This is a genomic window from Collinsella sp. OM07-12, from assembly GCF_003438275.1.
In the GTDB taxonomy this organism is placed as follows: domain Bacteria; phylum Actinomycetota; class Coriobacteriia; order Coriobacteriales; family Coriobacteriaceae; genus Collinsella.
Genome location: NZ_QSTQ01000018.1, coordinates 1 through 55121, shown reverse-complemented (window position 1 = coordinate 55121; position 55121 = coordinate 1). Strand labels below are relative to the sequence as shown.

At 60.4% G+C, this 55121-nt stretch carries 54 protein-coding genes, 1 tRNA gene and 1 pseudogene; 12 read left to right on the top strand and 44 right to left on the bottom strand.

All coding sequences use genetic code 11. The features are described 5' to 3' along the window. Nucleotides 1-96: 96 nt before the first annotated feature. From DXB98_RS07620 to DXB98_RS07595, 6 genes are all read right to left on the bottom strand, one after another. On the bottom strand, nt 97-1020 hold the full coding sequence (locus tag DXB98_RS07620; protein ID WP_117743708.1) for a manganese-dependent inorganic pyrophosphatase: 924 nt from the start codon (nt 1018-1020) through the stop codon (nt 97-99). A gap of 166 nt (nt 1021-1186) precedes the next feature. Further along, nucleotides 1187-2140 carry an ROK family protein gene (locus DXB98_RS07615; protein WP_233505128.1) on the bottom strand — a complete coding sequence of 318 codons (954 nt, stop codon included), beginning with the start codon at nt 2138-2140 and terminating at the stop codon, nt 1187-1189. 242 nt (nt 2141-2382) lie between these two features. Next, nucleotides 2383-2715: a PTS lactose/cellobiose transporter subunit IIA gene (locus tag DXB98_RS07610; RefSeq protein ID WP_199407153.1), complete on the bottom strand. Its 333-nt coding sequence runs from the start codon at nt 2713-2715 to the stop codon at nt 2383-2385. Nucleotides 2716-2724: 9 nt separating this feature from the next. Then, complete coding sequence (locus tag DXB98_RS07605; protein WP_055285538.1) at nt 2725-3027, bottom strand: PTS sugar transporter subunit IIB; 303 nt, start codon at nt 3025-3027, stop codon at nt 2725-2727. Nucleotides 3028-3180: 153 nt separating this feature from the next. Next, entirely contained in the window at nt 3181-4533 is a 1353-nt protein-coding gene (locus DXB98_RS07600) for a PTS sugar transporter subunit IIC (protein ID WP_117743706.1), read from the bottom strand. A gap of 120 nt (nt 4534-4653) precedes the next feature. Continuing rightward, nucleotides 4654-6054 carry a glycoside hydrolase family 1 protein gene (locus DXB98_RS07595; RefSeq protein WP_117743705.1) on the bottom strand — a complete coding sequence of 467 codons (1401 nt, stop codon included), beginning with the start codon at nt 6052-6054 and terminating at the stop codon, nt 4654-4656. 303 nt (nt 6055-6357) lie between these two features. Between DXB98_RS07595 and DXB98_RS07590 the strand changes: the two genes are divergently transcribed. Further along, complete coding sequence (locus DXB98_RS07590; protein WP_117637077.1) at nt 6358-7077, top strand: GntR family transcriptional regulator; 720 nt, start codon at nt 6358-6360, stop codon at nt 7075-7077. 72 nt (nt 7078-7149) lie between these two features. After that, a complete protein-coding gene (gene manA / locus DXB98_RS07585; protein ID WP_369831391.1) occupies nt 7150-8082 on the top strand; it encodes a mannose-6-phosphate isomerase, class I in 933 nt (310 codons plus the stop codon). Nucleotides 8083-8464: 382 nt separating this feature from the next. Here manA and DXB98_RS07580 read toward each other — a convergent pair whose 3' ends face one another. Together DXB98_RS07580 and DXB98_RS07575 are read right to left on the bottom strand one after the other, a co-directional pair. After that, nucleotides 8465-11365: an ATP-dependent helicase gene (locus tag DXB98_RS07580; protein WP_117743703.1), complete on the bottom strand. Its 2901-nt coding sequence runs from the start codon at nt 11363-11365 to the stop codon at nt 8465-8467. Nucleotides 11366-11658: 293 nt separating this feature from the next. Beyond that, nucleotides 11659-12636 (bottom strand): undecaprenyl-diphosphate phosphatase, encoded by a 978-nt coding sequence (locus tag DXB98_RS07575; RefSeq protein ID WP_055251267.1) that lies wholly within the window; start codon nt 12634-12636, stop codon nt 11659-11661. Between the two features lie 245 nt (nt 12637-12881). Between DXB98_RS07575 and DXB98_RS07570 the strand changes: the two genes are divergently transcribed. Beyond that, nucleotides 12882-13319 carry a universal stress protein gene (locus DXB98_RS07570; RefSeq protein WP_055251269.1) on the top strand — a complete coding sequence of 146 codons (438 nt, stop codon included), beginning with the start codon at nt 12882-12884 and terminating at the stop codon, nt 13317-13319. A gap of 98 nt (nt 13320-13417) precedes the next feature. Here the strand turns inward: DXB98_RS07570 and DXB98_RS07565 are convergent, their stop codons facing one another. From DXB98_RS07565 to purH, 6 genes are all read right to left on the bottom strand, one after another. Continuing rightward, on the bottom strand, nt 13418-14710 hold the full coding sequence (locus DXB98_RS07565; protein ID WP_117743702.1) for a HipA domain-containing protein: 1293 nt from the start codon (nt 14708-14710) through the stop codon (nt 13418-13420). Beyond that, a complete protein-coding gene (locus DXB98_RS07560) occupies nt 14710-15000 on the bottom strand; it encodes a helix-turn-helix domain-containing protein (protein WP_082435520.1) in 291 nt (96 codons plus the stop codon). The genes DXB98_RS07565 and DXB98_RS07560 overlap by 1 nt, the downstream gene beginning before the upstream one ends. Before the next feature lie 178 nt (nt 15001-15178). Next, nucleotides 15179-16222, bottom strand: a complete 1044-nt coding sequence (locus tag DXB98_RS07555; RefSeq protein WP_117743701.1) for a sensor histidine kinase — start codon at nt 16220-16222, stop codon at nt 15179-15181. Nucleotides 16223-16231: 9 nt separating this feature from the next. Continuing rightward, on the bottom strand, nt 16232-16903 hold the full coding sequence (locus DXB98_RS07550) for a response regulator transcription factor (RefSeq protein WP_117743700.1): 672 nt from the start codon (nt 16901-16903) through the stop codon (nt 16232-16234). A gap of 176 nt (nt 16904-17079) precedes the next feature. Next, nucleotides 17080-17787 carry a hypothetical protein gene (locus DXB98_RS07545; RefSeq protein ID WP_233502255.1) on the bottom strand — a complete coding sequence of 236 codons (708 nt, stop codon included), beginning with the start codon at nt 17785-17787 and terminating at the stop codon, nt 17080-17082. Nucleotides 17788-18033: 246 nt separating this feature from the next. Next, nucleotides 18034-19641 carry a bifunctional phosphoribosylaminoimidazolecarboxamide formyltransferase/IMP cyclohydrolase gene (gene purH / locus DXB98_RS07540; protein ID WP_117735529.1) on the bottom strand — a complete coding sequence of 536 codons (1608 nt, stop codon included), beginning with the start codon at nt 19639-19641 and terminating at the stop codon, nt 18034-18036. Nucleotides 19642-19917: 276 nt separating this feature from the next. Between purH and DXB98_RS07535 the strand changes: the two genes are divergently transcribed. Continuing rightward, nucleotides 19918-20559: a GNAT family N-acetyltransferase gene (locus tag DXB98_RS07535; protein WP_055251276.1), complete on the top strand. Its 642-nt coding sequence runs from the start codon at nt 19918-19920 to the stop codon at nt 20557-20559. Between the two features lie 110 nt (nt 20560-20669). Here DXB98_RS07535 and DXB98_RS07530 read toward each other — a convergent pair whose 3' ends face one another. After that, on the bottom strand, nt 20670-22616 hold the full coding sequence (locus tag DXB98_RS07530; RefSeq protein ID WP_158553176.1) for a DUF2207 domain-containing protein: 1947 nt from the start codon (nt 22614-22616) through the stop codon (nt 20670-20672). Between the two features lie 691 nt (nt 22617-23307). Between DXB98_RS07530 and gluQRS the strand changes: the two genes are divergently transcribed. Beyond that, complete coding sequence (gene gluQRS, locus DXB98_RS07525) at nt 23308-24480, top strand: tRNA glutamyl-Q(34) synthetase GluQRS (protein WP_369831390.1); 1173 nt, start codon at nt 23308-23310, stop codon at nt 24478-24480. 36 nt (nt 24481-24516) lie between these two features. Here gluQRS and DXB98_RS07520 read toward each other — a convergent pair whose 3' ends face one another. The 3 genes from DXB98_RS07520 to DXB98_RS07510 are packed head-to-tail and all read right to left on the bottom strand — an operon-like array spanning nt 24517 to nt 26172. Continuing rightward, nucleotides 24517-25257 carry a metallophosphoesterase gene (locus DXB98_RS07520; RefSeq protein ID WP_233505127.1) on the bottom strand — a complete coding sequence of 247 codons (741 nt, stop codon included), beginning with the start codon at nt 25255-25257 and terminating at the stop codon, nt 24517-24519. Further along, a complete protein-coding gene (locus DXB98_RS07515; RefSeq protein WP_117743698.1) occupies nt 25254-25892 on the bottom strand; it encodes a metallophosphoesterase in 639 nt (212 codons plus the stop codon). The genes DXB98_RS07520 and DXB98_RS07515 overlap by 4 nt, the downstream gene beginning before the upstream one ends. A gap of 40 nt (nt 25893-25932) precedes the next feature. Continuing rightward, nucleotides 25933-26172 carry a hypothetical protein gene (locus DXB98_RS07510; protein ID WP_117743697.1) on the bottom strand — a complete coding sequence of 80 codons (240 nt, stop codon included), beginning with the start codon at nt 26170-26172 and terminating at the stop codon, nt 25933-25935. 386 nt (nt 26173-26558) lie between these two features. On the opposite strand from DXB98_RS07510, the gene DXB98_RS07505 reads away from it, so the two are divergent. Further along, nucleotides 26559-27968 carry a hypothetical protein gene (locus DXB98_RS07505; protein WP_117743696.1) on the top strand — a complete coding sequence of 470 codons (1410 nt, stop codon included), beginning with the start codon at nt 26559-26561 and terminating at the stop codon, nt 27966-27968. Between the two features lie 105 nt (nt 27969-28073). Here the strand turns inward: DXB98_RS07505 and DXB98_RS07500 are convergent, their stop codons facing one another. From DXB98_RS07500 to DXB98_RS07490, 3 genes are all read right to left on the bottom strand, one after another. Beyond that, a complete protein-coding gene (locus DXB98_RS07500) occupies nt 28074-29285 on the bottom strand; it encodes a type II restriction endonuclease (RefSeq protein ID WP_117743695.1) in 1212 nt (403 codons plus the stop codon). Continuing rightward, on the bottom strand, nt 29263-30438 hold the full coding sequence (gene dcm, locus DXB98_RS07495) for a DNA (cytosine-5-)-methyltransferase (RefSeq protein WP_117743694.1): 1176 nt from the start codon (nt 30436-30438) through the stop codon (nt 29263-29265). The genes DXB98_RS07500 and dcm overlap by 23 nt, the downstream gene beginning before the upstream one ends. Before the next feature lie 186 nt (nt 30439-30624). Next, on the bottom strand, nt 30625-31302 hold the full coding sequence (locus DXB98_RS07490) for a type IV toxin-antitoxin system AbiEi family antitoxin domain-containing protein (protein WP_199407152.1): 678 nt from the start codon (nt 31300-31302) through the stop codon (nt 30625-30627). 504 nt (nt 31303-31806) lie between these two features. On the opposite strand from DXB98_RS07490, the gene DXB98_RS07485 reads away from it, so the two are divergent. The 3 genes from DXB98_RS07485 to DXB98_RS07475 are packed head-to-tail and all read left to right on the top strand — an operon-like array spanning nt 31807 to nt 34423. After that, nucleotides 31807-32349 (top strand): hypothetical protein, encoded by a 543-nt coding sequence (locus DXB98_RS07485; protein WP_055252376.1) that lies wholly within the window; start codon nt 31807-31809, stop codon nt 32347-32349. A gap of 18 nt (nt 32350-32367) precedes the next feature. After that, complete coding sequence (locus DXB98_RS07480; protein ID WP_117743693.1) at nt 32368-33144, top strand: response regulator transcription factor; 777 nt, start codon at nt 32368-32370, stop codon at nt 33142-33144. Continuing rightward, nucleotides 33128-34423 (top strand): cell wall metabolism sensor histidine kinase WalK, encoded by a 1296-nt coding sequence (locus tag DXB98_RS07475; protein WP_117743692.1) that lies wholly within the window; start codon nt 33128-33130, stop codon nt 34421-34423. Before DXB98_RS07480 ends, DXB98_RS07475 begins: the two co-directional genes overlap by 17 nt. 74 nt (nt 34424-34497) lie before the next feature. Here DXB98_RS07475 and DXB98_RS07470 read toward each other — a convergent pair whose 3' ends face one another. Continuing rightward, the gene (locus tag DXB98_RS07470; protein WP_055252379.1) at nt 34498-34872 is read right to left on the bottom strand and encodes a VOC family protein; all 375 of its coding nucleotides are present in this window, start codon (nt 34870-34872) and stop codon (nt 34498-34500) included. Nucleotides 34873-34883: 11 nt separating this feature from the next. Beyond that, complete coding sequence (locus DXB98_RS07465; RefSeq protein WP_055252380.1) at nt 34884-35171, bottom strand: PTS sugar transporter subunit IIB; 288 nt, start codon at nt 35169-35171, stop codon at nt 34884-34886. 163 nt (nt 35172-35334) lie between these two features. Between DXB98_RS07465 and DXB98_RS07460 the strand changes: the two genes are divergently transcribed. Both DXB98_RS07460 and DXB98_RS07455 read left to right on the top strand, forming a co-directional pair. Next, nucleotides 35335-35958 (top strand): hypothetical protein, encoded by a 624-nt coding sequence (locus DXB98_RS07460; protein WP_117743691.1) that lies wholly within the window; start codon nt 35335-35337, stop codon nt 35956-35958. A 31-nt stretch (nt 35959-35989) separates the two neighbouring features. Continuing rightward, nucleotides 35990-36074, top strand: a tRNA-Leu gene (locus tag DXB98_RS07455). A 442-nt stretch (nt 36075-36516) separates the two neighbouring features. Here DXB98_RS07455 and DXB98_RS07450 read toward each other — a convergent pair. The 6 genes from DXB98_RS07450 to larC form a co-directional block, all read right to left on the bottom strand. Next, nucleotides 36517-37524 carry a hypothetical protein gene (locus tag DXB98_RS07450; RefSeq protein WP_117743690.1) on the bottom strand — a complete coding sequence of 336 codons (1008 nt, stop codon included), beginning with the start codon at nt 37522-37524 and terminating at the stop codon, nt 36517-36519. Between the two features lie 28 nt (nt 37525-37552). After that, entirely contained in the window at nt 37553-38317 is a 765-nt protein-coding gene (locus tag DXB98_RS10455; RefSeq protein ID WP_233505126.1) for a septum formation initiator family protein, read from the bottom strand. Nucleotides 38318-38514: 197 nt separating this feature from the next. Further along, nucleotides 38515-39804, bottom strand: coding sequence for a phosphopyruvate hydratase (eno, locus tag DXB98_RS07440; protein ID WP_117743689.1), 1290 nt, complete (start codon nt 39802-39804; stop codon nt 38515-38517). 187 nt (nt 39805-39991) lie between these two features. Beyond that, a complete protein-coding gene (gene mazG / locus DXB98_RS07435; RefSeq protein WP_117743688.1) occupies nt 39992-40852 on the bottom strand; it encodes a nucleoside triphosphate pyrophosphohydrolase in 861 nt (286 codons plus the stop codon). A 2-nt stretch (nt 40853-40854) separates the two neighbouring features. Next, complete coding sequence (yfcE, locus tag DXB98_RS07430; RefSeq protein WP_117743687.1) at nt 40855-41403, bottom strand: phosphodiesterase; 549 nt, start codon at nt 41401-41403, stop codon at nt 40855-40857. Nucleotides 41404-41460: 57 nt separating this feature from the next. Next, a complete protein-coding gene (gene larC, locus DXB98_RS07425) occupies nt 41461-41946 on the bottom strand; it encodes a nickel insertion protein (protein ID WP_233505125.1) in 486 nt (161 codons plus the stop codon). Nucleotides 41947-42247: 301 nt separating this feature from the next. Between larC and DXB98_RS07420 the strand changes: the two genes are divergently transcribed. Then, nucleotides 42248-43159 (top strand): PHP domain-containing protein, encoded by a 912-nt coding sequence (locus DXB98_RS07420; RefSeq protein ID WP_117743685.1) that lies wholly within the window; start codon nt 42248-42250, stop codon nt 43157-43159. Nucleotides 43160-43188: 29 nt separating this feature from the next. Here the strand turns inward: DXB98_RS07420 and hisE are convergent, their stop codons facing one another. From hisE to DXB98_RS07345, 15 genes and pseudogenes are all read right to left on the bottom strand, one after another. Beyond that, on the bottom strand, nt 43189-43506 hold the full coding sequence (gene hisE / locus DXB98_RS07415) for a phosphoribosyl-ATP diphosphatase (RefSeq protein WP_055252387.1): 318 nt from the start codon (nt 43504-43506) through the stop codon (nt 43189-43191). Nucleotides 43507-43552: 46 nt separating this feature from the next. After that, the gene (gene hisI / locus DXB98_RS07410) at nt 43553-43882 is read right to left on the bottom strand and encodes a phosphoribosyl-AMP cyclohydrolase (protein WP_055252388.1); all 330 of its coding nucleotides are present in this window, start codon (nt 43880-43882) and stop codon (nt 43553-43555) included. Next, nucleotides 43883-44665: an imidazole glycerol phosphate synthase subunit HisF gene (gene hisF, locus DXB98_RS07405; protein WP_117743684.1), complete on the bottom strand. Its 783-nt coding sequence runs from the start codon at nt 44663-44665 to the stop codon at nt 43883-43885. It lies immediately after the preceding gene. 3 nt (nt 44666-44668) lie between these two features. Then, nucleotides 44669-45412: a HisA/HisF-related TIM barrel protein gene (locus tag DXB98_RS07400; RefSeq protein WP_117743683.1), complete on the bottom strand. Its 744-nt coding sequence runs from the start codon at nt 45410-45412 to the stop codon at nt 44669-44671. After that, nucleotides 45409-46104 (bottom strand): imidazole glycerol phosphate synthase subunit HisH, encoded by a 696-nt coding sequence (locus DXB98_RS07395; RefSeq protein WP_117743682.1) that lies wholly within the window; start codon nt 46102-46104, stop codon nt 45409-45411. The genes DXB98_RS07400 and DXB98_RS07395 overlap by 4 nt, the downstream gene beginning before the upstream one ends. Before the next feature lie 79 nt (nt 46105-46183). Continuing rightward, on the bottom strand, nt 46184-46771 hold the full coding sequence (hisB, locus tag DXB98_RS07390; RefSeq protein WP_117743681.1) for an imidazoleglycerol-phosphate dehydratase HisB: 588 nt from the start codon (nt 46769-46771) through the stop codon (nt 46184-46186). Further along, nucleotides 46772-47887, bottom strand: a complete 1116-nt coding sequence (gene hisC, locus DXB98_RS07385; RefSeq protein WP_199407151.1) for a histidinol-phosphate transaminase — start codon at nt 47885-47887, stop codon at nt 46772-46774. It abuts the gene before it with no gap. A 1-nt stretch (nt 47888) separates the two neighbouring features. Then, a complete protein-coding gene (hisD, locus tag DXB98_RS07380) occupies nt 47889-49325 on the bottom strand; it encodes a histidinol dehydrogenase (RefSeq protein WP_117743680.1) in 1437 nt (478 codons plus the stop codon). 105 nt (nt 49326-49430) lie between these two features. Further along, entirely contained in the window at nt 49431-51146 is a 1716-nt protein-coding gene (hisG, locus tag DXB98_RS07375) for an ATP phosphoribosyltransferase (protein ID WP_117743679.1), read from the bottom strand. 169 nt (nt 51147-51315) lie between these two features. After that, on the bottom strand, nt 51316-52152 hold the full coding sequence (locus DXB98_RS07370; protein ID WP_117743678.1) for a sugar phosphate isomerase/epimerase: 837 nt from the start codon (nt 52150-52152) through the stop codon (nt 51316-51318). An 83-nt stretch (nt 52153-52235) separates the two neighbouring features. Then, nucleotides 52236-53072, bottom strand: coding sequence for a PTS system mannose/fructose/sorbose family transporter subunit IID (locus DXB98_RS07365; protein WP_117564887.1), 837 nt, complete (start codon nt 53070-53072; stop codon nt 52236-52238). Then, entirely contained in the window at nt 53062-53853 is a 792-nt protein-coding gene (locus DXB98_RS07360; protein ID WP_117564886.1) for a PTS sugar transporter subunit IIC, read from the bottom strand. The genes DXB98_RS07365 and DXB98_RS07360 overlap by 11 nt, the downstream gene beginning before the upstream one ends. 8 nt (nt 53854-53861) lie before the next feature. Then, on the bottom strand, nt 53862-54332 hold the full coding sequence (locus DXB98_RS07355) for a PTS sugar transporter subunit IIB (RefSeq protein ID WP_117743677.1): 471 nt from the start codon (nt 54330-54332) through the stop codon (nt 53862-53864). Between the two features lie 17 nt (nt 54333-54349). Beyond that, nucleotides 54350-54766, bottom strand: a complete 417-nt coding sequence (locus tag DXB98_RS07350; RefSeq protein ID WP_117743676.1) for a PTS sugar transporter subunit IIA — start codon at nt 54764-54766, stop codon at nt 54350-54352. A 94-nt stretch (nt 54767-54860) separates the two neighbouring features. Then, nucleotides 54861-55121: pseudogene (locus tag DXB98_RS07345) on the bottom strand (SIS domain-containing protein); the annotation flags it as partial.

The window sequence follows — 55121 nt, the reverse complement described above, 5'->3', positions numbered from 1 at the left end:
TAAAGCTGGCCGCTGCGCGGCCAGCAGACTAAAGTCTTGAAAAAAACGACCGGAGCGCGGAGCATCCGCGATCCGGTCGTGAGCAGGTTACAAAAACTAGCAGGCGGCCATGATGGGGGCAGCGACCTGCTTCTTACGGGAGAGGACGCCCGGCATCCAGACGCCGTCGTGCTCGTCGGCAATGCCCAGGCCCTTCTGAGCAGCCTCGGTCTCGCCCTCGAGCAGGACCTGCGAACCCTCCTCCATGATGTCGGTGATGCACAGGACAATGCCGTCAGCACCCTTCTCGGCGGCGTAGGCGCGCATGGCCTCGCGGATCTCGTCAATCATGCCGAGTGCGCGGGTCTTGTCGACGGTCTCGTACTGGCCGATGAGCAGCTTCTTGCCGGCGGGCTCGAACATCTTGATGTCGTTGCCGACCATCTCGGCTGCAGTGAAGGAGCCGGACGGACGGGTGAGGAAGACCTCCATGCCAAACTTGACCGGGTCGACGCCCACCTGCTCGCCGAGCTTAGCGGCGACGACGCGGTCGGCGGCGGTGGTGGTGGGGCTCTTGAGCATGAGCGTATCGGTCATCATAGCCGAGAGCAGCAGCTTAGCCTGGACGTCGGAAAGCTCAACGCCGAGCACGTCGGCGAGCTTGGTGACGATGGTGCAGCTGGAGCCCCAGGGCAGGCAGATGTAGTGCAGCGGGCCGGCGGTCTCGAAGTCGCCGATGCGGTGATGATCGACAACGCCAAAGACCGTGGCGTCCTTAAGGCCGGCGACAGACTGGGCAGACTCGTTGTGGTCGGTGAGGACGACGAGCTGACCGGCCTCGACGGAATCGATCACGCGGGGCTCGGCGATGCCGGCGTCGGCGAGCAGCTTGGCAGACTCTGCCGGAAGCTGACCAAGGGCGCAAGCCTCGTAGGTGTTGCCGGCATACTCAACCTGGTTGAGCAGCTGGGACAGGACGACGGCGCTCATGATGGCGTCGTTATCGGGATTCTGGTGACCAAAGACAAGAACGTTTGCCATGGAAATCCTCCACTTGATATGTGTACTTGGACGTAGCTATGGTAGCACGCTGACGCCGAACCCTATGAGATGGAAGGGCCGCAGCACAAATTGGGGCAGGCGCTGGGGCAAAGTCTGCCCCCTCTGCACCATGTTGGCGCAAAGTAACCTGTCCCCCTTGCACCAGCTATTTGCCGGCGGCGCGCAGGGCTACGTAGGCGGCACCGATGATGCCGGCGTCGTTGCCGAGCGAGGCGACCTCGATAGGCGTCTCGCGCGAGGCGGAAAGCGCATAGTGCTGGAAGTGCTCGCGAACCGCATCGAGGTAGACATCGGCCGAGGCAGAGGCACCGCCGCCGATCAGGAACATCTCGGGGTCGACCACGTTGGCGATAAGCGCCAGAGCACGACCGAGATAATCGGCCATGGTATCGGCCGCGGCCAGCGCGAGCTTGTCGCCCTCGCGGCAGGCCTGGAACACGTCCTTGGAATCGGAGGGGCCGGTGAGCTCGATGGGCTCGACGCCCGCCTTCTTGCACTCGGCAAGGTAGTTGCTCACCACACCGGTAGCGCTGGAATACTGCTCCAGGTGGCCATGGCCGCCACAGCCGCAGGTGCGCTCCTCGGCAGGATTCAGGCACATATGGCCGATCTCGCCGCCGGCGCCCACAACGCCCGATACCACATCGCCGTTGACGATAACGCCACCGCCCACGCCGGTACCGATGGTGACCATCACCACGTTCTGCACGCCCTTGGCAGAGCCGAGCCAAGCCTCGCCCATAGCAGCGGCGTTGGCATCGTTTTCGTACTTAACGACCGCGTCGGGGCAGTGCTCCTGAATGGCGATCTTAAGCTCGGGCAGGTTAATGGCAATGTTGGCCTTGACCTTGGCGTCGCCCGAAGCCGGGATGGGGCACGGAACGGCCAGGCCAATGCCCGCCACAAAGGCGCGCGGAATCTGTGCCTTGGCGACCACTTGGTCGATGGCCTCGGTCACCGCGGCAAAGCCCGCAGCGTCAACGATGGGAGGCGTGGGCACGCTGGCCTTGGCAAGCAGGTTGCCGTCCTCGTCGAACAGGCCCTCCTTAACCGAAGTGCCGCCGACGTCAATGCCGATGTAGTACTGCTTAGGTTCCATGGGAGCCCACCTTTCTCGTTTAAACATTGCCAGTATGGTACCGCTCCCAAGGCAAAAACCTGCCAAAAAGGGACAGGTTTGTTTTGGCAGGTTTTATCTGGGAAAACGCGAATGTCCGCTCAGCAGGCCGCGAAAGGCCTTCGCCAAAAACAACAAGCGCCGAGAGGCGGAGGCTCCCGGCGCCCGTGAAAGGGACTGTATTGTCTGTTGGATTGCACGGTCCGTCGCGGCGATAACGCCAGCTAGGCCTTCAGTGCCTGCAGCTGCTTGTGGACCTCGATGAGCTCCGTGGCCATGACGCGCATGGTCTCGGTGCCGGCCATCTGGTCCTCGGCATGCAGCAGAATCAACGGAGCCTCACCGTTACGCTCGCCGTTGGCCTCCTTCTTCAGAAGCCCCATGTGAACATCGTGGCCACCGTTATAGGCCTCGTCGCCCTGCTTGATAAGCTCCTCGGCGGCGTCAAAATCACCCTCCTTGGCCTTTTGCACGGCATTGATGTACATGCTCTTGGCGGTACCGACGTAGCTGATGATCTCGAAGCAGGTCATCTGCAACTCGTTCATATCCTCCATATGCTGCACCTAGCCCATCACGCTAACGCAGTGGTCGATGATGCCGGCGGCGTTCATGCGACCATAATCGACCATGTTGATGACCTCGACCGGGAAGCGGCCAGCGGCCTCCTTCTCAAAATCGCCCTTGGTGTAGCCGATCTGCGGGCCAAGCAACAACATGTCGCACTCGTCCAGGTGATCGTGGGCCTCGTTCATGGGACGAGCCTCGATCTCGATATCCAGACCACGGTTTGCAACCTCGGCCTGCATCTTCTGGACCAGCAGACTCGTGGACATACCGGCATTGCAGCAGAGCATGATCTTCTTCATGGTTTCCTCCTTATAACTGCGCGGCGCGCAGACGACAACTGGTTGTATTTCTTGCGGTTATTGTGCCCACCCCCTGCGTCTTCACACAAGAGGAGAGCCGCGGGCATCGGCACCGCGTACCGGTGCCCGCAACGGTGGAAGGGAGAACGACGTTTAAGCGTTCTGCTCGGCAAGAGCCTCCTGCTTAGCGATAGCCTTCTCGGAGATCCTCATAAAGGGCAGGTAGACAGCCATGCCGATGACAAGCTCGAGCGCCTGCCACACGCCAGCGCGCCAGTCAAAGCCCGTAGCAAGCAGAGCGTTGATGACGGGGGGCATGGTCCAAGGCACCTGGGCAATGCAAGGGCTGATGATGCCCGCGCAGGTAAGGCCATAGGTGATGCCGATGAACAAGTCGGGAAGGAGGACAAACGGGATCATGAGCGGCAGGTTGTACACGATGGGGTAACCGTAGATAACCGGCTCGTTGATGTTGAACAGACCAGGCAGGATAGCCATCTTGGAAACGGTCTCGGAAGCCTTGTTCTTGGAGAACAGGAGCGTGTCGAGCAGAAGCATGAGGGTGCAGCCCGAGCCGCCGATGAGGGCGAAGCTGTTAACGATCTGCATGTTCATGTAGTGATCGGGCTGGATGGTGCCACCGGCGGCAAAGGTAGCCATGTTGTCGACGATGAGCATGGTCAGGATCGGCTCGACGGTAGCGCCAGAGATGGTGGACTGGTGAATACCGACGCAGAACAGCAGGTTGGCAAGGGTGTAGATGAGGATAACAGCCCACGGACCGGCGTTCATGATGCTCTTGAGCGGGTTGGAGATGCACGTGGAGATGATGGCGCACAGATCGGTGCCGGCGCACACGGCGAGCAGAGCTGCGGCAAGAGCGAAGATCGCGAGGTTGAGCAGCATCGGGATCATGACGTTGAAGGAGTTGGAGACCGCGGGAGGCACGCCCTCGCCCAGCTTAACCTTGAGCTTCTCGACGCCAGAAATCTTGATGAAGAGCGAGACGGAAAGCAGGGCGATGATAATAGCCGAGAACAGACCGTTGGTGCCGGTGTTGGCAGTCGAAAGGGCGCCCGTGACCTCGGCGGAGGTGATCTTGTCGGTGAGCAGCGGGCTCGTGGCGGCAAGCGTGGCGGTAACCTGCTGCGGCATCATGATGACGAAAGCAGAGATAGCGACGACCACGCAAGCGAGCGGGTTATCGAAACGCTTGTTCTTGGCGAGGCTGTAGCCAATCAATCCGGCCAAGATAATAGCAGAGACGTTGAGGGTGCCCAGCGTAATTGCCGAACCCCACGTCTGAAGGTTGGCAAGGCCCGCCGCATCGAGCGGGAACAGGGGGAACACGACGCTGTTAATAAGAACCGCGATACCCGCAAGGATATAGAGCGGCGTGATGGTCGCGAAGGCGTCGCGCAGGGAACGCAGGTGAACCTGGTTTCCCACCTTCGCAGAGACCTCGGCAAACTTGTCGAGGAAGCTCTTTCCGTTGTCACTGGCCATGATTGCTCCTAACTATCAAATCCGGCCTTTTCCTATTCGCACGGTGGTCTGTCGCCCTCTGCCACCAGATGTGCCATGTGTTGCGCGCGGCGGCGCGCGGTCTGGGACTTCGCCCGGTCGCTAATCAACCACGTGGGTCGTGGCGACCTGTTTGAGCCAGGCCGCCGACTTCTTAAGACGGCGCTTGTAGCCGTCCATAAGGTCGACCTCGACAAAGCCGTAACGATTCTTAAAGGCATTGGCCCAAGACCAGTTATCGATAACGGCCCAATAATGGTATCCGCGGCACTTGGCGCCCTCGTCGATGGCCTTGGCCACCCACTCCAGGTGCTGACGTACAAAGTCGACACGGTAGTCATCCTGGATGGTTCCTTCGGCGTCACGGTTCTTGTATTCGTCCATGATGCCGATGCCGTTCTCGGAAACGAACCACTCAAGATCGGGGTAGTTCTTGGCGCAGTCCATGCCAAAGTCGTAGAGGCCCTGCGGGTAGATCTCCCAGCCGCGGCTCTCGTTCATAACGGCGTCGGGCCATACGTACTCGTCGGCAAAGTGCGGCAGGCCGCACTGGTCGACCTTGCTCGCCGGCGCCTGAACACGCGTGGGGTGGTAGTAGTTGCAACCGAGCCAGTCGACAACACCCTGCTTGAGAATCTCTTGGTCTCCAGCACGGAACGGGAGCTTAACGCCGCCCTCGGCCAGGCTGTCGAGCACGTCGGCAGGGAGCTCGCCCTTGGTAATGAGGTCGAGCCACCAGCGGTTATTGATGCCGCTGGTCATACGCACGGCCTCGAGGTCTGCCTCGCTGGGGTTATCCTTGGTGTAGACCGGGGTAAAGCAGTTGATCATGCCGATTTTGGCATCGGCGCGAATAGCGCCCTCGTCATAGGCCTTACGATAGTTGGCCACGGCCAGCGCATGCGCCAGCGAAATGTGATACTGCACGGTGCGGGCGCGGCTAAAGTCGTGGAGCTGCGGGAACCACACGCCCTCCTGATAGCGCTGTTCGGGCTCGACGATGGGCTCGTTAAAGGTAAACCAGTACTTAATCTCCTGGCCAAACTCGTGGAAGGCGACGTCGGCGTAATGCGCGTAAGCCTCAACGACCTCACGGCTCTCCCAGCCGCCGCGGTTAAAGAGGTAGGTGGGCATGTCAAAGTGGTACAAGTTGACAAACGGCTCCAGGCCGGCCTCGCGAGAGGCGCGGAACAGCTCGTGATACCATGCAGCGCCCTCCCCATTAAGGTTGCCGTCGGCATCGAGCAGACGGCTCCACTGGATGGAAGTGCGATAGGTATTCAGGCCCAAGTCCTTCAAAATGCGAAAGTCTTCCTGGTACTTGGCCATAAAGTCATTGCCGGCATAAGAGCCAACGCAGTTGTAGAACGAACCCAGATCCTGGATGGACCAGGTGTCCCACAGGTTCTCGAGCTTGCCGCCCTGATTCCACTGACCCTCAGTCTGCGGGCCGGACATAGCAGCGCCAAAAAAGAAGTCACGGGGCAGCTGATACTGTGCCATCAAAGTCCTCGCTTTCGTGTTCTAGAGCTTCCGGTTGGAGACGGGTTTGCCTTGGCAGGTTATCCGGCGCGGGCGCGCACCGGTCATACCGATATCCAACCCGCCAAAACAAAACCGTCCCCAAACAGTACAAGGAAACGCCAATGCATCTCGCTTGTTGTCTGTAACTATAGCGCTCTAATTTTCTATGTAAAGCGTCTTTTTCATTTTTCTTTATCGAACTTCTTTCATGAAAGCCATATGGATGCTTTTTTAAGTAGGTATACTTTTTAAATATCGACGCAAATATGAAGGGAGGATTGCATGATTCCCAAATACGAGGCGATAGCTGCAGATATCCGTCGAAGCATCGAGGACGGCGCACTTAAACCGGGCGATAAGTTGCCCACCGTCGTTGAGTTCTGTGAGCTCTATGGCGTTTCCAAAATCACCGTCAAACGGGCGATTGAGCAGATCACCGAGGAAGGCCTTATTACCAGCCGGCGCGGATCGGGCACCTACGTCAAGGACACGGCGGGACTTCCCGGCCAGGTGTTTTTTCAAGGCAAGAACGATCGTGCCCAGGGCTTTTCGTATGAGCACCGCGGGGAAAAGGTGACCTCGGTGGTCTACGATTTCTCGATCGTCAATCCGCCGGCAGAGGTTGCGACCCAGCTGGGAATGGCCGAGGATGACTTCGCCTATCACATCGTGCGCGTGCGCCAGGTCGACGAGAAGCCCATCGTCATCGAGTACACCTATATGCCGCTCGAACTGATCCCGGGCCTTAAAAAGAAGGACCTGTACGGATCGGTCTACGGCTTTATCCGCGAGCAATGCGGGCTGAAGATTTCAAGCTTCCATCGCACCATTCGCGCTGTCGCGGCAACTGAGGAAGAGGCTGAGCGCCTGGATACCAAACCCGGCTCCCCCCTGCTCGAACTCAACCAGATTGGCTTCTTGGATAGCGGCACCGCGTTTGAATATTCTATCTCGCACAACGTAGGCGACCGCTTTGAGCTACACAACGTAACGCTGGCCTAGTTTTGTAATCCGGTGGGTGCTCGTTTTGAGCTGTCTTACGCGGCACCCGCACAACCTTATGGGAGTATGCACATGTCCGATTTGATTAAACTCACGCCGATCTTCCACGAAAAGATCTGGGGCGGCCGCCAGCTCGAAACCGTATTTGGTTACGACATTCCCGAGGGTCCCATCGGTGAGTGCTGGGCTATCTCGGCCCATCCCAACGGCGACTGCCAGATTGCTGAGGGCCCATATGCAGGCCACACGCTGTCGTGGCTGTGGGCCGAGCACCGCGAGCTCTTTGGCAATTGCGAGGGCAAGGAGTTCCCGCTGCTCATTAAGATTCTGGACGCCAAGGACGACCTTTCGATCCAGATTCATCCCAACGACGAGTACGCCGCGAAGCACGAGAACGGCAGCCTGGGCAAGACCGAGTGCTGGTATGTCCTGGACTGCGAGCCCGGCGCCACGATTATCGTCGGGCAGCGCGCCAAGGATCGCGCTGAGGCCGCACAGATGATCAAGGACGGCCGCTGGGACGACATGCTCAACGTGCTGCCGATCCACAAGGGCGACTTTTTCCAGATTGATTCCGGTACCGTGCACGCCATCAAGACCGGCACGCTCATTTTGGAGACGCAACAGTCGAGCGACGTGACATATCGCCTGTATGACTACGACCGCCCCGGCACCGATGGCAAGCTGCGTCCGCTGCACATTGAGCAGAGTCTGGATTGCATCAACTTTGATGCTCAGGCTCCGACCGACGGCACCGTGACCGCACCCGAGGTCGACGGCGTGACTGAGCTCGAGTCCAACCCCTGCTACACCGTCGATCGCGTGCGCGTCAACGGCAGCAAGACCTTGGAGCAGCGCTGGCCCTTCATGTGCCTGTCGGTCATCGACGGCGAAGGCACCGTCTGCGGCGACCCCGTCCACAAGGGAAGCCATCTGCTAGCCCCCAGCACCGTCACCTCCATCGACCTCGAAGGCAAGATGGAACTGATCATCAGCCACCTGTAAGCCACAACAACAACCCAAACGCAACAAGGGGCTCTCCCGTCCATCAACGGGGAGCCCCTACTCATATCCATTTATCAGCCCACCCGGCTCTCCAGACCAAAAAGCGAACGAGCAGAGCGTTGTTCGCAAGCAACGTTACCTGAGGACCTGGGTGGGCGTATAGGGCAACATCGGTCGCGAGTTCCGCACGCAAAGGAGAGCACTTAATGTGCTCTCCGTCTTGCGCAGGACTGCCCGAGCAGGCGACCAAAGCCCCCGGCGTGCCCGCCAGCCGGATGTACGGGTTTTCCAGGTGCGGCAGATCGGCCTGAAAGAGGAGGGCATAGACCTTGAGGTCATGCCCGACGATTGAAGGCCGAGGTGCCGTGCCTGGGAAAGCCGCCTAGGTCAGTTTCACTATAGGTGCAAAGCCCTTCATTAGCTTTTTGGTCTGGCCGGTCTTTTCGAATTGAACCTCGATCATGTCTCCGGCGACCGAGATCACGGTACCCGTGCCAAAGGTCTTGTGGCTCACGGTATCGCCCGCGGCAAAGTCCTGCGACGCGCTCGCGCGATCGACCTTGCGCTCCACCGTCGGCGACACCTTGGACGACGGCTTTTTGGCTCGCGATGCACCCGAGCCAAAGGTCGAGGCGACACGGCCGGCGTCGGGCGAGACCCCGCGATGACGCTCGGTCCCATAACTGCTGCCGCCAAAGAAATCGTCGAAGCTCGATCCGCCACGCGAGGCGGAACCGCCGGTCGAGCGCGTATGCGAGCCAAACACCTTGCCGCCGTACATATCCGAGCCCATGCCCGAGCCAAAGGTGCCGCGACGGTCGCCGCGCTTCTCCCAGCCCGTGCCCTCAAAACCGGCAGAACCGATACCGCTGAACTCGATATCCTCAAACGGAATCTCGTTGAGGAAGCGCGAGCGCGGGTTGGCAGAAGTTGAGCCGTACGTACGGCGCGTGGCCGCATAGGTCAAGAACAGGCGCTTACGGGCACGCGTGATGGCGACGTAGGCCAGGCGACGCTCCTCCTCGAGCTTGCCCGGATCATCGCTGCCGCCAAAGTCGTGCACATGCGGGAAGATACCCTCCTCCATGCCGGCCACGAACACCGCCGGGAACTCCAGGCCCTTTGCGGAGTGGATGGTCATCATGGTGATGGCATGCGTCTCGCCGGCCAGGGAATCCAAGTCGGAACGTAGGGCCAGCCACTCCATGAGCGCCGGCAGCGCCTTGCAGGTAAGCGGGCCATAGGTGCGCTCAATCTCATCGGCATGCACGGCACCCGCCGGCAGCTGCGTCGGCGCAGCATATGCGTTGCCCGCGATGGCAGCGGCCAAGGCGTCCTGCGGCGAGAGTGCCGGAGTGGCCAAGCTATCGAGCGGATTGGTGCCCGCGGCATCGCGCGCGCCGACAAGCGCTTCAAACGAAGACGCGGGCGCGGACGGTCCCGGCTCGGGCGCAGGTGCGCTCACCACAACGGGCTCGGGCTCAGCGCCGGCCGGCACATCGGCAACGCCAGCCGCGCGCAGCTCTTCCAAGCTCTCGAGCGTACCCTCAATATCCTCGTGCGTCTCCTCAAATTCGGCGGCAACGCCCAGGAATTCCTGGATGTTCTCGGCACGGCTCTCGGATTCCATGGTGCCCTCGGCGCGAAAAGCCTTCAGCAGGCCCGTCTTATCGACAATCATCTCGACGACGTCCTTGAGCTCGCCGTCCATGCGACGGCCCTCGCGCACCAGCGCCACAAAGCTCGACAGGCCATTACGCACCTTGGCGCTAAACATGCCCGTCTCGGCTGTCGCAATCTCGCAGGCCTGGAAGAACGAGCAACGGTTGTCGCGCGCCAGCTGCTCGATCTTTTGAATCGAGGTGGAACCGATGCCGCGGCGCGGCGTGTTGATGACGCGTTTGACGCTCATCTCGTCGGCCGGGTTCACGATCATCTTGAGGTAAGCCATGACATCGCGGATCTCGGCGCGGTCGAAGAATCGCGTGCCGCCGACAATCTTGTAGGGCACGCCCGCACGCAGGAACATATCTTCGAGAATACGCGACTGGGCGTTGGTGCGGTAGAACACGGCGATATCGTCGTAGCTCGTGCCCTTGGCATGCAGCTTCTCAATCTCGCCGGCAATCCAGCGGCCCTCGTCGCGCTCGTCGCTCGCCTGGAAGGCTTGGATCTTCTCGCCATCGCCCTCGGCCGTAAACAGACGCTTGTCCTTTCGCTGCGAGTTGTGGCGCACCACGGCGTTGGCGGCGCTCAGGATATGGCCCGTGGAGCGGTAGTTTTGCTCCAACTTAACGGTCTTGCAGTTTTTAAAGTCCTGCTCAAAGTCCAGGATGTTGGTGATGTCGGCGCCGCGCCAACTGTAAATGGACTGGTCGTCGTCGCCCACGACCATGAGGTTTTGGTACTTGGCGGCCAGCAGGTTGGCGATCTCGTACTGGACGTGGTTGGTGTCCTGATACTCGTCGACGCTAATGTAGCGGAAGCGCTCCTGGTATTTGTCGAGCACCTCGGGGCGGGTGCGCAGCAGCTCGAGCGTGCGCACGAGCAGGTCGTCGAAGTCCATCGCGTTGGCAGCACGCAGGCGGCGCTCCAGCTCCAGGTAGACCTGCGCGGCCTTTTTGTCATTGGGGCTGTCGGCGGATTTGAGCATGTCCTCGGGCCCGATCATGGCGTTTTTGGCCGAGCTGATCTTGCTGCGGATCATGTTAATGGGAAACTGCTTTTGCTCGATGCCGAGCGCCTGCATAATATCGCGCACCATGCGCTTTGAGTCATCGTCATCGTAGATGGTGAACTGACCGGTGTAGCCCAGCAGGTCGGCGTCCTCGCGCAGCATACGCACGCACATGGCGTGGAACGTGCATACCCACATGCCGCGGGTGCCGCTGGGGATGAGCGCCGCCAGACGCTCACGCATCTCTGCCGCGGCCTTGTTGGTAAACGTGATGGCAAGCACCTGCCAAGGCTTAACGCCCAGGTCGCCGAGCATATGCGCGATGCGGAAGGTCAGGACGCGGGTCTTACCCGAGCCGGCGCCGGCAAGGACCAGCAGCGGGCCCTCGGTGGTGAGGACCGCCTCGCGCTGGGCGGGATTAAGGCTGTCGATGTCGACAAGCGGCTTTGCGGGCGCAGGAGCCGGCGCGGGAGCGTCGTAGATGTCGAGCGGGACAAGTTCGGGTTCCGGCGCGGCGGGGGCGGCGTATGCATCGAGTGGCACGGGTTCCGGCGCGGGCGGCACGGGTACCGCGGTGTTCTTTTCCCAGGGCAAGGGCTGGGTCATGGGCGACTCCTCATCTGACGGACGGCGCGCCTGCGGGCAGCGCCATAGTTTGAGCCGTACCAGTATACCGAGCCGCACGGACACCGACGCAAATCACACCACGACTCCGTGCGCCGCCGCCAAACCTGACCCCATTGGACCAATCACGGAGCCACCGATGTCACGGCAACGGTAGCGAGCGGCGGCCAGAGCGAACAAATTGACATGAAAAGAGGGCGGCATAGACCTTTTGGTCATGCCACCCTCTTTGAATGACAAGTTGTCGCTCTGGCCGCCGCGCAGCGTCGACTAAGTTAGAGGCCGAGCATCGGCTCCAGAACGAAGAAGTATGCGAGCACTACGATGCCCAGGATGATGCGGTAAACACCGAAGCACTTAAAGTCGTGACGGCGAACGAAGCCCATGAGCCACTTGATGGCGATGAGTGAAACCACAAAGGCCACAACGCAGCCCACGCCCAAGATAGCGACCTCGTTGGCGCCGAACGTACCGCCCTTAATAAAGTACTTGACCAGCTTGAGCGCACTCGCGCCAAACATGACAGGGATGGCCAGGAAGAACGTAAACTTGGACGCCACCGAACGCGTGCAGCCCAAAAGCAGGCCACCGATGATGGTAGAACCGGAGCGAGACGTACCAGGCACCAGCGAAAGCACCTGGAAGCAACCGATGCCCAGTGCGGTCTTCCAGCTCAGGTCCTCGAGCGTAGCGATGGACCCAAAGTCCAGGTTATCGTCATCGTCGTCTGCAGCGGCAGTCGCAGCGGGTGCGGCAAAGTGTGCGCCAGCGGGACGCCCACCCGACGTCACGGCTCGAGAACCAAACGAACCGGCAAGAGCAGCCTGCTCGCGCTTGTTCGCGCGCCAGTTCTCGATCACGATAAACAGCACGCCGTATACGATGAGCGCCAGTGCCACGACGGGAGCATTGTAGAAATGCTCCTCCATCCAGTCGTTGAGCGGCAGACCGATTGCCGCGGCGGGAATGCAGCCGAGCACAATCTTGCCCCACAGCACCCAGGTGTCGCGACGGCCCTCCTTGCCCTTGCTGGGAGAAAACGGGTTAAGGTCGTAGAAGAACAGGACGCAGACGGCCAAAATGGCGCCAAGCTGGATCACGACCAGGAACATATTCCAGAACGTCTCGCTCACGTTCATCTTGACGAACTCGTCCACCAAGATCATGTGACCGGTCGACGAAACGGGCAGCCATTCGGTAATGCCCTCGACCAGGCCCATGAAGGCAGATTTTAGAAGCTCGATGATATCCAAAGGAACCCCCTCGTTAGACACCCGCCGATATTATTCTGCGGACGGTGCGGGCGTTGTCCCATTATCAACCGTTCGGGCGCGTCTGCGCCTACCCTTACCAAAAAACTCGCCCGTTCACAGAATTGCGAGCGGTCAAACCAAAATCTTGGGTATAACTGCAACAAGATAAAGTGTCCGGCGGCCACGCATCCGCGCCCGCCCGACGCACGAGCCCCGCGCCCGTGCGATAGACCAAGGAGGAAACCATGAACGAGGGCTACACCAAGGTATTTGTTTCACTCGACGGTACTGAGCAGCAGGATTTTGTGCTCGCACGCGCCATCAAGGTCGCCGCGAACAACGGCGCTAAGCTGATTATCGGCCACGTTATCGATTCCACGGCGCTCGAGAGCGCCGGTTCCTATCCGGTCGATCTGGTCAACGGTCTGGAGGAGGCATTTAACAACTCCATCGCCAAGCAGCTCGAAGAGGCCAAGGCCAATCCTGATATTCCCGAGGTCGAGGTCATGATTCGCGCCGGTCGTATTCGCGAGACGCTCAAAGACGAGATGCTCGACGTGGTCAAGCCCGACCTGGTGCTCTGCGGCGCCCGCGGCCTGTCCTCGATCAAGTATGCGCTACTGGGCTCGATTTCGACGTTCCTGCTACGCAACACCGACTGCGACATCTTGGTCGTGAAGTAGCGTTGCTCCCACCGGCCGCGGGGCCTTCGCAGCCTTACTTCAGCGAGCTGGCTGATAAGAAAGATGGCGTGCCGCCCCGATCGGGGCGGCGCGTTTTGTTATGAGGCGATCCTGCTTAGACGGGCTTGTACTTCTGGAATGATCTTCTCGAACATTACCTCCGCCTCGGGAAAACCATCTTCTTTGAGACCGCGCGCGGCGTCTCTTAGTGCGTCTGGAACCTCATTGCAGGTGTCGGCTATCATCCCGGCAACGATTCCCGCGGGCAAACCCGCCTCGATCATTTGGTTCATCACCGATCCGCGCGTTACATCGTCGATCTTCCGGCTCCCACCAAACGAGACGCCCATCTCGCGAACAAGGCTGGGGTAAACCGTTGTGCACAGCACGTCATAGAGCGGCGCCAACCTCACTTGTTTCCAACTTTCGTCCCACACGAGCGACCAGTTCTTAAGATGGTTATCGCAGTTACCTACGGCATAATCGAACAGCTGGTTATAGCCGATAAGGAACCTATCCTCCATTTGATTAGTCGACACCCTTCGCACCGCATCGACGATAAGTCCCAGATAATTGACGCCCGTCGGCTCATATTTAAGCTCACGCGAGATACCCTTGGCCTGACAAACATCTTCCTGGTGCAAACGATATGGAATTGGCAATCCATCAACCGAGCGTCCGTCATCCGACGTTACTCGATCAAATCGCTTCACAGCGATAATCGGCTCGGCGTCCTCAACCCGGATTAGAAAGCATTCTTCGGCCGATAGGTCCATCAGAGATGCGGTTCTAACGCACATTGCTTCACACACCGTCTCGCCCGGAAACGTTTTCGACCCCGCCTTGAGGATGTGCGTAGATGGAGCCGCTCCATGAGGCAGGTACCATCCGCCGCACGGGTCATCGCCCGTATGGTAAAGGCCAACCTTCGCCTGAGCACCCGCAAGGGAGATTCGACTCTCTAGCGCTAAGTCAAAAGCAACCTCCGCCGGTGCGTATGCCAGCCTGCTTAGCCGCTCCCCATCTATCTCTTCATAGCCCATTTCGAGACCCTCGGCCGAAGGCTCTCGCGTCAAAACAAGAGCGCCGACGGGTTCATCGCGGACCAAATCGAGCACCTTAAAGTAATCTCCGCGTTCCGCTCGCGCCCTTTTCTCGAGGTCCCTATTAAGCTGCCCCTCTGGAATGATGCCAGAGAAAAAGGAGCCCGTTACGTCCGGGCTGAACGCCTCGGCCGACAAAGGCAGCGAGGCCGAAATCGGGGCCGCATCAGCACTCTCGAGATACTTGGGGTCATAGGCGAATATCGGAAGCCCGGCGTTTTCCTCTAATACGCCAACCAGCTGGTAGGAACCATTAAACTCACGATGAACGAACAGTGCGCCATCCATTATTTTCCCCTCACCTTCAGAATAAAATCGATATCCACGATGGAGGCGTAGTCGAAAATGACGCCAATTTCGACCGTTGTCCGCCCCCGCTCGATATCACCGATCACACGAAGGCTGCGACCCGTCATAGTCGCGACGTCACGTTGAGTTAAGCCAAGCTCACGCCTTCTGAGCCTGAGGGCCTTCCCCATCTCGGCCGGATCGAAAACCATGCGCTCCGAGAAAGCAGCTTCTGACGGCTTGAGCTTGATGCGCCCATCCAGCTTTTTAATCGTTGTCACTGTTCTCATGATGCTCCTAGCTATATTCCTATTCGTGAACACAGTATAAAACTACTAAGCTATGTTCATGTACGAGAATATAGTATCGACTTCATTAGCAATGTTCCCGTTCAGGAATATAGTTGTTAAAAGCCCCCGATTTGTTCCCAGACGGGAAGATTCCGATCGGCCGCGCCATACGGGCCGGCTACTCAAAGTATTGAAACTTGTTCGTCGAGAAGGCAAACGTTACGACAAAGCCTTCACCGGGGTCGGATGCCGCGGTGACGTCGATGCCCATCTTGGAGCACAGGCGCGCCACCAGGTAGAGGCCGATGCCCGTTGCGCGCTTGGTGGTGCGGCCATTGTCGCCGGTAAAGCCCTTCTCGAACACGCGTGGCAGGTCTGCCGCACACACGCCGCAGCCGTTATCGGCGACGGCAAGCTCAATGCGCTCGCTTGCCAGGCCCTCGTCCAGCAACGCGCCCGAAAACACGATCTTCGCGCCGTCCTCGCACGCATATTTAATGCTGTTCTGAATGAGCTGGCCCAGGATAAACTCGAGCCACTTCTCGTCGGTAAAGACCTCGAAGTCGAGGTTCTCGCACACCGGGGCCACGTGCGCCGCGATGAGCTCGCGCGCGTTGGCCTTAATCGCACCCGCCACCAAGGTCTTAAGATCCCAGCGGCGAATCAGGTAATCGCGCTCCACGACTTCCGAGCGCGCATAGAACAGCGCCTGGTCGATATAGCGTTCCACGCGAGTCAGCTCGCGACCCAGATCATCCACACGCGACAGGTCGTCTTCGCTGCCGTCCAAGTTTTCCAAAATCAGATGGGCTGCCGCCAGAGGCAGCTTGGCCTCGTGGACCCAGCTCTCAATATAGTCGCGATAGTCATCGGTCTGACGCCGGCCTTCGGCAACCTCATCGCACGCGGCTTTGCACACCCGGCGCAGAACCTCGTACTCGAGCTCGCCCTCGGCATAGGTTGGGCATTGCACCATCTCCTGCACCCACGCAGGGCTCTCCAGCTCCTCGGCCGCACGCTCCAGCTGGTGCAAAAAGCGGCGACGGCGCGCGTATTCGATCACAATACCCAGCATGCCAAAGACAAAGGACACGCCAACCGCCACGATCACGATGGATGCGGGGGCGCCGGCCACCGTCAGCACAAAGCAGCTCAGCAGCACGCCGCACGTCCACACGGCAACGGGCAGCAACGCGTCTTTAAAGAACTTGCCAAACGACATGGCCGGGTCCTAAACCGAATAGCCTTGGCCGCGGTGCGTGGTGAGGTACCCCTTGACGCCGATCTTGTCGAGCGTCGCACGCAGGCGATTGATATTGACGGTGAGCGTGTTGTCGTCCACGAAGGCATCGGAATCCCACAGGTCCTGCATGATGGCCGAGCGCGAGACGATCTTGCCCGCGCGACCCAAGAGCAGCGAGAGAATGCGCAGTTCGTTTTTGGTGAGCTCGGTACTGTCACCGGTTGCCGTATTGGTGACCGTGGAGCGGGCAAGGTCGAGCTCCAACCCCTTGTGGACCATGGTGCTGCGCTCGCCTGCCGACGTGGTGCGGCGCAGCAGCGCGTTGATGCGCGCCACGAGCACGCGCGCGCTATAGGGCTTGGAAATAAAGTCGTCTGCGCCGAGTGTCATTGCCATGACCTCGTCGATTTCGGTCGTGCGCGACGTAAGGACGATGATGGGGACCTCGGACTCGCGGCGGACTTCGTGGCAGATGTGCTGGCCATCTTTGACAGGAAGCGTGAGATCGAGCAGCACCAGGTCGGGCACGGCAGCGAGAATATCGCGCGAGACATGCTCAAACGATTCGCAGGCCTCGACCTCAAAACCAGCACGGGCAAGGATGTCAGCAAGCTCGCGACGAATGGGCTCGTCGTCCTCAACGATATAGATCAGCGCCATGGATTCCGCTCCCCTCTTAGTTGTCTTACAGCCATTATTGCCGCGAAGTCGCCGGCACGCGCCTCGCGCGGCAACAAGGTGACAGAACTGTTCGCGAACGAAAGGTCCGACTCGCCCTCGCTCGCAACGGGTGCGGGGATCAAATGATTATAAAATCCCCGCGCCAGAAAAATCATTTAGCGGCGGGCGCGGAGCTTTTCGTAACCGTCGGCGAAGAAGGTGACCATAGCAGCGTCCGCCTCGGCAGCGTCGGCATCGGCAGCGGGAACCACGCCGTGCTCGTCGCTCACCAGAAACAAAGCACCCTTGAGCTGCGCGGGAATGTCTACACGCGTGACCGAGATGCCCTTGGTCTGGGCCAGCTGCTCGATGAGCGTCGCCGTACCGCACAGGCACTCGTCCGCCGGCGCCACAAAGGCCAGCTCTCCGTCGTTGACGGAAGCGAGCAACTCGGGCGCCACGCCGGTTTCGTCGGCCTCGGAGCGGGCCTCGGCAGAGCGGGCACGCAGCGCCTTGGCCGAAGTATCGGCCAGCGGCTCGTACTCGCCCACCGTCATGGCGGCATTGCCGTTGACGTCGATCACTAGCATGAGCACGCCGTCGTGCGCGGTGTAATCGCCCTCGGCAAGCGACCACTCAACGTGCTGCTTTGCCCAGCTGAGCATGTTATGGGTGAGCGGCTCGCCCTGCACCAAGCGCTCGGACAGCGCACGGATGTGACGGTTGAGCATGGGTACCTTTTTGTTGGACATGCGCCAACGGCACACGAGCGCGGGCTCGTCGAGCGTAAACTTCTCAACCGCCTCCTGATTGGCGCAAAAGTCCTCGTACGCGCGCTGGTCCTCGGCATTGCCAAACAGCTCGGCATCATCAATCTGGGGCATGGTCATCCCTTTCGTGTTAGTCATTCCGTCCTCTTATACCAAAAAGACGGCCCTCCAAACGGAGCGGCCGTCTTTTGCAGAGATTATTTTGACGATATGGCCAAGCGACCGATCAGCTTAATGGGATAGAACAACATCCCATTAAGGGTTTTCCAAGTGCCCGAGATTGCCCCGAAAGAGGAGCGCCGCGTACTAAATGTACGCAAGCGACGGTTTGAGGGGCAAGGTCGGGTTCTTGGGAAAGCCCTAGTGCCTAAAATGCCTGGCACCTGTGAAGACCATCGCGATGCCGTGCTCGTTGCAGGCCTGGATGCTCTCGTCGTCGCGCTTGGAGCCGCCGGGCTGGATGATGCAGGTCACGCCGTGTGCGGCAAGCACATCGACGTTGTCGCGGAACGGGAAGAACGCGTCGCTTGCGCAGGCAAAGCCGCCCTTCTCCACGCCCTCACGCTCGCAGAAGTCCTCGGCGCGCTCGCAGGCAAGCAGCGCGGAGTCAACGCGGTTGGGCTGACCCGGGCCCATGCCAATGCCGGCCTTGCCCTTGGAGACCAGGATGGCGTTGGACTTGACACCCTTGCAGACCTTCCAGGCAAACTCGAGCTCGGCCATCTCGGCATCGGTGGGCTTGCGGTCGGTGGGGAACGTGAAGGTCGCGGGGTCCTCGGTCACGTGGTCGACCTCCTGCACCAGCATGCCGCCATCGATGGAGCGCAGCTCCACCTTGGCGCCGTGGTCCACGCCACCGGTTGCCAGCACGCGCAGGTTGGGGCGCTTGGCCATGCGCTCGAGCGCCTCGGCGGTGTAACTCGGCGCGATGATGACCTCGACGAACTGCTTGTTCTGGTCGGCAAAGTGCTCAACCAACTCAAAGGGAACCTCGCGGTTGCAGGCGATGATGCCGCCAAAGGCGCTCTTGGGATCGCAGGCAAAGGCGCGGTCGTAGGCAGCCGTGATATCCTCGGCAACGGCGGAACCGCAGGGGTTCTGATGCTTGAGGATCACGCAGGCAGGCTCGTCGAACTCGCGGACCAGGTTCCAAGCGGCGTCGGCGTCCAGATAGTTGTTGTAGCTGAGCGGCTTGCCCTGGACCTGCTCGGAGCCCACGAGCGGGAACTGCGAGCTCGCGGAGTTCTCGCAGCCCTCGGCAAAGCGGTAGACCGTGGCCTTCTGCTGCGGATTCTCGCCATAGCGCAGGTCGTCGACCTTCTCGAGCGAAACCTCGAGCTTGGCAGAGGTGTCCGCCACATCGCTTGCCTGGGCGGCAAGCCAACGAGAGATAGCCGTGTCGTAGGCAGCGGTGGTCTGGTAGACCTTCACCTGCAGACGACGACGGGTGGAAAGCGTGGTGCAACCGCCGGTCTCGTGCATCTCTGCCAGGACGGCGTCGTAGTCGGCCGGATCGGAGATGACGGTAACGCTCGCGGCGTTCTTGGCGGCAGAGCGCAGCATGGAGGGACCGCCGATGTCGATGTGCTCGATGGCGTCCGCAAAGGTGACCTCGGGGTTGGCGACGGTCTTCTCGAACTCGTACAGGTTGACGACGACCAGGTCGATCAGCTTAATGCCGTGCTGAGCCGCCTCCTGCATGTGCTGCTCGGAATCGCGGCGGGCCAGCAGCGCGCCGTGAACCTTGGGGTGCAGGGTCTTAACGCGGCCGTCCATCATCTCGGGATAGCCCGTGAACTCCTCGATGGGGGTTACGGGAACGCCCGCATCCTCGATAGCACGAGCCGTACCGCCCGTAGAGATGATCTCGACGCCAAAGTCATCGACCAGCGTCCGTGCGAAATCGACGACGCCCGTCTTATCGGTAACCGAGATCAACGCGCGGGCGATCTTCACATCAGATCCCATGCAGTCCTCCTGTCTGGTACGCCGCCGTGCTCTGTGAGTCGGTGATACGTCGATCTGCAGCGCTCGCGCAGCGGCATTGAAAATACTGATTTAATGTAGCGCATCGAGCGCATCGATGCACCCCGCAACGGACGCCTGTGCAGAAAAAGCTTGCGAGCGGAGGGTATGGTGCGGCACCGGGCACGGTGAGTTCATGGAACACAGGGGCACCATAATTCGATGCCAATGGCGTGGTAGAACTGTGCTCGATATGCATCCGCAAAAGAAAGAAGCACCATGGTCTCGCGGGTTCTCTACCGACCGTTTGACACCGAAGACTTCGACGCCATCGCGCTGATTCTGCAGCAGCTTTGGCATAACAATTCGGATAACGATGAGTACAACCGCCTCGAGGCCGCGTGCGACCTCGCCTATTGCCTTTCGTCGTCGACGTTTTCGCAGGTTGCCGTAATCGACGGCCAGGCGCGCGGCATTGCGCTCGCGCGTGCGGGGCAAAGCTCCGGCGCCGCCGTCAAGGAACATTGGATGGATACCGAGCGCGCGCTGCTATCGCAGATGCGCGAGCTGGAGCCCGATGCCTGCGCCGAGTATCTCTCGTTTGTGCGCGCAACCATCCGCACCAACAACCGTCTGCTCGAAAGCAGCCCCCTGCCACACGACAACGAGGTCACGCTGCTTGCCGTGGATCGCGATGTCCATGGCTTGGGCGTCGGCTCGGTGTTGCTCGATGCTGCGGTCTCGCACCTGTCCTCACGCGGAGCGACGAGGGCGCACCTGCACACCGACTCCAACTGCTCGTGGAAGTTCTACGAGCTGCACGGCTTTAAGCGCACGGCAACGCACCGCGCCAACCGCGAAGAGCGCCGCCACGACATGCCGCGCGAAAGCTTCCTCTACGAGCTGGACCTAACCGCCTAACCCCGGTAGCCACACCTAGTCATTCAAGAACGTCCCATCTCGGCACATAAGAAAGGGACGGGCTTTCCCCGACGGCTGTCGAGAAAAGCCCGTCCCGTAATTTAGGACCGCTAGAACGTTCCGCCGCCGCCTCCGCCGACGCCGCCGCCTCCGCCGCCCGAGAAGCCACCGCCTCCGCCGCCGCTCGAACTATCGGAACTCGAAGCCAGCTCGCGGATGGTCTCGTGATACACGTCGTTAAACGAATCGAGCGGGGACTCGGTACCGTAATGATGGTAATACCACCAGTAGCAGGGATAATTGTCGTAGAAGCCATCGGCCTCGCGCACCTCGGGCGGGACGGCCTCGGCAAGCTGACGCAGCACTTCCTTCGAAACGCCCAGCGCAACACCCATCACCAGCAGCTTGTTCCACAGCACCAGATCTCCCGGGACGGCCTCCTTCAGGCGCGTAAAGTCCTCGAGCCAATGCTTGAGCGCCTTGCAGCGAGCCGCCACCTCGGCGCCCTCCGGCGTGTAACGGCGGAAGGTGCAGCTCAGGACAAAACCCACAATCGTGACGGGGATCGAGATCATAGCGGCACCGACGTTGGCGTCCGCAAAGTCGGTATAGAACAGAGAACCCAAAATGCCAAAGATAATGATGATGCCGAGAACCAGGCCGGCCACCATCGCGATAGTGCCATCCGATGCGATAAACTCGCGCTCCTCCAGCTTGCCCTTAACCGTGCTCTGATAGTCCTCGAGCTTGTCGCCAACAGATTCAGTACGCTCGCTGGCATACTCCTCCAGCTCGCTAAACGTGCGCGAACGGACGCCGTCTTTATCGGGCTTAACGCCAGCGAAGAAGACCTTGAGCACGTCGCGATCGATGCCGTCCTTCTTGGCAGCCTTCCAGGCCTCGTCGGTCACGGTGATGCGATACGTCCGCTCCTCTTTTTCGCGACGGAGCAGACCCTTCTTCTTGGTCTCGGTCGCTTCTTCTAGCTTGATCACGCGGTCGTCGGTCAGCTTCATCAGCGTGGCGATATATGCCTGATCGGGCACGTCGTTCCAGCTCATAAGAGCTGCAAGCACCGCGGGATGGTCGGCCGAGGGCACATCGCGGAAGTACTCGTCTTGGAAGAGCGGCTTGGGCTTGAGCCTGCGCAGCTTGAGCATCACGATCACACCGGTATAGGTAACCGCCACAACAACACATACCACGGCAATCGCGCTGGCAACCGCACGCGCGTGCTCACGGCGGGCGTTAGCTTCGTCGGCCCATTCCTTTTCTTCGCTCAGGATCGTTGACATGCGATCTTCGCCCGAAGCGGCAAGCTGCGGCACCCAGTCGCTGGGGAAGGCGATGCGTGCCTCGGCAAATTCGCCCTCGTGCACGCACGGAATGGTGTAGGTGACCATGGGTTCGTCCGCATCGATCGATACGTCGCCCGTCAGCGGGCCGTGGCCCCATGCGCGGAAGTTATCGCCCTTGACGGCCGCCGTCCCGGCAGCGGCATTTGCGAAGTGCACTTCCATCTCGACATCGTCGGAATCCGCGGACCAGCCGTCGCCCACAAACTTCCAGTAGAGCTCGGCGGTATCGGCCCAGTTCATAACCGCACCGGTCATGGTGTAGCTCACGTAATAGATCGCGCTGTCGTCGCTCTCGTGGGGGCTGAAAACCTTGATCCTTACGCTGCCGTCGGACTGCTCAACCGTATAGACGCCGCTGTCGCCTTTGTTTGCATAGTCGACCCTGCTAAACGCGGCATCGTCTTCCTCGACGCTCAGCACATCGACGCCCGCCGTGCCGCCCTGCTGGTTGGTGCCCGTATTGATATCCCAATACACGCCGTTGATATCGTCGTCGAAATCAAACTGGCGTCCCTCGACAACGGTCAGCGATCCATCGGCTTCAACCGTGGCACCGATATAGGTTTGGGTCATGGAGTAGCCGTCGGCGTGCGCGGCGGCAGGCAGTAGCAACAACGCAAGCGCGACGAGTGCGCAGACGGAAGCGAATCGCACAAACAGGTGTCGCTGCCGACAGGTCTTGGCAACGGGGGCGTTCATAGGCACATCCTTTGTCTGTGATACCAGTAGCGTCATTGTCCCACGTTTGCGGGCGCTCATGACGAACATCTCGGCAACCGGAGCGCCAAACGGGATGAAAGTCACCCTCCCCGCACCCGGCAGTTAGGGACGTTCCTTATCTGCCGGCAGTCTGAACATCTCGGCAACCGGAGCGCCAAACGGGATGAAAGTCACCCTCCCCGCACCCGGCAGTTAGGGACGTTCCTTATCTGCCGGCAGTCTGAACATCTCGGCAACCGGAGCGCCAAACGGGATGAAAGTCACCCTCCCCGCACCCGGCAGTTAGGGACGTTCCTTATCTGCCGGCAGTCTGGGACACTCCTTGGCATGGCCAGCGCCAGCAATAGACACCACTTCACAGCACCGTCACAGGTGTAGCGGCTTTGTGTGGGCGCGGCACGTGCTGATTGAGCCGCCAACCGAGGGGCATAAAGCAGTTGAGCGAAAACGGTTGCCCCTTTCCCGTTCGCTCGAGGATCATGTCCCCCTTTTCCGCGGAAACCCCGGCAGTTGCGAAGAGCTGCCGGGGTTTCTGTCGTTTGAGGGGTTGGGCTGGCGGGCGGCGATTGAGCTGTCGAGCCGGTGGTCCGACACGCGCAACGCGCGGCCTCGGCAACTTGCAGGCCACGGCAACGTCTCCCCCACCGCGCCCCGCGCTATACTCGTCCGCATGGATATCAACACACGCAACATAGCAACACACTCCGCGGACGCACCGGCAACGGCAGAGCCCACCCCCGTCGTGGGCCGTTTTGCCCCGTCGCCCTCGGGCCGCATGCACCTGGGCAACGTGTTCAGCTGCCTGTGCGCGTGGCTTTCGGCCCGCAGCCAAGGCGGCCGCATCGCGCTGCGCATCGAGGACCTGGACGATCGCTGCAAGCGACCGGAGCTTGCCGTTCAACTGATTGATGACCTGGCCTGGCTGGGGCTCGAGTGGGACGAAGGCCCCTACTACCAGCACAATCGCCTGGACTTGTACGAGGACGCCCTGCACCGGCTACAAGACGCCGGCCTCACCTATCCCTGCTTTTGCACGCGCGCCGAGCTCCACGCCGCAAGCGCGCCGCACGCCAGCGACGGCACGCCCATCTACCGCGGCGCCTGCCGCGCTCTTTCTGCCGAAGAAGTTGCACGCCGCAGTGCTCTGCGCGCCCCGGCCACACGCCTGCGCGTGCCCGCCGTCGATGACCTCGCCGACGACGTGGTCGAATTTGTTGACCGCACGTACGGCGCCCAATGCGAAGCACTCGCCACCGAGTGCGGCGACTTTTTGGTCCGCCGCAGCGACGGCGTTTTTGCCTATCAGCTAGCCGTAGTGGTCGACGACGCCGCCATGGGCGTCACCGAGGTCGTGCGCGGATGCGATCTGCTGGGCTCCACGCCCCGCCAAATCTACCTGCAGCATCTGCTGGGTCTTCCCACGCCGCACTACGCACATATTCCGCTGCTCATGTCGCCGGACGGCCGCCGCCTTTCCAAGCGTGATCGCGATCTGGACCTGGGTGAACTCCGCGCCCGCTTTGGCACGCCCGGAGCGCTGCTGGGCTGGCTCGCCGGACAAACGGGCATCGCGCCGGACACCATACCGCGTACCGCCGAGCAACTGGCCGAGCACTTTAGCTGGGATGTTATCCGCACGCACCGGGAGAACATCGTTATGGATGAAAGGACAGGCATGCAACAGACGGCAGCCCACCCTGACGAGCACCTCGATAGCGACATTGCCAAAGTATCAACAACCCATCTCTCGCCAGAGGGGTTCGACGCGTTTTGCGAAATACTTGACTCCCCTGTACCTAAAGCCACGAACACGTTACTCATGCGCAAGTCAGCCTGGGAGTAAATCCCTTAGCAAGCCAGCCTTGCTTCATCACGAAGCTCATGCGTACTCGCCCCTACGCAACGTCCCAGGGCTGGAGTTCGTCGCCCAGGCGAACGATGCAGTCGTAGAGCACGGTATGGCGCTCGGCCGGGTTGGCATCCCGATGGAAATGCCCGTAATACCAGCGCTTGTAGTCCAAGCGATCTTCCAGCTCATCGAAAAATGCCGTAAGCCGATCAACGGCGGGGTAATTCCAGCCGGACGCCGGATAGAACGTGGACGAAAGCATGCGCGTGGAGCAGTGTGGGTGATTACGTAGTCGACCTTCCAGCCCACGCTGCCGAGCTTTGTCCGTGCCTCCTCAAAGTTGCGCTCGTCCGGCAGCTCCTGCGGCCACCAGCTGGAATACGGTATGCAGTATTCCTTGTCAACACTCGTGGCACCGCCCATGGTAAAGATCGTTGAGCCATCGAGTTCAAAAACCTCGCCGCGCGTCAGGCGCCGTACGGGAGAGGTATCCGACAGGCGCTGAGTCAGCCCACCGTGCCACAACTCCATGGGTCGCTCCGCCCAGTGATCGAAACGCTCGTGGTTGCCGTCGATGAACAGCACGGTATAGGGGCGCGACTCCAGCCAAGCGATGTCGGCGCATTCCTCGGCAGAGAAATCCCACGGAAAGCCAAAGTCGCCCGCAATGATGAGATAGTCGTCGCTCGTCAAACTATCCCCAAGATCCCAGTCGCGCAGCTTTTGCATGTCGAGGCCGCCGTGAATATCGCCCGTCACATAGACCGTCATCGGATCACCACTTCACTCTTATAGGCTTCGAGGTCGTGCTCGATCTGCTCGTCGCCCGTGGCGTTGACCCACCACGGCCACTTAACGCACTGCACAGGCTCGTCTACCTGCGCAAACCATAACTTGAGCTCATCCAGACTTACCGGGGCATAACTGTTAGCGTCCACGCCCACGTCATAGCGCAGCAGCCCCTGTCTGAGGTTGAACTTGTTGTACGCGCCGCCGTAGCTGTGGATATGTCCGTGAAGATGCCACCCGCCGTGCGACATGCCCTGCCAGTCGACCATGGGATAGTGGCTCAGCACGATTTTTTTGCGGTCGATCTTGAGCACGCAAATGGGCGGCTCGACGATAAAAGCGTCCGCCACCGCAGGCTGCGTCCAGTCTTTGTCGTGGTTGCCGGGCAGCAGATGGACACGCTTGCAGACAATGCTTTTGCGCAGCTCGTAGGCATCTTGAACCGTCATCTTAAAGCTAAAGTCGCCCAAGATGTAGAGCTCGTCATCCGCAGCGACCTTGCTGTTAATGTTGGCGACCATGGCGTCGTTCATCTGCGCAACAGTCGACCAAGGCCTGTCGGCGAGCCGCAGCATGTTCTCGTGCCCAAAGTGCGTATCGCCGGTAAACCAGATCATGGGGACCTCCTAACGCTACGGGGCATCCATCCCTTAGGGCTTACCCTTCGTTCTTCCATCCAAACGGGTCGAGCACCCAAAAGATCAAATCGAGCACGCCGCCGGTCATCATGGCGGCGGCAAGGGCGATGATAACGTGCAGGGAACTGGCACTTCGGAGCACGTCGAATGGCCCCAAAACAGCCAGCAGCGCGACCGCTGCGCCGGCTACGCACAGCGCAAGGCACGGTCCCGCGTCCTTGACGCACTTCTTTGCGAGATGTTTGGTGTTGTCACTCATTGGTATCGAGCTCCTTAGAGGGTCGTTGTTCAAATTCATACCGCCGCGGCAGAATAGGACGGCAGGTTAAGTGTCACACGTCGTGCGGACACAAAATACCGATCACCGCCGCTTACCTACCGTTCACGTAGAAGGACCCGATTTATATGCCCACAGATCTTGATCTCTTCCTCGGTCAGTGAGATCCTTCGATCAAGCTTCCTGGATAGGGGCTGGAAGATGAGACGGATGTCTCTAGGCACAACACCATATCGCCCGATCACCGTTATGGCTTTCGTCTAGAGCTGGGAGACCAGCTTTTTTGTTAGCGATGCTCCCTTTCAATCTCCGGCACTCCAAGAGCGCAGGCCTGTTGTTTTGACTACTTTAGACGAAAGGGTTTCGCTATGAGCACCGACATTATTGTTCGCTTTACCGACAGCTACGAGCAAAAAGTTGGAGACATTAAAAAGATCGTCGGGCTGATGTCCCCCAAATCCATTATCAAAATTATCGACACTCTCGATCTCGATGCCAACCCCCGCAATTCCCGTTTGGGCTCAGTGACCGATGCTATTCAGGCATCCATTCGCGCTGATGAGCTTTCTCCCACGCAAAAGCTCTTCCCTTTTAAATCAAAGGGAATTCTGCTCGCGTCCTCGAGCTACGAGTCCCTTGATCGCGGGCGTTATCGTCTAAGCTTTGCTTCTCACGACGAAGTTGAGGGAATTCTTGACGGCGGCCACAACACACTCGCAATCGGCAGCTACATTCTCAGCGAAGCCGAACATGCGCTTGGCAATCGGCCTCCCAAAAAGAACGAAGTCACAATCTGGGATTCATTCAAGCAAACATGGATGAACCGTCGAACCGATATTGAAGAGTACCTGTCACTTCTCCGTGAAGAAAAAGCAGCCCTCAAAGAGAAAGGCATAAGCACTCTAGACTTCTCGATTCCTGTCGAATTGCTCGTTCCAACCGACCCAAACGATGCGCTCTGCGTTGAAAACTTCCGCACCTCACTTTTGGAAATCTGCGACGCTCGCAACAATAACGCTCAACTCACACAAGGCACCAAGGGCAATCAGGAAGGTCTTTTCGATTCCTTTAAGGCTCTTTATGCCGAAAAATATCCTGAATTTGCAGCCAAAATCAGCTGGAAAACCAACGACGGCAACCCCATTGAATCCAGAAAGCTTGTCGCACTCTCTTGGATCCCGTTATCGCTCATCTCGAGTAACGTCACCTCTGGCGACATCGAAGCGCCACAACTTCCCCTAGTCTATAGCGGCAAGGAGAAGTGCCAGGAAAAGTTCTTGCAGCTTATGAGGGATGACCGAGTAAGCAAAGCTGCTGGTTCAGCGCGCCGCGAACTCAAGAATCCGCAAGTTCTCAGCGCACTCAAAGTGGCTACGGACCTTCCCGGTCTATACGATGAAATCTATTCGCGTTTCCCCAAGCACTACAACAAAACAGGAAGCTACGGAAAAATCGGCGCCGTTAAGAGCCTTAAGAATAGTCGCAATGAATACAAAACTCCCTTCTTTGAAAAGGCAACGGACAATCCTGTTCCTGATGGCTTTATCTACCCCCTAGTCTGTGGCCTCCGCGCATTGATGGAAGCAGATGATCAGGGGAAGGTGTATTGGAAAACTGATCCTCACAAGTTCCTCGATAGCCCGGCATTTGAAAATGTCGTCGCTCAATACAGCGGTGTCATTCAGCAATCTGACTACGATCCGCAAAAGGTCGGCAAGGGCGCTATGAGCTACACCGCCGTTGAAAACTCGATGAAGCTCGCAGTTCTTATGGGCTAGCGGATACTTAGGCAAAGCATCGGCGCGCAAGGACGTCATTTATGCCCGACGCACTTGCGCGCTTATTATTAAGCTGGCTATGTAAAACTCCGGTATAGAAATGAACTATTGTCGTTCTTTATCGACCAGTAGTTGGCAAAACTCCCCTACGTCCATTAGCCAGCTTTGCTGTTCAGCCGTATATGAACCAAATACAGGACGAGGCACAACCAGTTGGAGACTATGCCTGCGCATCGAGTCCGTGTACTCAGTGCTCACCGCCACATCAAGTGTAATCAAATGCTTATTTTCAATTCTATCCGCTTCTTCCAACACTTGGCGCCAGCGCTCTTTAACGGTCGTTTTTGCGCCAAGCATGGTCAGCTTCTCGGCAGGATACAAAGGATTTCTATAAGCCTCGATCGACGGCATAATGAAATCTGGCTTTGATTTGCCCTCAGTATACGGCTGAGCGGAATAACTTATGCCCCATCCCTTAAACAGGTACTCAAGTTGATGCTCGAAAGCAGTTCCCGCGCGCGATTTCCTCCGCTGGAAAGCTGACATCGTGGTCCGTAACACTCCATCAACATCGAGATCGCCTCTTAGATAGGGAGCCAAATCGCGCTCAAGCAGATGCCTCTCGAATACCTTAAAGAGAATCTCTTCTCGCTCATAGCAGTCAAGAAGGCACTTGTCGGGGTTGCTCCTCCAATCAAGCACACCCAAAGTCGATATGGAATACCTCGTGAATTCAATCCCTTTGGGAAAAGAATCACCGAACTTTTCGACCATTTCATCCAAATACGTAACAGCCGACGTGGGAAGCGAAACTTCGATGCCAATCGCTTCAAGAATGGATGCGGCGATTGAGTCTATTCGCCTGTCATCTGCGGTTGACCGCGAAAAACCACTGTCGTCAACTTCGTTCAAACCGAAAAGCCATCTTAATTGGCACTCGGCATTTGATCCTTGTCTAGCAAATACAATCAGAAGACCATGCTCGTCTGAAGGTGCAATGACCATCAGGTCACCGATTCTCGAGGCTCGTATCGCTTCGCTATCGTTGTAATAGAGCCTGTATTCCGTCCTAGTCGGATGTTTCCTGCGCGCGTCGTACCAAGTCGTAAACCCGTGATCAAACAAAGGGTCCGCATCGTCGCAAAGAAATACGAAGGTCGTCGGTATATTTCTTATATCATCGTCGCCAAACAGGGAACGGAGCTCCGCAGTTCCGTTGAATTCATGCTGGTTGCTGCGTTTTCTATCAATATCAACAGCAACGAGTTTCTTCGCAACCGCGCCGTCAAAATAGCTACTCAGAACTCCGTAGTCCATCGAAATACGCTCCCATCATCAGCTTGGCCACTGCTCGCACAGCCGGTACGGTGACAGAATTACCAAATTGATGATATGCCTGCGTATCCGAAACCGGAATAATGAATTGATCGGGGAACCCTTGAAGTCGGGCACATTCACGCGGAGTCAGCTTGCGAGGGTTCTTCCCCTCGCCACGTGAAACAAGAATCTCACTTCCGTCCTTGTGATAGCGTGCTGAAAGCGTCCTTGTCGTGTCATTGGGGCCAACCGTGCTATAGCCAAAGCCGTTGCCTGCCGCCTGATGCTTTTCCTTATATGCACGCAAATAAGCCCACAGTTTGTCGGAAAGAACGTATCGATCATCAGGAGCATCTTCAAGAATCTCCCCGACGGTGTGCCCACCGCCCCCAAGCTCTAGTTGGTCCCAATCAAAATTAGTTTTTTTCTTAAAGCCAACAATGTAAATGCGCTCACGATGCTGGCAAGTCCAATTCTTGCTATCAAGAACCTTGTAGTGCACATCGTAACCAAGCTCGTCCTTAAGGGTCTGCATAATAATCCTGAAGGTCTTGCCGCGATCGTGACTCGTTAGGTTTTTAACGTTTTCCAGCAGGAAAGCATCAGGTTTTTTGTCGCGAATAATACGAGCTACTTCGAAAAATAATGTCCCCTGCGTCTTGTCTTCAAAGCCAGTAGCACGTCCCATCGATTTTTTCTTTGAAACGCCCGCGAGCGAGAATGGCTGGCACGGAAATCCCGCCAATAAAACGTTAAATTTTGGAATGTCGTCCGAACGAACGTCATGAATGTCCCCAGCTGGCTGATCACCGTAATTCATGCGGTACGTCTTCTGTGCATATTTATCCCACTCACAAGAAAAAACGCACTTGCCACCAAGTTCTTGGAACGGCAAGCGAATGCCACCGATACCTGCAAATAGGTCAATGTAAGTGAAAGGAGCGTCCTCCCGATCACCCTGCGCAAAGGGCGCCCGATAACCTAGGGAGCGTATAAACGTGAGCTCCGTAGCAGATGGACTGGTCTCGCCAGTCTCCCAACGCCGGACGGTTCTATCACCATTAGGTCCCATGCCAAGAGCGGCGGCGAACTCCTTCTGAGTCAGCGCGAGCTCCTTGCGTTTGGCAGTTATCTCTTCCCTAACGTCTTTCATGCTATCCAATCGGAACAAACTACGGACGGACTGTCCGCTAATTGACACAGCGTTATCAAGATTAAACGCGATTCATGGCAGTTGCAACACTTTGTTGCAACGCCTTTCAACGGTAACTGAGATTAACGTGTCGCACGGACAAACAATTGCCCCAACTTGCAACTAGCCAACATCAGGCCTGCGTATTCAGTCACAACCTAGAGCTATCAGCAAAGGCGCCATCAACTCGCGTCGTTTGGCGGTTTTAGAGTTCTCTTCCACGAGTTCTTTCAGCCGCTGCGTATCGAGCCCACGTCCAAGCGCGTCGTGATAGGCATCGATAATTAATGAGGGGTCCTCGCAATCGAGGCAAAGATCGACAAGCGTGCGCTCGGGTTTGGTTACCGGCAGGCCGTCGAGCCAAACTATATCCTGCTCGGCAATCTCGCGCTTTACAAAAGAAAGGGATTCGTTTCTTGTATTGATACGCGTGGGCGCGGTCATCCTATAGGGGGACAGGTAGAAATCGCCCATTTGCTGCAGGTTCGCCGCAGTCGTACCGCTCACGGCGATGCCATCCCACTGACGTTTTCTCTCCCACGCGCAAAGGGAGGGATTGGTGAGCTTCCAAAAAGCGTTGAGCTCGTCGGTGTCTCGGCGCTGTGTTCCAGACATCCGGTAGGCGCCGTGGCATATCCGTTCAAGACGCCCCACGCGGCATGAGTGCGCCAGCGCATCTCGAGAGATGTCCATGCGAGCCGCCTGAGCTGTGGTGAACACACCCTCGCTCTCGGAGAGCTCGATTATCGCCGTTATGTTGCTAAAGCACTTCATGTTGCAATTGTAGGAAATTTTCATACTTTTGCAACGTAATTTTTGATCCATGAGATCCGTTTGCCTTGTTTACCCCATTTCTGACGCCGTTTTGCACCGGCACCCCATCCCCCGCTATTGAGGTCTAATACTTTTCCGCGAAGTGAACGGCTGTTTTTGGACCCCTGAAACATCCGCATTTTTCGGCGGCAAAATCGTGGGATTTCAGCATTGAAACCGCAGGAAGCGGCACCTCTAAAGTGTCGATGCTTCGGGGGTCCGTTTTCACTCGTTCACTTCTCGGAAAAGTATTAGACCTCGCTATCAGCTGTCCCAAAGATCAGACCGCCCCTCCTTCACGCCACGCAAAACCTGCCTTTTCTGCCCCTGCCCGCCTCCGCGTCACCCAAAAACTCATCCAACATTAATCTTGGCTCAAGAATCGCTTAATCTATAACCTGCACTATAGAGTTCGACAGAGGGCGGGGCGGCGGCGCGCGACGCAGGCCGCCGAACGCAACGCTCGCGCCCGGGCAAATCGCCCGGCGTCGCGCCCATCGAACGAAAGGACAGGTCATGGACGACCTCGAAAAAGTTGAAACCATCCGCACCAAGTGCAACGTGAGTTACACCGATGCCAAGGCAGCACTCGATGCCGCCGACGGCAACGTTTTGGACGCCATTATTTGGCTCGAGTCGCAAGGCAAGACCCAGACCACGTCGGCGCACGCCGCCACCGAGTCCGAGCCGGTAGATGAGCCCTCGGCCGAGATGGTCGCCGCGCAGGCCGCCTACGAGAAGTCGAGCGAAAAGACCGACTTCTCCAAGAAGATGGACAGCGTGTGGGAGTACCTCAAAAAGCTCTTCCGCCTGAGCCTGGACACCAAGTTTATCGCCACGCGCCGCGATGCGATCATCCTCAACATCCCCATCCTGATTCCCATCGTCGCCTTGTTTGCCTGGGGCGCCACGATATGGCTGATGCTGATCGGTCTGTTCTTTGGCATGCGTTACCGCATCGATAGCGACGGCGACGTGCCCGGCAGCATCAACAACCTGATGAATCACGCCGCCGATGCCGCAGACGATATCAAGCAAAATCTGAACGACGACAAGTAATCGCAGACGGGGGAACGCATGGCACGAATCCTGATCGTAGAGGACGAGGAGAAAATCGCCCGCTTTGTGACGCTCGAGCTGGAGCACGAGGGCTACCAGGTGGAGCACGCCGCCGACGGCCGCACCGCCGTCGACCTGGCGCTGGAGCGCGACTACGATCTGATTCTGCTCGACGTGCTGCTGCCACAGCTCAACGGTATGGAGGTGCTGCGGCGCGTGCGCAAGCACAAGGATGTGCCGGTGATCATGGTCACCGCGCGCGATGCCGTGATGGACAAGGTAGCCGGGCTCGACGCCGGCGCCGACGATTACCTGACCAAGCCGTTTGCGATTGAGGAGCTGTTCGCACGGATCCGCGTGGCGTTGAAGCGCTCGGAGGCCGTGCGGGCGGCTTCGGGCGTTGGCGGCGCTGGGACCGGGGAGGGCGCTACGGGTGCCGGTACCGCCGCGACGTCCCCGGCTAGCGACTCGGCCAAAACCTCTGCCGTGCCCTCCCCCGCCGTGCTCACCGTGGGCTCGGTCGCGCTCGATCCCGACCGCCGCGAAGTCATCGTTGGTAGTTCAACCATCGTACTCACGGCCCGAGAGTTCGACGTCCTCGCCCTGCTTATGGCGCATGCCGGCACCGTGCTCACGCGCGAGCGCATCGCGCACGAGGCGCTGGGCTACGAATACGTAGGCGACACCAACAACGTCGACGTGCACATCGCGCACCTACGCGCCAAGATTGAAGACGCCGGCGGCGCCCGCATCATCCAGACCGTGCGCGGGGTGGGCTATGTCTGCCGCGCATAACGCCGAGACCAAGCGCGTCACCTCCATTGCCCGCGCCATCAACTGGAGCTACATGTGGCGCCGCCTGATGAGCTACGTCTGGCTCGATCTGTGGCTGCTGGTTGTTGCGGCGGCGATCCTGGTCTATGGCTACAACCAGACGCTGCCCGACGGCGCGTTTACCGCAGGCTGGATCCCCGGCGCCACCGTTCACGGCATGTCGTTCGCGCCCGCGCGCGGCTTGGACCTGGCCACGCTCACCTATACCGTCGAGCTTGCGCGCACCACCAAGACCTTCCCCCTCGCGCAGGACCTCATCGCGCTGTGGCCCCTCTATCTTGTCGTTGCGGGCGGGCAAGTCATCAGCGTGCTCAACATGCTCAGCGGCGCTCGCCGCGTGCGCCGCACCATGGCACCGCTCAACGACCTGGCCCTGCGCGTGGACGAGCTCGGCCGCATGCAGCTCTCCGGCGGCAAGATGGAAACGCTGGAGCAGGCAATCGAACGCGCGAGTGTCGACTCGCCGAGCGTCACCACCGGCGACGCCGACCTGGCGAGCATCGAGGTCGCGCTCAACCGCCTGCTGCACCAGATGCAAGAGGCCAAGCTACAGCAGATGCGCTTTGTCAACGATGCGAGCCACGAGCTGCGCACGCCCATCGCGGTGATTCAGGGCTACGTGAACATGCTCGACCGCTGGGGCAAAGACGACCCGGACGTGCTGACAGAATCCATCGCGTCCCTCAAGGCCGAAAGCGAGCACATGCAAGAGCTCGTGGAGCAGCTGCTGTTTTTGGCGCGCGGCGATGCCGGCCGCACCGTACTGAGGCGCGTGGACACCAACATGGCCGCACTGGTCGGCGAGGTGTGCGAGGAATCGCAGATGATCGATGCCGAGCACACGTATCGGCTGGCGTACGACACTGCGCTCGCCAGCGACCCGCGCTGCAATGCTTCTGTCGACGTGGCGCTCGTGAAGCAGGCCCTGCGCGTGATCGTGCAAAACGCCGCCAAGTATTCGGACGCGGGCACGTCCATCACCTTTGGCGTAGCGCAGGATACGGGCACGGGCGCGATCGACATAAGTGTTGAGGACGAGGGTATCGGCATGAATCAGGAATCCGCAGCTCACGCGTTTGAACGGTTCTACCGTGCCGACAACGCACGCGATGCCGGCGCGCAGGGCTCGGGTCTGGGGCTTGCCATTGCCAAGTGGATTGTCGATAGCCATGGCGGCGTTATTGGCGTGACCTCGGTCGAAGGCGTCGGCAGCCGCTTTACGATTCGCCTGCCACGGTAGGAAGCCCCTCGGCGTAAAAAAGGGATAAGGCCATGCGGCCCTATCCCTTTTTGTTCGTTATGGCAGTTTGTGCGCTACTCGCGGCACAGATGCACGGCGAAGCCGGCGAACTCGCGCTTAAAGTACACGAGCTTGGTAGAACCGTCGGGCAGCAGCGCGCGCGACTCCTCGTTAACCTCGAGCCCGCGCTCGGCAAACCACTTCTCGGCCGCATCGATGTCGTTGACGGCAAAGCCGATGTGGCCCTTGGTGCCACGACCGTTCTGCTTCATGACCTCGATCAGCGAATCGTTAAAGTACGAAACCGGGGTCTCGATAACGGGCAAGCCCATCATCGTCGAGAACAGCTCCGCGATCTCCAAGGCGTCTGCCGGGTCGGCGGCGTTGATGCCCACATGGGCGACGCGCATGCCAAAGAGCTCGACCGGATTGGCGTTCTGCTCATTCATACAGGCAGCGCCTACTGAGCCATGACGTCGAGAACGGCCTTCTCGGCAGCAACGCGGTTCATGCCGGTCATGAAGGGCACGCCGCTCACGTACGGGCAGGTGAGGCCCTCGGGGGCAACGGTGGTGGCGATCAGCAGGTCGGCGCCTTCGTCGCAAGCGTCCTTGGCCTCGGAGATGGCGCACTGCACGATCTCATACTTGCCGGCATAACCGTTGGCGTCGAGCATGGTAGCGACCTTCTGGGCAACGAGCGTGGAAGTAGCAGCGCCAGCACCGCAAGCCAAAACGATCTTCTTCATAGGTAATGTCTCCCTTCATGGTTTACTTTAGGTAAGTGTACCGCAGCGAGCGATGGTGCTCGGCCTCGATGCACTTTTGTACCAGTTTGCCTGCGCACTGCGTATAATACATCTAGTACGTGTTGTCATACCGCCTGTTTTATGAGCGACCGAGGAGCTCAATATGCCCGATTCCCGCACACTCTGGACCGCCGTCGTCATTATTTGTATCGCCGTGTCGGTGTTCTTTAGCGTTAAAAAACGCACCACGTTTAAACGCCTGCAGCAGCTTATGGCCGCCAAGCAGTGGGACGAGTTCGATCGTTTGCTCGACGGCAAACTCACCAGCATGCTGTACCCGCGCTACAACCGCGACTACCTGCGCCTGAACTCCTATCTGCTGCGCGAGGACCACGAGCGCGCTGGCGAAATGTTCGACCTGCTGCTGGGGCTCAACCTGCCCAAGATGCAGCGCGTCGACCTGGTGATTAAGGCCTTTAACTACTACGTTGGCCAGGAGGACCGCAAAAAGTCCAAGGAGTTGCTGCACGAGATCAAGGGCTTTGAGGGCGGTCAGGCCGAGGCAGTCGCGCACGAGTGTCAGCTGATGTACGACACGATGATCCTCAAGCGCCACAACGACATTCCCGAACTGGAGCGCATGCTCGAGGATGTCGGCGACGACCCGGTCAAGCGCTGCCGCCTGGAGTACCTGCTGGCCCTGCAGTACAAGAACAAGGGCGACGAGGCCAAGTTCCAGGAGTTCCTGGAGAAGTCGGGCCAACACTCGATGGCCGTCAACGCGTAACGGACGGCTTGTGCTAGACTTCTAGTCTCACGGGGGCGTGGCGGAATTGGCATACGCAGGAGACTTAAAATCTCTCGCCGCAAGGATTGTGGGTTCGAGTCCCACCGCCCCTACCATTGGCTTTTACGGGCCCGTATCTCCCAGAGATGCGGGCCCGTTTCTTTTGCACGCCGGTGGGGCTCGAACCCGCGAGGGGGCGAGCGTCAAGCGGACGCGCAGCGTCCGCAGCGAGCCGGCGAGGGCGCCGGCAGGCGGCCGAAGCCGGTGCGGATTTGCGCAGCAAATACGCAGACGTCCCACCGCCCCTACCACGTATTGTTTACGAGCCCGTGTCCCTTTGGGATGCGGGCTCGTTTCTTTTAGATGCCGTCAACTGCAGGGCACCTAATTTGGGACGGGGCTTTTTTGACTACTTTTCCGCCCACCCAATGAGTTTTCTGGGACGGGGATTAAAAAATCATTGTGTACCTAATGATTTTTTAATCCCCGTCCCAGAAAACTCATTCACGGAAAGGCTCGGGCGGACCATGAAGCTAAAAAAGCCCCGTTCCAAAAAGACTAGTTTTGGAGGGTGCTGAGGTTGGGGGTCCAGCCGATGGTGGGGGTCGTGTCATCGAGAACCTCATTGATGGTGGCGGCCATGCCGGCGAGCAGGCTGTTCTCGCTTACGGTGAGCGTCTCGTAGCCACCAGCGCGCATGAGCTCGCGAATCACCACGGCGCCGGCCAAGATCACGCCCGCACGCTTGGGCTGCACGCCTGGCAGCGTGGCGATGCCCGCAACGTCCAGCGCAGACATGCACTCGATAGCGGTCGAGACCTGCTCCATCGAAAGCTCGCGCAGGTGCACAAAGCTCGAATCGTACGGCTCCAGCTCGTGAACGAGTGCAACGAGCGTGGTGACGGTGCCACCCACCGCGACCAAGCGCTCGGCGCGCTCAAAGTTGTTGGGCAGGCTCTCAAAGTACGCCGTAAACTGCTCGTTTGCCCAGTCGGCAGCAGCCGCAAGCTCACCTGCCAAAGGCGGCAGCGCCGAGAAAAACCGCTCTGTTACACGACGGCAGCCAATGTCCAGCGAACGCGTGCCCTCCAGCGCAAAGACCCCGCGCTCCGGAGCGTATACACCCGTCGCAAGCTCCGTCGACCCGCCGCCCGAATCCGCGACGATGATGCGCTCGCCCGCAAAGTCGTGCGCCACACCAAAAAACGTCAGGCGCGCCTCGACCTCGCCCGGAATCACCTGCGGTTCGAGCCCCAGCTCGCGCAGGCCGCCTAGCAGCAGGGCGGCGTTGGACGCATCACGCGCGGCGCTCGTGCATGTGGTGCAGATGCGCACGGCCCCAAAGGCACGGGCTTCGTCCACAAACATGCGGCACGCAGCGAGCACGCGCTCAACGGCCGCCTCGCAAAAGCGCCCCGTCGCGTCCACGCCCTCGCCCAAGTCGGTGATCTCGGTATGCTTGGACGATTCCACGATCGCCCCGGCCTCGACCTGCGCCAGCACCAGTCGCGACGACACCGTTCCCAGGTCGATCGCGGCCACCTTATATCGTTTGCACTCTGCCATTGCGGGCTCCCCTCCGGGCGTTACTCGCCTACTCGCCGCTGGACGCGACCGTCTGACCCTCGACGCCGTTAAATCCAAACAGCATGTCGAGCGTCTGAATGTACCACGGCGCGTCCTTGCCGACTTCTTCGATCTCCTTGGCCACCTCGCTGGCATTCTTGGCGTTTGAGGACTTCTTTTCAGCCGACGACGAGTCCGAATCGCCATCCAGGCCCAAGACATCAATCCTAGTCTCGCCAGGCATTACCAGGCCCAGGTCCTCGGACGCCGCATCCTTGATGCCCTCCTCCGAGAGCAGCTTGTCGACGCTTTTTTGCAGCTCGTCGTTATATTGCTCGCGAATTTCGACCTGCTTGGCCAAGATGTCGCTCGAGCGCTTAGCCACGTACAGGTCGCGTACGGGAAAATACAGGCTCACGAGCGCCAGCGCCACCACGATACCGATAAACAGCAGGCGCAGAGAGCCATGCGTAAAGTCATAGATCGCCTTGACCACCGCATTGTCGTTGGCGTAGCGCATAAAGTCCGCGCCCGAAAGACGGCTCGAAGGTCTGCTCGATTTGTCGTGCGTCTGGGCCGAGGGACGCGACGAATGCGGCGAACGTGCCGGACGTACTGGTCCATCTGTCGAAGTATTCACTTGAGCATTGGGGCGCGAGGTACTTGTCGGGCGCTGCGTGGAGCGGTCGGCGCCGGCGTAGGCGGACCCACCGAGCTGCACCGTGCGCGCAGGGCGAGGCGACGGCTCGCGCGAACCGGCGGAATAGTACCTGTTGTCGTAAATCTGATCCATGTGCGCCTTGTGCGGTTGAGGTTTGTTTGCGCTAAGTCCTTTAGTTATAGCACGAGCATGCGCACCGCCTTCGCCAGCCTTTGCTCGACATAAAAAAGGCGCTGAGTCGTGTGGCCCAGCGCCCGATAGCGCTCTGTAGCATCTAGCTGGAGCGGGGCAAAGCCGAGTCTGCCCCCCTCCCCGCCAGGCTCGTCTGTCTAGCGAATGTTGTAGAACGCGGCCTTGCCGGCGTAGCGCGCGCTGCCCTCAAGCTCGTCCTCGATGCGGATGAGCTGGTTGTACTTGGCGATACGGTCACTGCGGCACGGGGCGCCCGACTTGATCTGGCCGGCGTTGACGCCCACGACCAGGTCGGCGATCGTGGAGTCCTCGGTCTCGCCGGAGCGGTGGCTCACGATGCAGGCGTAACCGGCCTCCTTGGCGGTCTCGATGGCCTCGAGCGACTCGGTGAGCGTACCGATCTGGTTGACCTTGACCAGGATCGCGTTGGCGGCACCCAGCTCGATGCCCTTCTTGAGGCGCTCGGTGTTGGTGACGAACAGGTCGTCGCCCACTAGCTGCACTTTGTTGCCAATGCGGCGGGTAAGCTCGACCCAACCGTCCCAATCCTCCTCGGCCATGCCGTCTTCGATGGAGATGATGGGATAGGTGTCGACAAGCTTCTCCCAGTAATCAACCATCTGGGCGCTCGTGTACTCCACACCCTCGCCCTTGAGCTCGTACATGCCGGTCTCGGCGTTGTAGAACTCGGTCGAGGCCGGATCCATGGCGTACATGAAGTCGACGCCGGGCTTAAAGCCGGCCTTCTCCACGGCCTTGGTGATGTACTCGAACGGCTCGGCGTTGGTCTTAAGGTTGGGGGCAAAGCCGCCCTCGTCGCCCACGCCGCCGCCCAGGCCGGCCTCGTGCAGCACGCCCTTGAGGGTGTGGTAGACCTCGGCGCACCAACGCAGGCCCTCGGCAAAGCTCGGGGCGCCCACCGGCATGATCATGAACTCCTGGAAGTCGACGTTATTGTCGGCATGCACGCCGCCGTTGAGGATGTTCATCATGGGCGTGGGCAGCAGGTGGGCGTTGACGCCGCCCAGGTACTGGTACAGCGACAGACCCGCCGACTCGGCAGCGGCGCGGGCAACGGCCAGCGACACGCCCAGGATGGCGTTGGCACCGAGCCTGGTCTTGTTGGGGGTACCGTCCGCGGCAATCAGCGCGGCATCGACGGCGCGCTGGTCGAAGGCGTCGAGGCCCACGACGGCGTTAGCGCACTCGTTGTTGACGTGCTCGACGGCCTGCGAAACGCCCTTGCCCAGGTAGCGGCCCTTGTCGCCATCGCGCAGCTCGCAGGCCTCAAAGGCGCCGGTCGAAGCACCCGAAGGCACCATTGCGCGGCCGAAGCTGCCGTCCTCGAGCACGACCTCGACCTCGACGGTGGGATTGCCGCGGCTGTCGAGCACCTCACGACCGTAGACGTCCAAAATATCGCTCATGTTGTCTCCCTCTCACTTGGAAACGTAGTGGATGCAAGCGACTGGCCGACTGCGCACCGTCGGTGCGCCTCCGTAAGTTAGCCGTCGCACTTTTTGCATTATGCCCTAAGTTAGCCGAAGGATACAATTGTTTTTCGAATTATTTAGCGGGAACGATGAGGCATGTCAGCCCGTCGTTCCCGCAGTCTTACTCCTCCGCCTTGGCGGCATCCCAGAGGTCGTTGAGGCCGTGGGTCGAAAGCTCGGCAAGATCCACGTGAACGTCGGCTGCCATCTGCTCCATCGCGGCCCAGCGGCGGCGGAACTTTGCCGTACTGGCGCGCAGGGCACTCTCGGCGTCAATCCCCTCCTTGCGCGCAACGTTGACCAGGGCAAAGAGCAGGTCGCCAAACTCCATCTCGCGCTCGGGCGAGCCGGGCTCCTCGGCCTCAAACTCGGCACGCTCCTCGGCAACCTCGTCCCACACATCCTGGACCGTCTCCCACTCAAAGCCCACGGCAGCCGCCTTACGCGACACCTTCTGAGCCTGCATCAGCGCCGGCAGATGCGTGGGCACGCCGTCGAGCAGGCCCTCGGGCGTTGCCTCGCCCGCTGCCACGGCCTTGTCCTTGACGGCCCTCTCGGCAAGCTTGACCTCGTCCCAAATCTTGAGCACCTCGTCGGAGTTCTCGGCATCCACATCGCCAAACACGTGCGGATGACGGCGAATGAGTTTGGCGTCGATATCGCGTGCCACGTCGGCCAGCGTAAACTCGCCGGCGTCGGCCGCAATCTGCGCATGCAGCACGACCTGCATGAGCACATCGCCCAGCTCCTCGCGCAGGTGTGCCGCGTCGTCGGCCTCAATGCAGTCGAGCGCCTCGTAGGCCTCCTCGATCATGTTCTTGCCGATGCTCTGATGAGTCTGTTCGCGGTCCCACGGGCAGCCATCGGGCTGACGCAGGCGCCAGATGGTCTGCACCAGATGCTGCAGCTCGGCCGACGCATCTACCAGCGTCGACAGGTCGCGCGAACCCTCGGCATTTTGCTGAGCCATATGCTCGGCCATGGTTACTCCTCCTCCAGGATCACGTGGCGGAACGCACCACCCTCATAGATACCGTAGCCGTGCGTACCGTCCTTGGGAATGCTCACGCTGCCGGGATTGAACAGCCACAGGCCCGGGTGCGCCTCGCTTGCCTCGTTAACCTTGATATGCGTGTGACCGTAGACGAGCGCAGAGCCCTCGGGCAGCGCAGGCGCGTGGTCGACGCTGTTGTGCATGCCGGCGCCAAAGACATGGCCATGCGTCAGGAACAGCTCGCGGCCGGCCTCGTCGAACAGCGTGGCGTAGTCTGCCATGACGGGAAAGTCGAGCACCATCTGGTCGACCTCGGCGTCACAGTTGCCGCGCACCGCGATGATGCGGTCGGCCAGGGCGTTGAGCAGCGGAATCACGCGCTTGGGGGCGTAATCGCGCGGCAGGTCGTTACGTGGGCCGTGGTAGAGCAGGTCGCCCAGCAGCACGATGCGGTCGGGCTGCTCGGACTCGATGGCGTCGCACAGGCACTCGGTCCAATATGCCGAGCCGTGGATGTCGGAGGCGATGAGGTATTTCATGGGAAGTCCTTTCGGGATGGGGCAAATAGGGTTGGCGCGGCGCGTTACTTGACCGTGTTACTCAAATCGTAGTACCGCGCCCTGAGCCGCCTGCATTACGCGTTGGAGCGGCACGTTGTGCTCGCGGGCAAGGCGGGCGCAGTCCTCGTACTCGGGCGCCGCGCGCTCGCTGCCATCGGGCAGGGTGGCCACTTTAACGGACACCTCGCCCCATGGCGTCGCTACGCGCTCAAAGCGGCGCGGCAGGCAGACACGCTCCATGACCTGGCGCCGAATGCCGTTGGTCGTGGTTTCCAAAAAAATAATCGTCTGCAGGCGCTCGATATCCTCATGCGAGCAGATCACCTGCAGCTGCCAGCCGGGACGGCCTTTCTTGCAATAGAGGGGCAGCCAGTGCACCTCGCGCGCACCCGCCTCGCGCAGGCGATCGGCGGCGTAGGCGAGTACCTCGGGCGACGCGTCGTCGATGTCGCATTCCAGCTTGACGATGGTTTCGGGCGCATCGGTCTCGCGGGACAGCGGTGATTTGCTATCGCATTGCATACAGTCCGGGTCCTTTCCGCACGGGCTCGTTTTGTTCATCCAAACGCTAGCACACCGGACGTGGCGCAGACGTGACTTTCGTCCATCGCCGCCCTCGCCCCTATCCAAACGCGTACGTCAGCCTCCAAATATGCCATTTTTTGTCGTTTTTGGAGGCTGACGTACACGTTTTGAGAGCGCAAGCGAGACCGCACCGCGCGCCGCGCAGCCTTTCCAATCGATTTCGACCTCCGACGTGCCCGGCGTTTTGAGAGTTGCGCCATTACAATGGAGCGGATTCGCCAAATGCAAAGGAGTCGCCATGCCCGCATGCCCGCTGGTCGATTGCCATACTCATACCTCGTTTTCGGACGGCCATGCCTCGTTTGAGGACAACGTCCGCACCGCCACCGCTGCCGGATGCCGTGTCATGGTCTCGACCGACCACCTCACCTTGCCTTCCAGTATGGATGCTAACTGCGAGGTGCAGGTCGTCGAGGGCGACTTGCCGGCGCACCGCCTGGCTTTTGAGGACGCCCGCAAGCTTGCCGTGCAGATCGCACCCGAGCTCGAGCTTATCTATGGCTTTGAATGCGATTGGTACCAAGGTTGCGAGCCTTTGGTTGAGAGCTGGTCCCAGGGCGCCATCGTACGCCTGGGTAGCGTGCATTGGATTGGCAACCCAGGCGATATTGCGGCAGGCGCCGCAAGCACGGCGGGGACAGAGGACGTCGCTCGCCCCGACACGCCCGATTCGCTCTGCGGCTGGATTGACGACGATACCAACCTGCATGTTTGGGAAAACTTAGGCGTGCGCGGCGTATGGGAGCGCTATGTCGACGACTGGTGCCGCGCCTGCGAGAGCTCGCTCAACTTTGACGTGATGGCCCATCCCGACCTAGTCATGCGTTTTTCGAAAGAGGGCTTTGCGCCCGACTTTAACCCCATGCCCTTTTGGGAGCAGATGGCCGAGTGCGCCCACGACACGGGCCGCCGCGTTGAGGTCTCGACCGCCGCACCGCGCAAGGGCTTGGACGACTACTATCCCGCGACCGGATTGCTGCGTTGCTTTGCCCACGCCGAGGTGCCGATTACTTTTGGCTCGGACGCACACCGTGCCCGCGACATCTGCTGGAACATCCGTGAGGCTCAGGCCCACGCCTACGACTGCGGCTACCGAACCTTCGATATCCCCCACGCCACCGGCGAATGGGAACCCACGCCCCTCGCCTAAGACTAGTCGTTGGGGACGTTCTTAAACAACTATTGACGGCGGGCGTTGAGTTCGCCGGCCAGCTCATCGAGGGTGATGCCGTAGCGCTCGAGCGTCACGAGCAGGTGGTAGATCAGGTCGCCGGCCTCGTAGCGGATGTGATCGTGGTCGTTATCCTTGCAGGCCATGATCACCTCGCTCGCCTCCTCGGCAAGCTTCTTGAGCAGCTCGTCCTCGACATCGGTCAGCAGGCGAGCGGTATAGCTCTCCTGCGGCGATGCGTCGCGACGGCCGTGAATCACCCCGGCGAGCCCCGTCAGCGTCTCACCGATATTTCCATCCTGAACATTCGCGGTGCGCACACCCATGGTTCAATCCTTTCTGGTTGGCCAAGCGCCTGGTCGAGCGCCCGCCCTACGCGAGTTTTCTAAAGAAGCAGGTACGGTTGCCGGTATGGCAGGCCGGACCCGGCGAGTCGACCTTGACCAGCAGCGTATCGCTATCGCAGTCGGCCCAGAGCTCCTTGACCTCCTGCATATTGCCGCTCGTCGCGCCCTTGTTCCAGAGCTCCTGACGGCTGCGGCTCCAAAACCACGTGGTCCCGGTCTTGAGCGTCAGCCCCACCGATTCCTCGTTCATCCAAGCAACCATAAGCACCTCACCGGTGTCATACTGCTGAACCACACAAGGAATCAGCCCACGGTCGTCGTATTTGAGCTCTGCCGCGGTTGTCACTTGCTCCATTTAGAAGTCCAATCTCACAGGTATTCCCTGGCTGGCCATGTATTCTTTGACTTCGCGAATACTGAAGGTCCCAAAGTGAAAGACACTTGCTGCCAGCACGGCGTCGGCCTCGCCCTCGATCACGCCCTCGGCAAAATGCTCGAGCGTGCCCACGCCGCCGCTTGCGATCACCGGGATCGGCACCGCGCGCGCCACGGCGCGGGTGAGTGCCAGGTCGAAGCCAGCCTTGGTGCCGTCGCGATCCATGCTGGTGAGCAAGATCTCACCGGCGCCGCGACGAGCCGCTTCCTCGGCCCACGCCACCGCATCGATACCCGTGGCGTTACGGCCGCCCGCGGTAAAGACCTCCCACTTGTCGGCTCCCGGCTCACCGGGCAAACCAACACGCTTGGCATCGATCGCCACGACCACGGCCTGGCTGCCAAATGCAGCAGCAGCTTGGCTGACCAGCGACGGATCGCGCACGGCAGCAGAGTTGAGCGACACCTTATCGGCACCGGCAGCCACCATGGTTCGCATGCCCGCCAGGTCACGAAAACCGCCGCCCACGGTATAGGGAATGGCCAGCTCCTCGGCCGCATGCGCCGCCATCTCAATGGTCGTCGCACGGTTGTCGCTCGTCGCAGTGATGTCCAGGAACACGACTTCGTCCGCGCCCTCGCGGTCGTAGACGCGCGCCAGCTCCACCGGATCGCCCGCATCGCGCAGGCTCACAAAGTTGACGCCCTTGACCACGCGGCCGTCCTTAACGTCCAGACAGGGAATCACACGCTTGGTAAGCATGGGTTACTCCTCCCCTCGGGCGGCGGCCAGCGCCTGTACCAGCGTAAAGTTGCCCTCGTAGAGTGCGCGACCGGTGATCGCACCCTCAATAGCATCCTCACCCACCGCGGCAAGCGCGCAGATATCGTCGAGTGTCGAGATGCCACCCGAAGCCACGACGGGAAAACCCGCGACCTCGGCCACATGGCGATACGCCGCCACGTCGATGCCCGTCTGCATGCCATCGCGCGCGATGTCGGTGTACACCAAATGCTTAAAGCCCAACTCGGAAAGCTGCGCCACCGCATCATCGAGCGCCACGCCCGCGCCATCGCGCCAACCGTTCACCTTGACCTGGCCGTCACGGGCGGCGATGTCTGCCACCAGCAGCTCGCCAAAGCCGCGCGCTGCCACCTCGGCAAAACCCGGCTCGGTCACCAGCACGGTCCCCAGCGCAATACGGCGCGCGCCATAGCCGGCCAGCTCGTCGATGCGTGCGAGCGAGCGGACGCCGCCGCCCACGTCCACGGACAGACCGTCGACGCCGCAGATAGCCTTGATCGCCGTCGAGTTGGCAGCGCATGCGTCCTCATCCTCGCCAAAGGCAGCGGACAGATCGACGACGTGCACCCAGCTTGCACCTTGCTCGGCAAACGAGCGGGCGACGGCGACGGGGTCGTCGGAATATACCTTGCAGCGGCTGCGATCGCCGCGCTCCAAGCGCACGACCTTGCCGCCGATCAGATCGATTGCGGGGAACAGGATCATCGGCCGGCCTCCTCGACGATGTTGACGAAGTTCTTAAGGATGCGCTGTCCCAGCGCGGAGGATTTCTCGGGATGGAACTGGCAGCCCCACACGTTGCCGTGGCGCACGATGCACGGGAAGCTCCGCGTGTAGTGCGTGCGCGCCAGAACATCGGCGGCATCGACATCGTCGGCCACCGCATAGCTGTGGGTGAAGTACATGTTGGCGCCCTCGGCAAAACCGGCGAGCAATGGATCGGCCGCGCCGGCGGGCGTCATGTGCACCTGGTCCCAGCCCACGTGCGGCACCTTCAGGCGACTCGATTCCAAGCGCGTGCACGAGCCGCGCATAATGCCCAGGCCATCGACCCAGGGACCGCCGGCCTGCTCGGAGGCATCGTCGTCCGCGCCCTCGTCCGCCGGCACGCCCTCGTCGCCGCGTTCAAAAAACAGCTGAAGGCCCAGGCAGATGCCGAGCAGAGGAGTTCCGGCGGCAACGGCGTCAAGCACGGCCGCCTCCTCGCCGCTCTGGCGCATAAAGGCGATCGCGTCATAGAACGCACCCACGCCCGGGATGACCAGGCCGTCGGCGTTGCGGATCTGTTCCGGATCATCCGATGTGCAGGCAGCGGCACCGGCGCGCGCAAGCCCGCGCACGACGCTCGACAAGTTGCCCTTGTGGTAGTCGACCACCACGATCTTCGGTTCGCCCACGCGACCCTCCTTTTTCCATCATCCAAAACCACCACAAAGGGGACAGGCACCTTTGTGGTGGTTTCTGCCTATATGGCGGTTACAGTGAGCCCTTGGTGCTGGGGATTCCTTGGACGCGGGGATCAAGCTCGCAGGCGTGGCGCATCGTGCGTCCCACGGCCTTAAAGGCTGCCTCGATAATGTGATGCGAGTTGCCGCCCGCCAGCTCGCGCACATGCAGCGTGAGCTTAGCATCGCGCGCAAAGGCATAGAAGAACTCGACGGCCAGCTCGGTATCAAAGCTGCCCACGCGCTCGGTCGGCACGGGCAGATCGCAATAGGCCTGCCCGCGACCCGAGATATCAACGGCGGCCATCACGAGCGTCTCGTCCATGGCAATCGCCGCATCGGCAAAGCGCGTAATGCCCGCCTTGTCACCCAGTGCCTGGCAAAACGCCTCGCCCAGCACAATGCCCGTGTCCTCGACGGTGTGGTGCGCGTCGACCTCCACATCGCCCATCGCATGTACCGTCAAATCGAACAGGCCATGGCGGCCAAGGGCGTTGAGCATGTGGTCGAAAAGCGGCACGCCGGTCGAGATATCGCACACGCCGGATCCGTCCAAATCGAGCCTAACGACAATGTCGGTCTCGCCCGTCTTGCGGGTCACCTCGACATAACGGCCCATCTACATCTCCTCCTTCACCAGCGCGGCAAACGCTGCCAGCACCTCGTCGTTTTCCTGCGGGGTACCCACGGTAATGCGCAGACAGTCCGCAAGCCCCGGCGCGTAGCTAAAGTCACGCACCAAAATCGAATACTCATCGCGCAGACGCTCGCGCACGCGCGTGGCGTGCGGCGTGCGCACGAGCACAAAGTTCGCCGCGCTCGGCCACGCCTCCACGGGCAGGCCCTCGGCAGCCATTGCGCGCAGGGCGCACAGCTCGCGCACGCGCTCAGATGCAACCCGTGCCACCACGGGCGCATACGCATCGCGGGCACGCACGCAGGCAAGCGCCGCGGCCTGGCTCAGCACGTTGACTGAATAGATCTGGCGAATCGCCGCGAACACGTCAATAACCTCGGGTGACGCAATCACATAGCCCAGACGCGTGCCGGCGGCGCCGAACGCCTTGGACAGCGTATGCAGAATCACCAGGTTGGAATGCTCGGCGATAAGCCCTTGCGCCGTGGTGGCCGCGCCAAACGAATCGTCAGCAAACTCCACGTAGGCCTCGTCGACCATCACCATGCCGGGACACGCATCGCACAGAGCCGCGATAAAGTCGAGCGGCGCCACGTCGCCCGTGGGATTGTTGGGCGAGGTCACAATCGCCAGGTTGCACTCGGGCGCTGCCGCAAGCACGGCAGCCTGATCGAGCTCAAAGGTCGCCGGATCGCGCCACACGTCGCGCACCTCGGTCTGGCAGAGCGACGCAAAGAACGCATACTCGCTAAAGCATGGCGGGCAGTTGAGCAGGGTCCGCCCCGCGCCGCCAAACGCCAGCAGGTAGTTATAGAGCAGCTCGTCGCCGCCGTTGCCCACGCAGATGTTCTCGCGTGCCACGCCATGCCAAGCGGCAAGCTCGTCGCGCAGGTCGTTGGACATGGGGTCGGGATAGCGGTTGAGCGGCGTGGCGGCGAGTGCCGCGTCGACCGCCTCGCGCACGCCAGCCGGCACGGGATAGGTGTTCTCGTTGGCCGAAAGGTTGATGCGCGTGGGCGTAAAGTTGGGATCATAGGGCTCAATGCCGGCCAAGTAGGGCTGGACGAGTTCCTTCATGCGAGGCGTCAGCTCGGCCATATTAGGCCTCCCCGCCGGTCGCGTTAGCGCCATCCGCGCCCGCAGCCGCCAAGTCCACACCCTCGGCGACCGTCGCCGCGGCGTCGCCCGGCCAGGCAACCTTGGTCAGGTCGGCCGCCGCCAGCGACTCGGCGCTCACGGAATCCTCGCCCTGTTCCAGCACGCGACGACGCAGGGCGGCAGAAAGCGCGTGCGCCCACAGGCCCTCGGCCTCGGCCAAACGCTGCGTAGCGGGAGCGTCGGAGAGCAGGCCCTCGGGCGTATAGCAGATAACGCTTGAGCGCTTAACGAACTCCTCCACCGAAAGCGGGTTGGAGAACATGGCCGTGCCGCCGGTCGGCAGCGTGTGATTGGGGCCGGCAACGTAATCGCCGAGCGGCTCGGAGCTCCAAGCGCCCACAAAGATGGCGCCGGCGTTGCGAATGCCGCCAAGCAGGCCCATTGCATCCTTGCAGTGCAGCTCCAGGTGCTCGGGCGCCACGGTGTTCACGGCCTCGACGGCGGCAGCCATATCGGCGGCCACCACGATGGTGCCCTCGTTGTCGAGCGAGGCGCGCGTGATCTCGGCACGCGGCGACTGCGCCACTAGAATGTCGACACCCGCCTCGACCTCGCGCGCAAACTGCTCGTCGCAGGTCACCAGATAGCAGGCGGCCAGCGGATCGTGCTCGGCCTGGGCCATCAGGTCGGCCGCGACCACCATGGGTTTGGCCGTGGCATCGGCCAGCACGCAAACCTCGGAGGGGCCGGCGACCATGTCGATGCCCACGTCGCCCGAGACAATCTGCTTGGCCGCGGCGACAAAGGCGTTGCCCGGGCCGGTGATTTTGTCGACGCGCGGAATGGTCTCGGTACCGTACGCCAGCGCGGCCACGGCCTGGGCGCCGCCCACCATATAGATCTCGTCCACGCCGCCGAGCTTGGCCGCGGCGAGCGTATAGGGGCTGATCAGGCCGTCCTTTTGTGGCGGCGTCACCATGACCACGCGCTTGACGCCGGCCACCTTGGCAGGGATAGCGTTCATGAGCACGGTGGAGGGATACTGCGCGCGACCGCCCGGCACGTAGATGCCGGCCGCGGCAAGCGGGGTCACCTTAACGCCGAGCATCGTGCCGTCCGGGCGCGTGGTAAACCAGCTCTGCTCGACCTCGCGCTGGTGAAACTCACGAATCTGGCGCGCAGCCTTCTCGAGCGCGGCGACAAAGGCCGGGTCGAGGCCTTCGAGCGCAGCATCGATCTGCTCTTGCGGCAGACGAAAGCTCTGCAGCTCGACACCGTCAAAACGCTGGCAGTAATCGCGCACCGCAGCATCGCCGTTGGCACGCACGTTGGCCACGATATCGCGGGCGGCGTCGACGATGTTTTGCGGCAGCACACCCTTGCGGTTGAGCTGGTTGGTAACGAGGCGCTCACCGGGAGCAAGCTTGATGGTCTTCATATCGGTATCCTCTATCGGTCGAGGTTGCGTTTGGAAAACGAGATGCCGGGCAGCGGCACCAATCGGCCCGCAGTCCGGATATGGGGGCGCCCGTGCGCGCTCGCGCTATTGTGCCGAGCCCGCGACGGGCTCAAAATGCTTGTCCTTCACGGCAGCCGCCAGGCGATCGGCCAGGTTGCGAACGCGCGGATCCAGGCGCGCGGCACCCGGGTTGACGAAGAAGCGGGCCGTGCAGTCCATAATGCGGCCGGTGATGACCAGGTCGTTGTCGCGCAGCGTGGCGCCCGTGGCGGTGATATCCACGATGCGATCGGTCATACCGACGATGGGTCCCAGCTCGATGTTGCCGTGCAGCGAAACAATGTCGGCGTTCACGCCGCGCTCGGCATACCAGGCGCTCGCGATGCGCGGGTACTTGGTTGCCACGCGAAGCGAACCGCGGCGGGCATAGTTGCGCTCGGCCTGACCGGCGCGCCAAGCGGGCTCAGCCTCAATAAAGGTGCACAGGCCGTAACCCAAATCGACCAGCTGCAGCAAGTTGAGGTCGGCCTCGATAAGCGAATCCCACCCGCAGATGCCGCAGTCGGCACCGCCGCAGCCCACAAAGGCGGGCGCGTCGCTGGGTCGCACGATGACAAACTCGATATCGCCGACCGCGCCCTCGCCGGCACGCGTATCGCGACCGCGCACGATCAGGTGACGGCCGGGGTCGCGCAACTCGGAGACGTCCAGGCCCGCAGCCTCGAGCACGTCGAGCGTGTCGGCCTTAAGCGAGCCCTTGGGAACGGCGATGCGCAGCGGACCCTCGGCACCACGGCCCGCGGCGTGGTCGCCGTCGGAAGCGGCGTCCTCAGCCGAAGTGTGCGCGGCCTCCAGACGCTCGAGCGAAAAGGCAAATCCCGCCGCCGGTACCTCGATGCCATCGCCAAACGCGCCGGTAAAGATGGAGTCGTAGCGACCGCCCGAACCCACCGGATCGGGCAGGCCACCGGCATAGGCCTTAAAGACCAGGCCCGTGTAGTAATAAAAAGAGTTCATGATGGAGAAGTCGAAGGACAGCACCTGGGCGTCCTCGGGAGCCAGGCCCTCGACCAGGGCACGCAGCTCGCGCGTCAGCGACGCGACGATACCGGCAGCTTCCAGCAGCGCATCCACACGGTCGAGTATCTCGGCACCGCCGTGCAAGCGCGGCAGCTCGCTAATGGCGGCCTTGACGGCCTCGGACTCGGCGCTTGCCGCCACGCGGGCATCGAGGCCCACAAAGTCATTGGCGTGCACGCAGCGCAGGGCCTCGGCAGCCAGCTCGCGATCCTCGCACGCCGCGAGCAGCTCCTTAAAAGGACGCACGCTACCTGCGATAATGCGCGCATCGGGCAACGCCAGCTTGCGCACGGCCTCGGCTACCAGCGAGACAATCTCGACATCGCCCGCGGTATCTCCCGCACCGATAAGCTCAAAGCCCAGCTGTGTAAACTGGCGCGAGCCGCCGGCATTGCGCTGGCACTCACGAACCACCGGCGCCTCGTAGCGAAGACGCAGTGGCAGATCGGCCGCGCGCATGCGGGTCGAAACCAAGCGCACGATCGGCAGCGTGTTGTCGGGACGGACCACCAGCAAACGCCCATCATCGTCAAAGAGCTTAAACGGCGTGTCCGCAATGCGGCCGCCTTCCTCGAGCGAACCCTTGTCCTCGAGCAGCGGCGTCTCGACCGGAAGGTAATGATGCTCCCTGAAGCAGCCCTTCACCGTCAGCGCAATCTCCTCGCGCGCCTGAGCCTCCTCGGGCAATATGTCCCGGAATCCCCACGGTGTGGCCGTCATCTGGTGAGCCTCCTCATGCTGTGCTTCGCATAGAACAGAAGACCGGCATAGCTCCGCCGGTCTTCTGGGTACTTTAGCATACTAGAGTGCTTGCGGGGAAAATACGTCGCAGCCGCTCACACCGTATTCATTTGGAAACATAGGGTAGGTTGCCGCAGCCCGACCCCACCTAGGCGCCAATCGCACGACGATACTCTGCCATTACCTGCGCATCGGCAGCTGCGGGGTCGGCAAAATAGCGCCCGTCATAGGTCTCGGCCGAAACAACTCCGCGATAGCCGCGCGCCACCAGTCTATCCAGGTCGGCGCGCATATCGCGGTCGCCGTCACCCCAGGCAAGATGCGTCGTGCCATCTGCCGCAACATCGACAAAATGCACGTGGGCGACATCATCGCCAAGCAGATCGAAATAATCGTCGATGGTATCCCCCGCCACCGCCATGGCGCCCATATCCAGACATGCCTTAAGTGCCGGATGATCAACTGCCTCGATCATGCGCTTCGTGTCGGCCGCCGAGTTCACGATCATCGACTCAACTGGCTGCAGGGCCTCGAGCACCAGTCGCACGCCGCGCTCTCCCGCATGCTCGGCAATCGCACGCAGCATCGAGGCGCTGCGACCCCACGCGTCCTCGATCGGCTCGTTCAAAAATGCCCAGCCGCTCGAGACCATGACCTGCTCGGCTCCAAGTTCCGCCGCGATATCTACAACGTTCTTAAAGTACGCGAGCGTGCGGGCACGCGCCTCATTCCCGCGCGCCGCGATATTCCACGGCTTGGGGTTGTTCTGTTCGGGACAAAGCCCCACAATCCGAACCCCATACCGCTGTGACAGCTCAAGCACCTGCTCGAGCGAATCGTAACCATGGCAGTCCACATACAGGTGCATCGCCCCCGTCCAAAGTTCGCAGCACGTGTAGCCCGAGGCCGCCGCCGAAGAAAAGAACTCTTCAAGACTAAAGTAGCGATGGCTGATATTCATAACGGCAAGCTGCGGATACTCCATCTTGTCCACCTTTCGGCAAAAGGGCGCCGCAGCACAGTGTGCGCGACGCCCCCTCTTACATTGTTTTCATTATGACGGATACCCTACTGGACACCAAGCACTCCAAAGAACGCGCCAGCGATACTCACGAGCAGGATCACAAGCATGATGAGCAGCGGATTCATCTTCTTCTTGAGCATGAGATAGACAATTCCAAACAGCCCCATCGTGACAAAGCCCGGGAAGATTCCGTTGAGCAGCTCGGCGAGCGTCTGAGCACCATCGCCCGCACCGACCATGAGCGGAATGTCCACGGTGACCATCTCCATGGTCATAGCACCGATCACCATGGCGCCCATGATAGAGGCCATCTTGACGATCGTGTCCATAATACCCGATTCCTGGACCTTGCTGATCATGTCCGAGCCAAAGCGATATCCCACAAACGTCAGCAGGTAACGGATGATGTAGTGAGGAACGTTGAACACGAGCAGGAACAAAATCGGGCCAAGAATAGAGCCCTGCAGCGCCAGCGACGTGCCGACACCCGTTGCCAAAATTCGCAGCGTGCCCCAGTAGAAAGCATCGCCCACGCCGGACAGCGGCCCCATCAAAGCAAGCTTGACATTAGAGATCGCGCTCGTGTCAAAGCTATCGTCAGTAGCGTTGACCTCCTCCATTGCAGCGGCGATGGACATGGGAAGCGTCGAGATGTACGGCGTGACGTTATAGAGCTCCATATGGCGCTTAAGGGCGGCCTTAAAGTCCGCATCCTGCGGATACAGCTTGCGAAGGATCGGCATAAGGGCCCACATAAAGCCGATATGGCCCATACGCTCGTAGTTCCAGGAATGCTCATAGGGAATCGAGCGCCAGAACAGCTTCTTAAGGTCTGCGCGGGAAATCAGCCCGTCGTAAGAAGACTCAAACTTAAAACTCATCGAACCCACTCCCAATCGCAGGATCCTCGGTTGCCGCTGCGGGCTGCTCCGCTTTTTTCTTATCACCCAAAACCGTCATCGCGACGACGATGATCGCGGCAAAGATCGCCACGCCCGTCGTGCTAATGCCAAAGTAGGCGACGAGGAAGAAGCCAGCGAAGAAGAACGGAGCCACTGTTTTGTTCATAATCATCTGCGCCAGCATCGCAAAGCCGAGTGCGGGCAAGAAGGCGGCGGCGACATCCATGCCGGTCTGAACGAAATCGGGGATGATGTTGAGCAGGCTGGCAACAGCATCGGCACCAAAGAAGAATGCCAGGGGAATAATCAGCAGGCCGCACCAGCTCTGCGCGTAACCGGCGATGAGCATGTTGCGCGTGATGGCCTTGGTGTCTCCGTCCTCGACGTTTTTGTCGATACGGTGCACCAGCAGCAGCATGACCGGTTGGCCCAGGGCCGTGTCGAGCGCCAGGACGATCGTGGCGATAGGAATACCCAGGGTCAGGGCCGCCGAAGCGTCCGCGCCGGCCTGCATGGCAAGAGATACGCCCAGGATAGTGCCGGAAATCGTATCGGGCGGGTTATAGGCGCCGACCGAGATGGCGCCGACCATGGCAAGCTCCATCGTGGCGCCCATGATCGTGCCGGTCACCATGTCGCCCATGACAAGGCCAACCAGAGGTCCGAGCACGATCGGGCGCTGGAGGTAGCTCGTGCCCGTCAGCCACTCGGAATAACCCAAAAGGGCAATAAGGAAAATCAGGATTGTCTTGATAACCATGACGGCCCCTAACCGATGACCTTCGCGGCGTCAGTCTTCGCATCTGCCGGAATCATCTGAATGAACAGCTCGTAGCCTTCGCTGAGCAGCTCTTTGACATATGCCTCGTTTTCGGGCGTAAGGAACACGCTCGTCGAGACCTGGCGGGCATCCTCGCTAAAGGCAACGTTGCCGAGGTTGATCTTCTTGACCCCCATCGCCTTGGCGACGGCACCGGCCTGCTGGATCGTCTCGCAAACCACGAAGAGCTTGTACTTGTCGGTCACACCGCTCTGGAGCGCCTTGACGGCGTCCTCGGTGTTTTTGACAACGACCTTGCAGCCCTCCGGCTTTGCAAGGGACAGGGCCTGCAGACGAAGCTTGTCATTGAGGACCGTGTCGCTCACCAGCAGGATGCAGTCGGCACCCAGAGCCGAGGTCCAGCTAACGGCAACCTGGCCGTGAAGCAGTCGATAATCTACACGAATCATCTGAATCATGATGTGCTCCCTAGTGGTTAAAACTCATCGAGTTCGGCCTGCCCCAGCAGGTCGTTGACGTACTTGACCTTGGTGTCGTCCGCCTCGACGATCTGGCGGATGGCCTCATCGATCGGGGTGGATTCGGGCACGAACAGCAGCTGAATAAGGAGCGGCAGGTTCATATTGGTCACGAGGTGCGTGTTGGGACGCGTCTGGACGATCTTGGTGAACTCGTTGTTGACACTGCCGCCAAAGAGGTCGGTGCAAACAACGACCTCATCGTCCGCGGCAAAGCCGTCCAGAATCGCTGCGGCCTCTTTGGTCAGGTCCTCGTTTCCGTCGACATACATAGAGAGCGCATGGACGTTTTCGCGCTCGCCGGAAAGCAGTCCAATGCTCTCGACGATTCCAGACGCAAAATGGGCATGGGATGCAACGATAAACTGCCTCATTCGATTCCCCTTTCTTGCGAATTTCGGCATAAAAATGCCCGGACGCATGCGCCCGGGCAGGGTGCTTCTTGATCAGTAGCTTATTTGTCACCGATTAGTAGTCGAACTGGTGATAGTAACGACGGTAGTTGAGGTTGTGCTTGGTGACCGTCTCGTAGTAAGCGGCAAGGCGATCGGTGATCAGCGAGGAGAGAATCCACGGGGAGACGATGACGCGGAACTCGTCGTCAAGGCCGGGGATCGCGAACTCGGCGGTGTCGATGATGTTGATGTCGGTGTCGCCGGTCACGCCGCGGTTGAGGAAGGCGCGGACGCGCTCGTCGAGCTTGCGGTTCTCGTCCTCACCCATGAACAG

What these genes read in the sequence shown, in the direction of transcription:
- DXB98_RS07620 (WP_117743708.1), bottom strand. Translation starts at nt 1,020, where the DNA reads ATGGCAAACGTTCTTGTCTTTGGTCACCAGAATCCCGATAACGACGCC.
- DXB98_RS07615 (WP_233505128.1), bottom strand. Translation starts at nt 2,140, where the DNA reads ATGGAACCTAAGCAGTACTACATCGGCATTGACGTCGGCGGCACTTCG.
- DXB98_RS07610 (WP_199407153.1), bottom strand. Translation starts at nt 2,715, where the DNA reads ATGGAGGATATGAACGAGTTGCAGATGACCTGCTTCGAGATCATCAGC.
- DXB98_RS07605 (WP_055285538.1), bottom strand. Translation starts at nt 3,027, where the DNA reads ATGAAGAAGATCATGCTCTGCTGCAATGCCGGTATGTCCACGAGTCTG.
- DXB98_RS07600 (WP_117743706.1), bottom strand. Translation starts at nt 4,533, where the DNA reads ATGGCCAGTGACAACGGAAAGAGCTTCCTCGACAAGTTTGCCGAGGTC.
- DXB98_RS07595 (WP_117743705.1), bottom strand. Translation starts at nt 6,054, where the DNA reads ATGGCACAGTATCAGCTGCCCCGTGACTTCTTTTTTGGCGCTGCTATG.
- DXB98_RS07590 (WP_117637077.1), top strand. Translation starts at nt 6,358, where the DNA reads ATGATTCCCAAATACGAGGCGATAGCTGCAGATATCCGTCGAAGCATC.
- manA (WP_369831391.1), top strand. Translation starts at nt 7,150, where the DNA reads ATGTCCGATTTGATTAAACTCACGCCGATCTTCCACGAAAAGATCTGG.
- DXB98_RS07580 (WP_117743703.1), bottom strand. Translation starts at nt 11,365, where the DNA reads ATGACCCAGCCCTTGCCCTGGGAAAAGAACACCGCGGTACCCGTGCCG.
- DXB98_RS07570 (WP_055251269.1), top strand. Translation starts at nt 12,882, where the DNA reads ATGAACGAGGGCTACACCAAGGTATTTGTTTCACTCGACGGTACTGAG.
- DXB98_RS07565 (WP_117743702.1), bottom strand. Translation starts at nt 14,710, where the DNA reads ATGGATGGCGCACTGTTCGTTCATCGTGAGTTTAATGGTTCCTACCAG.
- DXB98_RS07560 (WP_082435520.1), bottom strand. Translation starts at nt 15,000, where the DNA reads ATGAGAACAGTGACAACGATTAAAAAGCTGGATGGGCGCATCAAGCTC.
- DXB98_RS07555 (WP_117743701.1), bottom strand. Translation starts at nt 16,222, where the DNA reads ATGTCGTTTGGCAAGTTCTTTAAAGACGCGTTGCTGCCCGTTGCCGTG.
- DXB98_RS07550 (WP_117743700.1), bottom strand. Translation starts at nt 16,903, where the DNA reads ATGGCGCTGATCTATATCGTTGAGGACGACGAGCCCATTCGTCGCGAG.
- DXB98_RS07545 (WP_233502255.1), bottom strand. Translation starts at nt 17,787, where the DNA reads ATGCCCCAGATTGATGATGCCGAGCTGTTTGGCAATGCCGAGGACCAG.
- purH (WP_117735529.1), bottom strand. Translation starts at nt 19,641, where the DNA reads ATGGGATCTGATGTGAAGATCGCCCGCGCGTTGATCTCGGTTACCGAT.
- DXB98_RS07535 (WP_055251276.1), top strand. Translation starts at nt 19,918, where the DNA reads ATGGTCTCGCGGGTTCTCTACCGACCGTTTGACACCGAAGACTTCGAC.
- DXB98_RS07530 (WP_158553176.1), bottom strand. Translation starts at nt 22,616, where the DNA reads ATGAACGCCCCCGTTGCCAAGACCTGTCGGCAGCGACACCTGTTTGTG.
- gluQRS (WP_369831390.1), top strand. Translation starts at nt 23,308, where the DNA reads ATGGATATCAACACACGCAACATAGCAACACACTCCGCGGACGCACCG.
- DXB98_RS07520 (WP_233505127.1), bottom strand. Translation starts at nt 25,257, where the DNA reads ATGACGGTCTATGTGACGGGCGATATTCACGGCGGCCTCGACATGCAA.
- DXB98_RS07515 (WP_117743698.1), bottom strand. Translation starts at nt 25,892, where the DNA reads ATGATCTGGTTTACCGGCGATACGCACTTTGGGCACGAGAACATGCTG.
- DXB98_RS07510 (WP_117743697.1), bottom strand. Translation starts at nt 26,172, where the DNA reads ATGAGTGACAACACCAAACATCTCGCAAAGAAGTGCGTCAAGGACGCG.
- DXB98_RS07505 (WP_117743696.1), top strand. Translation starts at nt 26,559, where the DNA reads ATGAGCACCGACATTATTGTTCGCTTTACCGACAGCTACGAGCAAAAA.
- DXB98_RS07500 (WP_117743695.1), bottom strand. Translation starts at nt 29,285, where the DNA reads ATGGACTACGGAGTTCTGAGTAGCTATTTTGACGGCGCGGTTGCGAAG.
- dcm (WP_117743694.1), bottom strand. Translation starts at nt 30,438, where the DNA reads ATGAAAGACGTTAGGGAAGAGATAACTGCCAAACGCAAGGAGCTCGCG.
- DXB98_RS07490 (WP_199407152.1), bottom strand. Translation starts at nt 31,302, where the DNA reads ATGGATCAAAAATTACGTTGCAAAAGTATGAAAATTTCCTACAATTGC.
- DXB98_RS07485 (WP_055252376.1), top strand. Translation starts at nt 31,807, where the DNA reads ATGGACGACCTCGAAAAAGTTGAAACCATCCGCACCAAGTGCAACGTG.
- DXB98_RS07480 (WP_117743693.1), top strand. Translation starts at nt 32,368, where the DNA reads ATGGCACGAATCCTGATCGTAGAGGACGAGGAGAAAATCGCCCGCTTT.
- DXB98_RS07475 (WP_117743692.1), top strand. Translation starts at nt 33,128, where the DNA reads ATGTCTGCCGCGCATAACGCCGAGACCAAGCGCGTCACCTCCATTGCC.
- DXB98_RS07470 (WP_055252379.1), bottom strand. Translation starts at nt 34,872, where the DNA reads ATGAATGAGCAGAACGCCAATCCGGTCGAGCTCTTTGGCATGCGCGTC.
- DXB98_RS07465 (WP_055252380.1), bottom strand. Translation starts at nt 35,171, where the DNA reads ATGAAGAAGATCGTTTTGGCTTGCGGTGCTGGCGCTGCTACTTCCACG.
- DXB98_RS07460 (WP_117743691.1), top strand. Translation starts at nt 35,335, where the DNA reads ATGCCCGATTCCCGCACACTCTGGACCGCCGTCGTCATTATTTGTATC.
- DXB98_RS07450 (WP_117743690.1), bottom strand. Translation starts at nt 37,524, where the DNA reads ATGGCAGAGTGCAAACGATATAAGGTGGCCGCGATCGACCTGGGAACG.
- DXB98_RS10455 (WP_233505126.1), bottom strand. Translation starts at nt 38,317, where the DNA reads ATGGATCAGATTTACGACAACAGGTACTATTCCGCCGGTTCGCGCGAG.
- eno (WP_117743689.1), bottom strand. Translation starts at nt 39,804, where the DNA reads ATGAGCGATATTTTGGACGTCTACGGTCGTGAGGTGCTCGACAGCCGC.
- mazG (WP_117743688.1), bottom strand. Translation starts at nt 40,852, where the DNA reads ATGGCCGAGCATATGGCTCAGCAAAATGCCGAGGGTTCGCGCGACCTG.
- yfcE (WP_117743687.1), bottom strand. Translation starts at nt 41,403, where the DNA reads ATGAAATACCTCATCGCCTCCGACATCCACGGCTCGGCATATTGGACC.
- larC (WP_233505125.1), bottom strand. Translation starts at nt 41,946, where the DNA reads ATGCAATGCGATAGCAAATCACCGCTGTCCCGCGAGACCGATGCGCCC.
- DXB98_RS07420 (WP_117743685.1), top strand. Translation starts at nt 42,248, where the DNA reads ATGCCCGCATGCCCGCTGGTCGATTGCCATACTCATACCTCGTTTTCG.
- hisE (WP_055252387.1), bottom strand. Translation starts at nt 43,506, where the DNA reads ATGGGTGTGCGCACCGCGAATGTTCAGGATGGAAATATCGGTGAGACG.
- hisI (WP_055252388.1), bottom strand. Translation starts at nt 43,882, where the DNA reads ATGGAGCAAGTGACAACCGCGGCAGAGCTCAAATACGACGACCGTGGG.
- hisF (WP_117743684.1), bottom strand. Translation starts at nt 44,665, where the DNA reads ATGCTTACCAAGCGTGTGATTCCCTGTCTGGACGTTAAGGACGGCCGC.
- DXB98_RS07400 (WP_117743683.1), bottom strand. Translation starts at nt 45,412, where the DNA reads ATGATCCTGTTCCCCGCAATCGATCTGATCGGCGGCAAGGTCGTGCGC.
- hisB (WP_117743681.1), bottom strand. Translation starts at nt 46,771, where the DNA reads ATGGGCCGTTATGTCGAGGTGACCCGCAAGACGGGCGAGACCGACATT.
- hisC (WP_199407151.1), bottom strand. Translation starts at nt 47,887, where the DNA reads ATGGCCGAGCTGACGCCTCGCATGAAGGAACTCGTCCAGCCCTACTTG.
- hisD (WP_117743680.1), bottom strand. Translation starts at nt 49,325, where the DNA reads ATGAAGACCATCAAGCTTGCTCCCGGTGAGCGCCTCGTTACCAACCAG.
- hisG (WP_117743679.1), bottom strand. Translation starts at nt 51,146, where the DNA reads ATGACGGCCACACCGTGGGGATTCCGGGACATATTGCCCGAGGAGGCT.
- DXB98_RS07370 (WP_117743678.1), bottom strand. Translation starts at nt 52,152, where the DNA reads ATGGAGTATCCGCAGCTTGCCGTTATGAATATCAGCCATCGCTACTTT.
- DXB98_RS07365 (WP_117564887.1), bottom strand. Translation starts at nt 53,072, where the DNA reads ATGAGTTTTAAGTTTGAGTCTTCTTACGACGGGCTGATTTCCCGCGCA.
- DXB98_RS07360 (WP_117564886.1), bottom strand. Translation starts at nt 53,853, where the DNA reads ATGGTTATCAAGACAATCCTGATTTTCCTTATTGCCCTTTTGGGTTAT.
- DXB98_RS07355 (WP_117743677.1), bottom strand. Translation starts at nt 54,332, where the DNA reads ATGATTCAGATGATTCGTGTAGATTATCGACTGCTTCACGGCCAGGTT.
- DXB98_RS07350 (WP_117743676.1), bottom strand. Translation starts at nt 54,766, where the DNA reads ATGAGGCAGTTTATCGTTGCATCCCATGCCCATTTTGCGTCTGGAATC.